Source organism: Xylanibacter ruminicola Ga6B6 (genome assembly GCF_000687715.1).
Classification (GTDB): Bacteria; Bacteroidota; Bacteroidia; order Bacteroidales; family Bacteroidaceae; genus Prevotella; species Prevotella ruminicola_B.
In genome coordinates this window covers 1-57,671 of sequence record NZ_JHXD01000017.1, presented here as the reverse complement: position 1 = coordinate 57,671, position 57,671 = coordinate 1, and the positions used below count along the sequence as shown (strand labels likewise).

Sequence of the window (57,671 nt, the reverse complement as noted above, 5' to 3'; positions counted from 1 at the left end):
TGCTCTTGGTGTAGTTGGTTGATGTACGAACCAGCCACTTCAGGTAGGCATCCTGAGCACATGCTTCAGTCCACTCGTGGATAATGCCTTGCGAATCCATATAAGCATCAGGTTCGCTACTGATGGCATCGCGCTGTGTAGAGGTGTACCATTGGCATTGGGCCGAAACAGAGAAGCCCAGTCGCAGTTTAGGTACATCGGTATCAAACATAAAATTGGTGTTAGCCATCTCGTTTACAATGCCTTCCTGGTCTTTGTACAATCCCACATACTGCAGTCGGCTGTTGCCAACTACCACACTGGGGCGCTCCATGATGAGTTGCGAGTTACGATAGGTGGTGCGGAACCAGGCACCGGTGATGGTAAGACGCGTGTAGAGTCGTGGGATACGCTTAGAGGCGAACGTGAGTTCTACACCTTCCTTCTTGGTCTGACTGCCGTTGGCGTAATGTGTGTAGGCGCAAAGCTCTGTCAGTTGTTCGTAGGGCATATCGTCGAGTGTTGGTGGTGCTATTAATGTAGAGGCATCAACACCGCTGGCATCGTATTTTTTATAAGTATAGGCTTCGAAGTTGGTTTCGCTGCGGAAACCTGATGTCATGTTCTCTTTGAAATAGGTTGCCGTTAAGCGGTTGCCGCCTATGTTCAAATCGCCAGTCAACTCCCACTTCAGGTTGCGTGCTGCCGCTAAAGTCGCGTTGGTGCCAGGAATGATATACGTTACCTGATTGATTCGACTTTTCTGAGGATCAATATTATAGTACTTCAGCTGCAATAGATCGATATAGGCAGGATCGGGGAACAGCTGATCGATGGTAGGCATCTTGGTATGCTGTCCGATACCGCCAGAGATACGCACAAACGAGGGCTGACCAAACAAAATGAAACGTGGGAATGTGAACCCGACATTGGCTCGTGGATCCAGATACCAGTGGCTATGCATCGTGTAGTCGGCAGGCAGGTTCAGCATTTGCAGAGCGCGTACACCAGCCATCAGTTCCAACTGGCAACTGCCTAAGGGCAGCGTAGCTTTCTCCTCGGCATAGACTGATAGGGTGTGGTTAGCTGGCTTCTCACTCAGACTGCGCATGCGTATCTGTGCCGTAGGATAAACGGGGCGCTCAGGATCGAACACCTGTCCATGTCCGTAGTTCTTGTCCATATTCCAGTCGGCACCTATCAACAGGGTATTGGCTATCTTACGACTTGGAATCTGCAAACGGGCATTTAGCTTTATGAACACGTTTAGTGGCTTGCCATCTACTTGCTGTGAGGCTTCGTAGGAGTATGGCAGTATCAGGGCATCGTATTCGCCTTCGTTGGTATTCAGAACGGCACCAGTCATACTCTGCAGGCTTACTGTTTTGGTGCGTTCTATCGTGTTGTGCTCGTACGAGGCGGATGCCATCATCTCGGCGCTCTTCAGCCATACGGGACGATGCATCTGGAGTTGCAGTTTGGCCGATGTGGCGATGCGATTGTAGTTCGACTTATAGATGTCGATAGCGCCTTTGTTCAAGTCGGGATCTTGCTTCTCGCCGTCGAACGAGCCAGTGTAGTCTACATTTGTTGTTAGCAGCAGGTCGTGATGGGCGCGTTGCCAGGTATGACCCATACGTGCCGAGAGGGTAAGGCGACTGTAGTTGTTTAAGGAGTTACGTGGGTCGGCTTTCGAGTCCAGATAGTCGGCGCTCAGGTTTAACGTTGTATGGTTGGTCCACTCAAAGGCTTTTGCCAGATAGAACAACTTAGAACCCATATCCGATTTCAGTCGTGCCTGGAGGTCGTGTCCACCACGACGGCGCTCTATCTTTACCAGTCCGCTGGTCAGGTCGCCATATTCTACCGAGGGGATGCCTCGTATAATCTCTACACTTTCGATGTCGTCGGTCGAGATGGTTCGCATGTCAACACCTGCGTTGGTGTTCTCGCGATTGGTTGAGGCGCTCTCCCAAGCGCCACTTACCTGCTGCATGTTAGCGTTGGTAGATATGCGTGCACCATCTACCAGAAAACTGGTGCCCAACGACGAGGTGGCATAGTTTGTGCCCTGTGGACTGGCTTCGCGTAGTCGGATGTTGTTGTTTGCGCTCAGTACGGGATCTTTGCTGCTGCCACCTGGTAACAGTTCCAGTAAATCGGCAAAGCTTGATGGCTGCAGGTGTTCCATCGCGTGCTTTTCAATCTTCGAGGCACTGGTAAGGCCACGACTCTCTTGAGCCGTTACTACCACTTCGCCCAACTTACTAATCTCGGCCTCCAGTTCGTAGTGGCCATTGGCAGTAGCTTTTACTGTCAGTGGTTTATAACCTATGTAGGTTATCTTGATTTGTTGCGCAGAATGTTGCGCATCCCCTTTTTTAGGTATGACAAAGCAACCATCAGCGTTAGTCACTGTAAGTGGCTTACGCTTTACGGCATCTGTAATTGTAGCTCCAATAATAGGTTCGTGTGTATCCTTATCAGTTACCAGACCTTTTAAAACGCCCTGAGCATTAATACTTTGCAGTATCACTACTGCTATCATCAACAAGAAACATCTTTGCATTCAAATACATCATTTTATTCAAATGCAAAGATAATACTTATTGGTAGGGTGTGCAATACTTAAAAACTAGTATTTTGTTCTTGCGGTCTTATGGCCTTGTTCGATAACGATTCCTCGGTAACTTTTAGAAGCCAGGGTTCCGCTGAGTGTGTAGGAACGGGCAGAGCCGGAGGGAATGGTGGTGGCAGGAGCTGGGATGGCGGAAGTCTCGGTGTCTTTGATGGCATCGTATTCCGTCATTGTTTCGGCCATGCGGGCATCGAGATCTGACAGACGATAGAGTCCATCACTATTGGTCGTCAGTCCTTCGATGGTGACAGGGAGAATCATAGGCGGCTCTTCGACAGAAAGCAATGTGCGGTTCTGTAGCTGACTGACGGCCTGATATACCAGATTGATGGCAACGTACTCATCTGTACCGTTGCTCCACTTCTCAAATACGAGTTTAGAACCGATGGGGGTATGAAGTTCCAGAGCCTGCTCGGTTTCTGGATATACGAGACGTAAGGCTGCACCGATGCTAGCCAGATTGCTGTCGTGACCACAGAGGAACGTGAACTTACGTCCGTCATGGTGCAGTTCTTCACGGATACGGCTTACTAACGGGTAGGCCAGGTTTACTGCAGCACTGTGAGTTGTGAAGAGCAAATTGTCGTACACTTCCTTGATGCCGCAGATGGCTCGCCATTGTTCCTGGGTTAACTCATGGCCGAAGGCCGACATGCTCTCGCTCTCGTAGCATTGCAGTACCAGAGCGTCGGCTACGCTGTTGGCCAACTTAAAGCCGCCAGTCATCTTCGGTTCGTCGCCCTTTTCTAACGTAAACTGCGTATCATCGTACCAGAAGTGTGTTGTGTCGTTCTGCGCTGCTGGTGAGTGCGCCATGTCAATGATTTCCTCCACTAGCGTTAGTGTGGGCTGGACAGACTGCATCCATGCTTGTGGACCATTGTGCATGGCGTTTATCTCGGCGAGAACCTGCTGACGGTAGGCATCGTTCATCTTTGTGAACTGTGGCGTAAACAAGGGATCCATCTTGTCCTCCTCGTACTTGTGCTTAATCTCAACGTTGGCGAAGGGCAGGAATCCGGCAGAGAAATACTTGGCTGTGGCAAATGTGCGCTGGCGAGAGTTGGCATAGAACAGTACATCGTCGCCATCGGGACGGTAGTTGTCGGGCAGCAGTCCTTCGCCTACCAACCATTTGCGGAAAAACTGTCCCATCTCTGTTTCAAGCACGCCGCCACGCAGTGATAACTGACTGCCTGGCGATGTCCACTTAAACCATTCATAAGGCGTTACTCGCATATAGGTAGCACCGCCCGACACCAATGGCGAGCGGATGTTATGGCGACTCATCACTACTACCTCCTTCAGCTGATACTTAGCTTTGAAGTCGACCGATCGCTTTGTCTGTGCCTGTGCATTGATTGTTGCTGTCATGGCAGCTACTACCATTAAAAAGAATTTTTTCATCTTGACTATAGTATTATTATTCATTGTTAGTCATGTCGAGCACCAACATTTTTACCACCAGGATAAATAATACCACGGCGACGACTAACAGAACTATCAGCGCTATTTCCATGTTTTATACCATTACAGTTTTCCATTGTGGCTCATGTCGAGTACCCACAATCTTACAATCATTGCTAACACTATTAATGCGAATGCCATCAGGATAATTAGATTTGTTTCCATACTTTTATAACTTTTATTTTTAATTTCTAGTGCAAAGATAGAACAAAAAAACTATATCCACAAGAGCACAGACAAATAGTCGGATGGTTTCAGACAAATGGTCGGATGTTATTATTCGTGCTAAATGGTTTGTTTATAGGTAGTTGGCGTCATGCCATATTTGGTGCGGAAATTACGGGTAAAGGTGTCGGCGCTGGTAAATCCACTGGCCTGACTTACCTGCTCAACGTTCAATTCGGGCTGGCTGTTCATCAGACATACTGCATAATCGAGACGTAATTCGCGGACGTAGGCTGGTAACGAAACACTATTGCTTCCCTGCGAGAAAGCGGCGCCAATACGTTCCTTCGACAGACCGGTACGATCGATAAGTGACTGTCGGCCAAAGTCGGGCTGTAGGAACAGTTTTTCGTTTTCAATCAGATCCCGCAGGAAAAGGAACAACTGTTCGTCGGTTATCGTGGTACAGTCGGAGATACTGATGCTTGCTCCAACGTTTTCCTTTTTGGGGACTTCGACCTCGGTAACAGCCACAGGCTCTGGTGCTTTCTCAATTGGTGGTTCTGGGGCTTTTGTTGCTTCTACAATTTTCGCTGTTTCGGCAGCGCGGGTGGCGGCTTTCAGTTCCCTATATTTTTCCTTATACTCTACGGCCTGAGTAATCTGTTGGGCTAGAATGCGGTTACGTCGCTGGGTGATGCGCCACTGTAGGAAGGTATAGAGACCGAAGGCCAGAATAAGTAGTGCTGCTGTTGTGACGGCAATGCTGATGGTTGTTACGAATCGGTTCTGGGCGCGTTGCTCTGCTATTTGACGCTCTTTGCCTTGTGTGTCGTAGATGGTGGCCAGTTCGGCAGATTCGCTACGCTTCTGGCAAACAAGGGCCGAGTCGTAAACCTCGGCTATCTGCATGGCTACACGAAGGGCAGAGTCCTTTCGGCCAGCATTATAGTTAGCGCGCAACTTGGGTAGTAGGTTTCTGCCAATGGTCTCCAAGTCGTAATCATAGCCCCAGTCCTTAATAAACTGGTCTAAATGCGTATAGTTATCCGAAGCCTCGGAATAGCGATGGGCTGCGACCAGATAATCGCAGCCATTGATGCGACCTTCAATACTCTGGCCAAAGTCGGTACTTGAATAGTCGGCATAATAGCGGTAGGCATCGACCACTTTTCCGCGCATTTGGCATACCTGTGCACGGTGCAGATATACCAAGGCACGCAGTGTTTTTACCTCTTTCTCAATTGGTTTGGGTTGCTGCTCGTAGATGGTAACCAGTGAGTCCATACGGTCAACCCATATGCCTGCCTCGTCCATTTTATGATGGAGATGTGTAACGGCGATATTCTCGAGGGTCTCAATGCTGGCTGCTATCGGACGGTTTGTAGAATCGTTTTGCGTTTGTAATACCCACTTATAAGCTTCGTCGTAGCTTTGGGCAGCCTCTTTATGCCGTTCAAGCATCATCTGTGTGTCGCCAAGACTCAAGTAAAGCGTCTGCAATTCGCCAGGACGGTATGGAGTGTCTACCTGCTTTAGCTTATCAATCAGGCGGAGGGCGGTACGCATGGCATTATCGTAGTCGCGATCGGTTGTAAGCATGATAACGAGGTTGGTTCCGGCATGGATATAATCCCAGAAATCCTCGGCAGGAGGATTCTCGATGGCCACTACACGACGGAAGCACTCAATGCACTTTTCCATCTGTCCCATCTGAAAATAAGCTACGCCACGATAGCCATCGGCACGTATTGGCGAGAGTTCGCCAACGGCAGCCAGACTATCGGTAACAGTCAGGAAATGCTCAAAGTCGCCTGTAAACCTGGCAGCCAGTGCAATGCTGTCGCCACGTGTAGAAATCCTCTTTGTGGGAAAATTGCTCTGTTTTTCACTGCCCTTACCACCACAAGCTGTGAGCATGGTAAGGGTGATTATTACACCTATTATATATATAGATCTAAATTTTCTCATCATAAATAGTTTGCAGGTGCAAATATACACAATTATTTAAAACTAAAAAACAAAATGTAGTTTTATTGTTGTTTTTACTATCATTTTCTTGATGTAAAGTGTGAAAAACTGTATAATTTGTTCGACGGATTGTCATTTCGTCCGATAAACTGTCTAAATTGTCCGACAATTCGTCTGAAACCATCCGACAATTTGTCTAACCCCTTGTGGAATTAGTTTTTTTGCCTTACCTTTGCAACCAGAAAATTTAATCGCTCTTTCTTTTTTTTAAGTAATAGATATAACCTAATGATCAATATCCTTTTGACAATGAAGGGCAGTGCGTAATGGAACGAAGCGTTAACTGCCAAACGTGCCCCAGGCCAACTATCTCGCTAACGGATAGAAGGCCTGGGGCCTTTTTTTTGATTAAACAAATTATTTTTGTTTTTTTGTTTGGTGTATAAGAATAATGTTGTATATTTGCAGCAGAAAGTTGAGGCTACGCCTCGACTTAACGTGAACGTTGAGGCATAGCCTCGACCTTCACCCGTAAAGGTTCGCTTAGCCGCGATTAATTGGGAATGTGAGTGAGAATCTCCGACTGTCCCGCAGCAGTGAACTCCATTATGGCTCCTAAGCATCAATGCCATTGCCCGTTTGGGTGAGAAGGCGCTTGGGAGTGGAGGAAAGTCTGAAGACCAGCCTTTTTCGGTATTTGCTAAATGCTCTCGATGTAAGGGTGTGAGGCGCAACTTAATTTTTGTGGGTATGAAACATGAATCAATCGTCGTGGTATACGACAGTTGTCAGGCTATTGCTGAAGAAATAGCCGACAAGCTTGGCGCTGAAACTATCAGCGTACAGAGTATTAACAACAGGCAGATAGAAAACTGCCAGAGTTTTGTTCTTGCATTAGAGTTTATGGCTGATGGGAGTATGACTCCCCATTGGCAATGGGCTTGTCAAACGCTGCGTGGTGCTAGCCTAAGTGGAAAGAACTTTGCCGTGTTAGTGGCATTAGGTAACAAACTGAATCATGATGCAGATAAAATTTGCCATGAACTGCGTGAACGCCATGCGCACATTGTTGGCGAACAGCTATATGCTGAAACGCCCCAATGCAATCTCGAAAATTGGATATGTTCTGTTTCACCTAATTTATAATCAAATTACTATGGTATACATTTTAGTAGTAGCTTTGGAATTTTTGCTCGCAACCATTGGTGTAGCGTGTCTTATCAGACACTATAACCACAAAGTTTAGTGGCTATATAGAAATAATGATGCGGCGATAGGCTACCAGATGAAAGGGACCGTCGTCGTGTACTTCGCAAATAATGTGAATCGTGTCGTTTGCAGTATCTGCAGGGATATGTATGGTGGCTGTCTTCTGGGTTGACTGGGAGATAGTCACCTTTGTTCGTCCTATCTCAGGCTGCTGCCACCATAAGAATTGCAGGTTGTCGCCATCACTATCCTGCGATGATGAGGCATCAAGGCGTATTGTATCACCCGCTTTAGCTGTGATATGAATGGGCAAAATACCTGTGTTGTTGTTTATGATAACTCGAGGATTATGATTGCCATGCCCCTCGGCAGCCCACTGCATACGTGCCATGAAATCGTTAAGCTCATCGGGGTAGAAACGCTGCTTATACTCTATACTGATGCTACGCAGCGGCTCCTGCCAACTGGTCCAGGCGGTGGTAATCGAGTCGGCACAGAGTCCATGCTCATGATAGCCTGCCCAACCGGCTTGATGTGGATCGTCGGGATTGTTCAACCCATTTGGCATGACATACAGGAAACTTGGCGTATCTCCCTCAACTCCCCATTTGTAGGTAGGATACTCGTTGCCTAACGCCCCTCGGCCTTGTATATGGTCCTTGTGCTGTTGCCAATAGCGTTTGCCAAGTTCACACTGTTCCTGCCATGTGCCTTCATCCCACACAAACAGCAAGTCGTCGGCAAACTCCTTACGTAGCCACATGTGCGAACTGTAACTACGATTCATACGCATATTGTAATGCATGTCTTGGTCGGTAATGGTGTAGATACGGAACTTATGTAAAAACAGCTTTAAGGCCTCAGCAGAACGTGTTTGTTTAACCCGCCAGATGGCTTGTGCCAATGTGTTGGCGCCACCCCAAGCGGCTACATAGATTGGGCGTGGGTCGTCTTCGTCGGCAAGTTGTATCAGCAGTTCGCTACCAGGTGAATCGTTATCAGCACCAATGGATTTGATGCCACCGTGAATACTACCCATTACCGCACGGCTCTTCAAATAGTCGGCACTTGGCCAGTATCCTATGTACTGTTGTTTTCTTTCTTTATCAAATGCTAAGAAATTCTTCTGCTTCGAACGTTGCATCAGCTTCGGCACATCCTGTCTGTAAGCCTCAATTACCCGTTGCAGATACTGTGCCCATTCTGTAGGATAGGGATCGCAGTTCCAACCTACTGATGTAATCAATGCTTCTATTTCAAATTGGTCGGCATAGGCCATCAGTCGTACCATCGACTCCATATCGTCGGGTTCCACATCAGCAGGTGCAATGTCTGTACACACCACAAGTCGTGGTTTTAATTCTTTGTTTTCTGCTTGGAGCGAAAGAGCTCCCATCATAGCCAGCAGGCAAATAATTATTCTTAGCATTATCATGATTGTTAATTTGTGCCGCAAAGATACGAAAAAAAACGGATAATGGCCTGTTATTAGTCTTTTTTTTGAAAATAGAAAGGTGGCTGGTCGTCTCGACTAGCCACCTTTACCCTAACTAAACAAATACTTATTTATAAATTTACACCTGTGATTAAAGACTTGGAGTAATAGCTGCCAACCAGGCATCGATACGTGTATCGGTCTGGTCGTCCTCATTGATGTCGTCGAGAGGCAGGCCAATAAACTTACCATCGATAACAGCTTCAGAATCGTCGAAAGTGTAACCATCAGTTTCAACACTACCAATAAAGTTAGCACCGCTGTCTTTGATGCCGTTGTAGAGCTCACCCATACCACCTACAAAGGTATCACTATAGGTAGAACAGTCGCCACAACCAAAGATGGCGATAGTTTTGCCGCTTAGGTCGGCACCCTGCAAGGTCTTCAAACCGTCGTACCAATCGTCCTGCAGTTCGCCAGCTCCCCAGGTAGAGGTACCTAAGATCAGATTCTGGTTGGCGGCAACGGTTTCGGCCGAAAGATCCTGTACATTCAAGGCTTCGCAGCCCAGTTTCGAGGCAATCTTCTCTGCGATGGCCTCGCATGTTCCTGTAGAGGAACCATAAATTACAATAGTTGAATTCATTACTTTATATTATCATTATGTGGTTTAATTCTTACATTTGCAGTTTCCGTCGCATTGTCCTTTACGTTTGCAATAGCGCTCGCACTGGGCACAGATGTCGTACCCCAACATAGCACCAAGAATAAAATCCTCTTCAGGTGTAAGTTGGTTCAACGGACGGGTAACAATGAGTCGGATGGCATCCAGACATTCGCGACGCCCAAAGTAAACGTTCAGGTTCTGCTGACCTGCAGGCTGCAGCACGTAGGGTATGCCTTGGCTTTCCAATCGTTCAACAGCCTGGTTACCATACTTTTTATTGCAGGTAAACAGTACCATCTGGCGCACGCCTTTATTCAGCTCGTAGATGTGGTTCATCAGTACTTTGAGTTCCGTTGGGATGTTTCTTTCTGTTCTCATTGTTATACTTTTAATTCGACGGTGCAAAGGTACGGCGAAAAAATAAAGTGCGCAATACCTAAAACCGAGTGTTTTAAGCATCGCGCACCTTTCGGTGTTCAATAAAAAGAACTAATATAAAATAGGTATTGGTGTATCCTTAAGCGTACGAGTGCATGCCGCCTAAGAAGTAGTTTACACCAAAGTAAGTCATGAGGATGGTGAGGAATGCCAGAACCATATACACGTTGTGATTAAGTTTGATGCTACGATGGGCGGGGATGCCGTAAATCATCAGGGTGATGAGTGCCCAGGTTTCCTTGGGGTCCCACGACCAGTAGTTACCCCACGAGATGTTGGCCCAGATGGCACCGATAAAGATACCAAAGCCTAGGAAAGTGAGTGCCGGGTAGAGCATCATCTGCGACAGGTGTTGCATGCCTTGGCGATGCTTGGCAGACAGGATACCCACCAGACTGCTGAGGCATGCAAACAACAACAGGGTGTAAGCCAGCATGATAGTTGCAATATGGATGGGCAGCAAACGCGAGTTGAGAACAGGCATGGGATGGTTTTCGGGTGAGTACTTATTCAGGAAGTGGTACATTAGGAATAAGAAACAAACCAGCACGCCTGCAGCAAAGATATTGAGCTGCAAGCGATGATTACGCAGCAAGGCAAGCTGTTCGCGGAACCTGCCCTTAGGATCGATGAGTATCCAGATGAGCGATACAAACAGCAAGGCGTAACCACAGTAGGTTACGGGGATGCCCCATGGATCGTAATTCAGCGACAGGATACTACCCTGCATATCTGCATCGTAGTCCATCTGATACAGGCGGATATTCCTATAACTGGCAATCTGATTCATTGAGATGGTAAAGGGCTTGCCATCGATGGTAACCTGCGAGATATAGTCGGATGGCATCTCTGTCCCCTCATAGAACTTTACGTCAAAATGCTCCAGACAGATGTTGAAAGGCAACTGGTGGAGGTGCATGTCGCGTGTTAGGAATGTGTTGGTGGCTACGCCCTGACGTAAAGGTACTACACCTCTTACGGCGGTGAGATGCGTGAGCAGGGCACCTGCCAGGATAACTACAAACGACAGGTGTAGCACCATTACCGATGGACGTCGCACCTTGCGCTTGATGAGCCAGAATATGCTGACGGCTACTAACAAAGCCCATAAGGCCGAGAACCACCAGGCACCATAGATATTGTTGGATACATACTCTGTACCCTGATATTTCTCAAAAACCGTGGCGGCTGCCAGTACAGCAACCACCACGATGTATAGAATGATTATACTTCGCTTCATATATAATAAACGTAAGCAGCGGGCAAATTATTATATAGACTCGATGAATTTTATTACAGCATCTCTATCGGCCTTAGGCAGATGATAGAATTTCTCTGTTGGTCCGTAAGCATCCGACTGCTTTGAATAACCATGCCACATGATAGCCTCAAGTACACTGCGGGCACGGCAGTCGTGCAGACGATCGTTAGCACCTGTAAGCAACTGCGACAGTCCGCGGCCCCACAATGGTGTGGTGCGGCACCAGCCTGTGCGGATGTCGTTCTTCATCATCAGGCGATGCTGAACCATATCGGTGTAAGGCCAGATGGTCTGGTTAGGATAGCGGGGCAACATTTTGTTGGCATCCTTACCAATGCTCTTAGCGTATGCCTTAATGCTGGCATCTACCCACATATCGTCGTTGCCAGTCTTCCATGAAGGACGGTGGCAGCGGGCACAACCAATCTGCGAGAACAGATCCTTACCACGCTGTACGTCGGCATCATTCAGGTTGCGGGCTGCAGGCACAGCCAGCGCACGATGCCATACCATAAACTGATAGTACTGCTTGTCGCTCATCTCTTCCTTGCCATTGTAAGGCGCACCGTTAAACAGGTACTTGTCGAAGGTCTCCTTCTTGGCAATCGACGAGCAACTCAGTATCTCGTTTACACGAGCAGCAATACCTTCGTCGGTACCATCGGCATAGTAGGGGTGCAGAATGCTGAGTGGCGATTCGCCGTGCTCTTTGATATAGCTGATAACCTCCTTATCCTCGCTCTGTGCCTTGGCCCATGCTGGGGTGGTGTAAAGGAAGTGACGGTCGCTACGGGTGACGTTGGTGATATTCCAGATAGCGTTCGAACCTGCACCATCCTGCAGCGAACCGCGAGTCATGGCATAGGTGAAGCGCTTAATCGGACCATGATTGCCGCGGAAGGTACCTAGGTCGTTATAAGCAGCCGAATAGTAGGCTGATGATTTGAAGGTGCCAGCCTCCTGATCCCACATGGCGGGATTCATGGTGGCATGCTTTGATTCGGCTAACCACTGTGCCTCGATATCCTCATCGCTGATGGCATCGAGAAGGCCTGTACCATAAACACCGATGGTCGACTCCAGTCGTACCTCGTAGTTGGTAGGCAGTGGGTTGGTGTTGAAGGCGGTCTGAGGGATGGTTACCTCTGGATAGATGAGGGCGTACTCCTCGCCATCCTCAAACTGCATGGGCAGTCCGCTCTCCATGGCTGTTACGTTCTTCCAATCGATAGTAATCTGGCTCTCGTCGATAGGTGCCTTAAAGGGCGACATGGCCTGTGTCTGAGGCATACCTGTAACCTCGGTGATGTAACCGTTGGTATCAGGATGATAAATCACCAGCAGATAGCCGTTGCCAATCTGGTTGGCACGATATTCTGTCTGACGCTTGCCGTGACCATAGCTGGGGTGGCAGGCGATACACGAGTTACGAACCCATGCAGGACCTAAGCCTTTACGTGGTTCCTGCTCAAAGGTGTAGAGCTTCTCGAAGAAACCTTCGCCTGTATTAAAGTCGTCCTCCATGCCTGCTGCAATGGCTGCAGGTGTGATGGCCGAATAGCTGGCCTTCTCGGTGGTGCCGAGCTCACCGCCGGGGTACCATTCCTCGGCAGTAAAGTTGCCAGTAGCTTTTCCGAATGCTTGTTCTTCAGGTGTCAGAGGTCCCAGATCTGCGAAGTCGTTATTATCGGAACATGCTGTCAGCCCTGCGGCCGACAGCATTCCGAAACATACAACACATGTTAGTTTCGATATTTTCTCCATTAGTGTATTTGTTTAATTAATTTTCAGGTGTATTACTCTCCAGATGTAGAGTCCCAGTTGTCGGGATCGTCGAAGTTCTTGCCCCATACCACGCTGCAATACTTAACGAATGGTGTTGGCATGTTGCTGATACCCTCGATAGCACCCACGTAGTTGCTTTCTACAGCGGTGTTCACCTTATCGCTCTTTACGCTGGCAAAGAAAGTGTGGAAGCTGTACTCGTTAGCCTTCTTGTCGGTTGAACCCAGCCATACGTTACGGATACTGCGGATGTTATCGCGGAAGTCGGTGATAGAGTTGTAGCTATAAGGCGACTCTACATAAGCGATGTCGCCAGCGCTGAAGGGGTTGGCAATCTTGGCTGTACCTACCTCGTTACAGATAGCCAAGCATGAGCCCTCGTCGTTAATCAGTACCTGAGCAATGGCATCCTTCAGTGTGGGGAAGGTGCTCTTGCTACCACTGATGCCGGCCTGCTTCAGGTTCTCGCCATAAGAGAGACCTGCGGCGGTAGTCATGTCTAGACCTGCGGCCTTAACTACTGCTACTCGAGCGGCATTAGCTGCTGTCTCGCCCTCCCAGGCAACCTGCAACTGGAAGCAACGCTGCTTAAGCAGGGTGCAGATAGTCTGAGCGTAAGCCAGTTCCTGGGCACCAGTAATCTTTTCGAAGTTAGTGTAGGTATCGTTGCCCTGCAACTCGGCTACCTTACGGTTCTGACCGTTACGGAACAGGATGAACTCCAAAGCGTGGAAGCCCAGGATGGTGGCATCCTCCAGCATCTCGTCGTTCATGCCATTGTTAAAGTAGTTGAGCAGCAGACTGCGGTTCAAAGGCCATGAATCGATAGTTGGGTCGATATCAAAATCGCTGGCGGCACCCATCAGGAATGCCTCAGAGCGCTCCCAGTTCTGGCGGGCCTGCTTAAAGTCGGCACAAGCCTTGTCAATCTGGGCCTGTGTAATGCTGTTTACGGTCAGGCCGTTCAGAGTCTTCTCCAAATCCTCAACATCATCAGCCAACTGTGTATAGGTAGGCACGATGACGTTACCAACCAGAGTCTCGAGTACCTTGCGCAGGTAAGCCTCTTGAGCCTCGCTCAGTTTTGCTGTAGCGATGGTGGTATTGGCATTTTCAAGCTCTGAAATCAGCGACAAACAGTTGTCGATAGCGTCCTGACCGAAAGCCTTGCTGTTGTAGTTTGCAGCGGTGGTGTTCTGGGGATAGCTGTCCTCATCTACCAATGGTGTAGTGTTGATAACGTTGAACTCGTTACCGTTCTCTTCATTGTTGTTGTTACTTTCACTGCAGGCAGTGAACGAGAGTCCCATCATGAGGACCGACATTGCATAAGTAATTTTCTTCATTGCTATAATAATTATGTGGAAATTTCGATTTTAGAGGAAGAATCCTTCGTAAGCCACACCGATGTTAACCGATGGCTCGTTGTTGTATTTGCTCTTTAAGAAGCGCTGAGAGTACTCGGCCTTGATTACAATCTGGCGGATGGGGTGGTAGTTCAAACCTACGGCCATACGCTTAACGGCTGTGTAGTCGTAGCTGATGCCCTTGGTGTCGCTGGCATAAGGGTTGTAAGCCTCATAACGTCCGAACAGATAAAGGCGCTCACCCTGCTGGCGCATGCACTGAATCTGCGAGAATATGTTGTAACCAGCCTCGATACCTACTGCATAGGCATTGCCGCTTACAAAGGCAGAGTGCTTGTAAGGCGACTTAGAGTTCAAACGGTTGTACATGTACTTCAGCTCTTCAGCGTCGCCTAAGTAACCGTAGTCGGCCTGTCCGCGAACAATCCAGTTGTGGGCGTTGTAGGTAAAGTCGATGGCACCAATGGCAACCTTACCCTGATAAGTGGCACCTGTACCATTGGCATCGTTAGGATAGGTGTTGCCGATGCTGTGACCGTAATAACCGCTCAAACCGATACGCAAACCAGGAATAGAATAGTTGTCGATGCGCAGGGCAGCTGCATATTTGTTGGCTACATCGAACTCCATGGGTGACTTGTGACCTTTGTGAATCCAACCCACGTTGGTGAACTGGTCGGCATTCAAGCCGCCTAAGAACTGAGCCTCGTAGCGGAACTTGCCTGCACGACCCCAGAACGATATGCCTGTCTGGTGCCAGGTGCTGGGCATGATGGTGTTCTCGCCTTCAGGGCGATATACGGTGAAGTAGCTCAGTGGCTCGTGGTGTGCATTGTTCAAACCAACAGGCACTACGATATGTCCGGCACGGATGTTAGCCCAAGGGGCAAACGACTTCTGCAGCCAGAACTGCTCCAGCTCTACCTCGCCGCCTTTCTCGGTTTCCTGCTCCCATTCACCGCCTTCTTCGTCTTCTTTCTCATAGGCAATACCTGCGCCGCCATGCTCAAACTCTATCTCGGTACCAAAACTCCAGCCTTTGCCAAAGTCGTAACCCAGATAAATCACTGCATGGGGAATGTCGAGACGTCCGTGACTAGGATCATTCTTATGTTCCTCGGGTTGACTGTAGCGACTCACGTGGTCGCTGTAATAATTTCGTGTAAAGTTTGCTTCGCCATAGCCACCAACGCTCAAACGTGAGGTTTTGGTGCTATCTGCATTGTTCTTCTGTGCGCTGCCTGTTAAGCAGATCGCCATCATCATTAATGTATATATAAACCTTTTCATAACCGAATTTAGTCTCTTAAACAAATCCGGGTGCAAAGGTACGGCGATTAAGGCAATGTTACAATACCTAAAAAGTGTGAAAAAAGAAAGTGACCGCGTGTGCGGCCACCTTTATTTTCCTAAAAACTTGGTATCTAGATAGGCTTGAAATGCATCTTTATACAAATCGCCTATTGGTAAATAGGTATCGCTATCCATAATCACGCGGTTCTTATTTACCTCCTGAATCTTGTTCAGGTTGATGATATAAGAGCGGTGAATACGCATAAAGTTGTTGGGCAGATGTTCTTGCATCTTCTTCATGGATAGGAGTGTGATGATGGGTTTCGCCTCGCCCTCTATCCACACTTTCAGGTATTCGCTCATGGCCTCTACATACCTGATATCGGGTATGCTCACCTTTACAATGCGGTAGTCGGTCTTCAGGAAGAGCGAGTCGTCGCTATCGGTAGCAGGCCTGGCTGCGGCTACCGATTCGGTTAGTCGGTCCTTAATGCGATTGGCAGCACGTTGCAGATCCTGCAGACCGAAAGGCTTCAGCAGGTAATCTACGGCATTCACCTTAAACCCTTCTACTGCATATTCTGAGTAGGCTGTGGTGAATACAATCAGTGGTGGTACCGCTAGCGACTTCACAAAATCCATACCGTTCAGGTCGGGCATGTTGATATCGCAGAAGATGGCATCAACTGTATCGTTCTCTAAAAACTTGCGGGCTTCTAAGGCACTCTGACACTGAGCTGCCAGTTGCAGAAATGGCACCTTATTAATATAGGAAACCAGTTGCCCCAGAGCCAAAGGCTCATCGTCGATAGCTAAACAACGTATCATAGTGGTAAAATTAGTTCTACAAAATAGATATCTGCATCGTCCTTGATCGTCAATGTGTAGTTCTTGTCGTAGAGCAAGTCGAGGCGCTTCTTCACGTTCACTAAACCTACACCACCTTTCATTTCATTGGGACGTTCGGCCTTGGAGTTCTTACAGGTAAAGTGCAGGTGGGTTACCTGAGGCAGTGGCTCGATAAGTTCTACCTTAATATCGATAAACGATTCGTGCTGATAACTCACGCCATGCTTAAAGGCATTCTCAATAAACGATACCAACATAAGTGGTGGTATGGTTTTATCGGGCATCTGGGTAGGCAGGTCGAGATTAATCTTCACCTTATCGGTATAACGTAGCTGCATCAGTGTGATGTAAGTACGTATAAACTCTAGTTCGCGATTCAAAGGCACACCGCTCTTATCGCCTTCGTAAAGCACAAAGCGCATCATCTTCGACAGTTCCAGGATGGTGTCCTGTGCCTTGGCAGGATCGATATCTACCAGGGCATGGATATTGTTGAGCGTGTTCATAAAGAAGTGTGGGTTTATCTGATATTTCAGATATTCCAGCTGCTGCTCAAGATTCTGCTTTTCTAACTCTTGCAGCTTGCGTTGGTCGTTCCGTGTGCGGAAGTAGAGTTTGGCGCCCAGATTGGCTCCAAACATCAGCAAAAGCACTACGGTGGCTATGATATCGTGCAGACTATCGCCTAATCTGTCCTTGCGTATGAATGGGGGGACAGGCTTGCCGCCTTTAAATTCGGGTGGCATTCGTCTGTCATCAAACTTTCTGTCTTCAAACTTCCTGTCTTCAAATCTCCTGTCTTCAAATCTCCTGTCGTCATGATCGGGTCGGGGACCTCTGAAGAATTCACGCTTTTCAATACCGGGGAATGGTTGTGGATGCGTTTTCATCTGTACGAACACAAATCCAGTGATGACAATAGCGATGGCCGATATGTACAAGGCGCGCTTATGCTGATGGATAAGCAATGGTGCCAGCAGGAAGTTGTGAAACAGGAACAGCAATAAAAATATGCCGAACTTGCCCCAGATAAAGAATACTTCACCCCATTGAAAGCTGAGGTTATCATCGCTCATGGTACGTAGATACAGACTTAGTAGCGGAGTTGCAAAGAGCAAACTCCACACTACTAAGTATATCAGGTTTTCTTGTCTCGACTGATTTTTCATCCAATACATTCCAATTACTACTATTAATAACGTGAAAAATTGCGATTTATTGTGTCAGTGCCAACCGCCAGGCCAACCGCCGCCTCCGCCCATGCTGCTACCGCCGGTATAGCTTGAGAGCGAAACGCTGCTTCCACCCGATATGGTACCGCCTGCAATGCCTAAGCCGCCAAAGAAACTGCTACCGCCGCTAACCGATGTACCCGACTGCAGGGTGGGGGTAGTGGCTGCTGATACTACAAGCCCGGAACCGCCACTGGATGGGGTGCGGAACGAGAAGGTGTTCTCGCCAACGGTCATGGTGTACCAGGTGTTCTTGCTCCATGACGACGACTGGTAGCACGACTGTGTGAGACTGCTGCCGCTCTCCAGTCCGCCTACGGCCACGATGGTACCCCCGGTAAGGTAGAGTTTCTTGCCGCCTTCGGTGTTGGCGTCGATGGCCACCTCGGGTGAGCCCGAACAGATGGCATACACCAGTCCGCCTTTCAGGTAGATGTTGCCATTGGCATCCAGTCCGTCGTTGTTCTTGCCCTGTGCATACACATAGCCGCCAGTGATGGTCATGTCGCCCTTCGAGTTGATGGCGTCGTCGTAGGCATAGCAGGCCACTTCGCCACCACTGATGTTCAGCTGGCTCTTGGTCTCAATGCCCTCGCCGTTATAGCCGGTGGTACGTACCAAAATGGTGCCGCCGCTGATGCTGATATTACCATCGGCCTTGATACCCTTTGGCGACGAAGTGTCGTTATTGCTCTTGAACTGTCCGCCCTCGGTTACTACATACACGCTACCGCCATTAAAGTTGGCATCCATATCTACGTTGATACCTTTGCCGCCCGAACCGGTGCTCTTGAGCCACAACTCGCCGGCATTGATGGTAAAGGTAGAGTCGGCCTTGATGCCGGCTGCACCCTTGGCTTCTTTGTCGGTGCTGTCGTAGGTACCGTCGCCAGTGGTAATTACGGTGGTGCGACCACCGTTTACCATAATATTACTCTCGCAGTTAATACCTTTGGCTGCTGCCGCTGTTACCTCCACGTTGATGATACCGCCGTTGATAAACACACCGTCGTTGGCTTTGATGCCGTGGTTGACGGTTGATTTGGCGTAGATGTTGTTGCCTTTGCGAAACACAATGTAGTCGGCCGAGTGGATGGCATTGTTAGTATTGCCGACAACACTCAGCTGTCCACTGCCGTTAAACAGTAGTTTCCCCTTGCAGTAGAGTGCTCCCTTCTGATTGCCACTCGTACCATCGGTCAGTGTATTGCTGGTGCCGTCGACTAATACAATATAGGCACGTTTGCCGCTCAGCAGGTTCAGGGCTGCCGAGTCGGGATTAGTGATATTTACACCATTCAGCTTTATTTCGTATTTCTTGTCGCCTACTACGGTAAACGAACCATTGCTGGTGGTGCCGCTCAGTACGTAGCAGATATTTTTGGTAGAGCCGTGATTGGCAGTGATGTGTCCGCCGTTCACGGTTATCTCTACACCGTTCTCGGTTTTAGCTGTAGGGTTTGCCATGTTGATGGCTACCTCGGTGGTAAAAGTGCTGTTTTCTAGGGCATCTTCATCGTCAGGAAAATACTCTGTAGCCGCATCAGTAGGTTCGGCCGATGTCTGATCAATGTTTACTGTAAATGTGGTTAGATCGCCTGTGGTGGTCGAACTGCCGCTGCCATTCTCGCTGGGCGTGTCGTTGCCCCAGTTATCTCCCCAATTGTTAGTGTAATCGCCGAACGGATCTTCTGCCGAGCAGCATACCATCAATGCTACTGATGCAATTAGCATCATCCTGGTCATTGTTTTTTTCATGTTAATGCGTTTTAGTGAATCATTTGTGCTGCAAAGGTAGCATGATAAAACCTATCACGCTAATTTATTCAACGAACGCACCAAATTAATCAACTAACTTGAGGGTTAGATATAGAACTCCGAAGGATCAATCAAGCCGGCACGGATGGCATATTTGATGAGTTCGTGTGCCGTGTTGATGCCTAATTTGCGGAAGATGTTCTTGCGGTGGGTGGTGATGGTGTGGATACTCGAAAAACGCTCTTCGGCAATCTCCTTGGTGGTTTTACCTTGGGCGATGGCTTTTACGATTTCGGATTCGGTGGCGGTCAGAATGTCAGGCTTCTCCTCGTCGCTTTGCTGTGAGATAATCACTTCGAGCGCACGCTGACTGATAAAACGCTGATGATGACTTACAGCGTGCAGGGCATCGCGCAAATCCTTCATCGGACCGTCCTTAAATACAATACTGAACTGATGCGATGAGTAGATAACACGGCGCAGGAATTGAGGCGTCAGCTCATCGCTGATAAGTAACCATTGCGATAAGGCAAAGCGTTCGCTTACTATCAGCAATTGGTCCTCGTCGGCAAAATCAAACAGGGTATAGTCGAGTATAACCACAGCATGCTCGTGCTCCTTTAACTGAGCAACCAAACTTGTTTTGTCTGATGCACGGTATATCTGGTTCTCGTCGTTCTGGCGTAACAAACTGTCGATGGCGAACCTTGTTATCTCCTGATTATCTGCTATTATATACTTTGCCATATCTGTTCTGATTTTGGGTGCAAAGATACGAAGAATAGATATAACCTCCAAATATCTGGTGATATTTAGATAATATATCTATAAACGTAGCGTTAATTGATGTTTTTTGCTAGATTCGAAGCCTGTTTGCCTATTTCGTAGAATAATATTCTATATCTTCTATCACCAGACCTGCCAACATAAAACCAAAGATAGCGGTGATATGAGCGAGTGTACCGTTGATCTGGGCTTTAGAAGAGCACCATTCGTGGTTCAACAGACTCTTGTCGCCTGGACCATTCTGGGCTTTGGGGCACATGCATTGTTCTGTGCCACAGGTGGCATTGTGACCTTTGTTCTCCAGCAGCTCGTCGCTATAAACGCATTGGAACTTTCGCTTAGGGAATTGCTTCTGCGACTTGAATTTCTTTCTAAGTGCACGTGCCAGTGGATCGCCCTGTACCTTCCAGAACTCTGTAACTTTGATACGGGTAGGATCTAGCTTTAAGGCTGCTCCCATAGATGAGAACAGTTTGGCATTAGTACGGCAAGCCAGGAGAATAAGCGCGGCCTTATCTTTCAGCGAGTCGATAGCATCTATGATGTAATCGTAAGTATCAAGTGCAAACTCATCAGCATTCTCTGCCGTGAAAATCTTTTGTAGGGCATTAATCTCTACAGTAGGGTTGATTGTTAACAAACGCTCTTTCAGCGCATCTACCTTTACCTGTCCGACGGTTTTAGTAGTGGCCATTAGCTGGCGGTTGATGTTGGTGATACAAACGCGGTCGCTGTCCACAATCGTCAAATGCCTGATACCACTACGTACCAGACTCTCTGCGCACCATGAACCTACACCTCCCACGCCAAAGATAATCACCCTTTTCTGGGCGATGCGCTCCATAGATTCATTGCCTAAAAGCAGTTCGGAGCGTCTGAATATTGCATCTTGTATTGCCATCTTTTTTAATTTGGCTGCAAAGGTACGATAAAGTGCGTAATTATCCAAATTTATAATGAAAAATCAGTGTGTTAACGCCGATAATTAGGGATGATATTTGGTTAATTATTTTAATTATTGTATCTTTGCACTCGATATGAAAAGAACATTCATTTGGATAGGGGCACTTGTTGTTGGTGCGTTATTAGGTTTACTTGGGCTTAATTGGCTCGATGTAGTGATGAACTTGGTTGCAACGGTTTATACCCGATTGTTCCAATTGCTGGCTGTACCTACGATAGTGTTGGCAGTCATCACCACTTTTGCCACTTTTGGCTCAAAAGGGTCAAAGCGTATCTTCGGTCATACGCTCACCTATACGTTACTTACCACAATTGCTGCAGCTGCTGTGGGAGCCGTACTCTATTTGTTGATAGCTCCAGGTAATCTGCCTGCCGAGGTGGTTAATAGTAGCTCAAAGGTATCAGACATCGGTCCGCAGATAACCTATACCGAGCATATCATCAGCATCATCCCTAACAATATCGTAAAGCCATTCTTTGATGGAAACGTACTTTCATTATTGTTGTTAGCCTTTGCCATAGGCTTTGGACTATCGAAATTGTCAGAGTCAGAAAATAAGGCCGTGTTGATTAAAGGCTTGCAGGGGCTTCAGGAACTTTTGTTTTTGTTGATACGTGGACTGATCTGGACTTTGCCATTAGGCATTGTTGCTTTCTCGGCCCAGTTGTCGGCTCAGGTATCAGCAGGTATTGTAGCCGATTCTATTGGAAAGTATGTGCTGGTAGTGCTTGGTGGCAATGTTATTCAGTTCTTTGTGGTGCTGCCCTTGTTCCTGATGGCACGCGGGTTGAACCCCATTCATGTGCTCAGTAAGATGATGCCAGCTGTACTGATGGCACTCTTTACCAAGAGTAGTGCTGCAACCCTGCCTGTTACTATGGATACTGCCGAGAACCGTTTGGGTATCAGTCCTAAGATTGCACGCTTTGTATTACCTATATGTACTACCATTAACATGAATGGATGTGCCGCCTTTATTCTTGTAACATCGCTATTTGTGATGCAGAATGGTGGCATCCCACTTACATGGAGTACCATTCTGCTTTGGATACTTGTGTCGGTTGTATCGGCCATTGGTAATGCTGGAGTGCCAATGGGGTGCTATTTTCTTACCCTATCGCTCATGTCGGGAATAGGTGCCCCAATTGCAGTCTTGGGTATTATTCTGCCTATCTATACCATTATTGATATGGTTGAGACAGCCGAGAACGTATGGTCAGACTCGTGCGTCTCTGCAATGGTAAACCATGATTTGAATAAAAATTGTTCATCTCTCCTATAATCTGCTGAAAAGCCTTTGTACACAGACGTTTCGAGGGGGAGAGATGCGAAAAATCTCTCATCTTCCAGATTCCCTGTGTTTATGCGGGTTTCTTTATTCCCAACTAGGGAACGTTTTGTCCCCAACGTGGGAATATTTTGTTCCCAACGTGGGAATATCACGTTCCAATAATGGGAATTTATTTTGATACTTTTGTGGCGGATGTAGTTGCATCCACTTTCTTGGGATTTTCTTTCACCTCTTTGGCCTCGTATTTGATTTTCTCGAAGCCTTTGATGATGTCGGCTACGGTCGTCTTGTCGGCATCGTACTCGATGGTGACTGTTTTTGTATCAAGATCGGTCTTGATGCTTTTAACGCCCTTTTCAAAGCGGATATTTTCCTTAATCTTCTTCTCACAGTTGTTGCAGTGCATCTGTGGATTGGTGGTGAGTACCACAGTTTTGATGTCCTTTGCAAAGCAAGCGCTTGCGAATGCTAATGCGACGAATAATACTTTTGTTCTCATAATGCTTTATATTTTTATCCAATTTAATCTTATACCTATATAATATATGGCACCATGCATGGGACCCCATACCATGGTGGCATCAAAGTTCTGGCCCCATGGATCGCTGGCAGCGATGATAGGATTCTGCTGTCTGCGACCTGTGATATTCTCGCCACCGGCATAGATGCTCCAATGGCGGAAGAATCGGGTTATCTGTGCATTCAGCTGCTCGTAGCCTTTATAGTTGCTCTCCCAAGCAGACTGTCCGTTGGTGGTAGTGTAAGCGTCGGGCATACGTCCGCCACCATTCAGTTGTAGCGTAGCATCAAACTGCCACTTGCCTAAGCCTGGCTTAAACTGGGCTGTGATAAGCCCTTTGTAGCGGTTGGTGAGCGGTTTTTCGCGTAGCACACCGCTATATGTTGATTTTACGTTGTTGCGACGATAGGTGGCTGTCATGGTAAAGCCATCGAATAGCGGGTATGTAGCTTCTATCTGCCAGGTGTGCGAGTAGCTGTCGCCTGCCAGGTTGGTAAAGTGTATGGCATGAGGATTACTATCCATATCTACCAGTAGCTGGTGCTGGAATGTGGTATAGTAATACTCGGCATTAAGCTCCAGCTTGCGTTCGCCAATAGGGATGCTGAGTGCTGCGCTCAAACCATAGTTCCATGCCTCTTCCTGGTCGAGATCGTTATCGATGATGATTTGACGACTGCTGGCCAGCAGGTAGTTGTACTCGGCCATCACATGATTGGTGCGATAGCCTTTCCCGATAGAACCACGCAGCGTCAGGATATCGTTTGGTGAGTACTTCAGGTGCATGCGTGGTGTTAGGAAACCGCCATAAAGGTTGCTATGGTCCCAACGCAGTCCTCCCATCAACGTAAACTGCTCGCCTATCTTATAAGTATATTGGGCATAGACTCCTGAGGTGGTTTCGTCGTAGTCGAAACGATCGTGGTTCAGACTTACACCAGTAGAAATACTATGATGTTCATTAAAATCTGTTTCAAACATCAACGAGGCATATCCATTGCGCTGATCGGTATTGTATTGTTTATGACCATATAGTGCATTCTGATGATGCAGCGAGCCCGAAAGAATCAGGGCAATGTTCGAACCGCGTTCTGGGTCGAAGATAAAGGCATTCTTGGTAAAAGCCTCGTAGCGCTCGTTGGTGATGTCGATAGTATAGGGGTGAGAGGTGTTAGTGTGATGACCGATCTGTCCACCCTCACGATGTTCTTTCAGCCCCTTGATGGCTGCCTGGAAGATATAGCCGTCGCTCATGTAGGCCCAACGGCTCATCAGCGAGCCTTGGCGTACTTTCGGCATATCCGCAAAGCCATCATTATTTTCGTCGTGTGCCTTGTCGAGTAGCTCGTAGTGCCCTAACAGGGCTGTGCTCCAGCGATTTGAGAGTTTGAGGTTTGCACCAAGGTTGGCTTCCACTTTTCCCTTGGTATTATAATATAGGTTCGCGTCGGCAAAAGGTGTGGCCTGCGGTTTCTTGAACTCTACGTTAATCTGACCGGTTATCGATTCGTAGCCGTTCTTTACCGATGAGGCTCCTTTTGATACCTGGATACTCTGCATCCAGGGGCCTGGGATATAACCTAACGAGTAGGGGGCTGCAGCGCCGCGATAATTTGGTATGTTCTCCGTTAGCATCTGCACATAGGTGCCGCTCAATCCCAATAGCTTAATCTGCTGGGCACCGGTTGCCGCATCGGCATAGTTCACATCTACCGATGGATTGGTTGTAAAACTCTCGCCTAAGTTACAGCAGGCAGCGCGTAGCAAATCGCCACTGCCAATAAAGTCTGTATTGGCTAATCCTCTTGTCTTGGCATGCTGATGACCATGGGCCATCACGTGCACCTCTTGCAGACGCTCGCCTTCGAGCATCTGCAGGGTGTCTGTGTTTATGGCGCTTTGGCCATAAACTCCACAAGTTGCCACAAATGTGGCTATCAGTCCAGTATAGTGTCGTTTATTCTTCATTTCGGCTGCAAAGTTATGTATAAAAAATGAATCAAATGCGCATTATATCTTTATTAACTATCGAAATACCTATATCATGGTATATGGAATGCCATAGGGTAGGGATTGTGGGGATGGAGAAAACGCCGTACCTTTGCACCCAGAAATATTAATTAATTATTTAAAGGGTTATAAAGGTATGAAAAGAACAATGCGAATGCGTATGCAAGATGTTTGTTGTTGTCGCCAGATGATGATGACAATGATGATGAAGGAGGGTATATATATAATAGGTATAAACAAAATTAAAAAGAAGCAATATGAAAAAGATAGCATTAACAATAGCAGTATTATTCAGTATCAGCATCAGCAATATTTGGGCTGAAGGTAACGGTGTGAACGACGTCAACGAAGTTAAGGGCACCAACAATACAACCGTACGCACCATTAAGGCGCCACGCTTTGCGCGTCCGTTGGTCGAAAAGTGGATTAAAGAATACGCAAAAACACAACCAGGCGTAGAGTTCCAGATTGCAAAAGGACAAGGTAATTCCGACCTGAATGTAGTACTTGATGATAAAAACTTTAGCCAGATTGTTTATTTCGGAGAGACAGCCGTGCTGCCTATCACTGCACGTAGCTCTGAGGCAGCCCGACTGCTCGAAGGTAAACACTTGAACAACAAGAAACTAAAGCAGCTTTATTTCCTGAATGAGGATTTTGACGAGGAAGTAAAGAAGAACAAGGCTTTCGAAACCATCACTGTTTATAGCGGCAGCAATGCCACATCGGTAGCTTCGTCGTTCGCTCACAATTTTGGCGAGGAGAGCAGCAATTTCCGTGGCAAGCGTATATCAGGCGACGACCTGTTTTTGAACACCGCTTTGGCAAAGGATCCTCTGGGCGTGTCGTTCAACGCACTTCCTAATATCTTTGATCTGAAGAGCCGCCACCTGAAAGAAGATCTCTCGCTGGTAGGTCTTGACGTGAAGAAGGACTTGGCCAACAGTTTCAGCGATAACGGCACACTCGACGAACTGCTTACAGCACTCGAGAATAGTAAGGAGTCGGAGGTTGCCATCGAGAAGGTGGGCATCAGTGTGAACAATGCCGACGACGAGGTAAACAAGTTCTTGGAATGGGTGCTGGCACAGGGTACCAAGTACAACCACGAATATGGATTGTTGAATCTTAAATAAATAGTAGTATTAGTCTTATGGGAAAAAGATTGTTAGTTGCAACGCTTGTTGCAATAGGGCCCTTAGTGGCCTTTGCGCAGAACCTGATTACCGGACACATCACCGATGTCCGTACTGGTGAGCCGTTGATAGGAGCTTCGGTGATTGTAAAATCAGAAAAGGGTAGAGGTGTAGTGACCGATGTGGATGGTAACTTTAAGCTTGAGACAAAGGTAGAAGCCCCACTGACCCTGAAAGTAGAATACGTAGGCTATCGTGCCCTCGATGTAGATGTTTACGATTTCGATGAGCCAGTAGAGATAGCCCTGATTGATAACTCGAACCGTCTGGACGAGGTGGTAGTAGTAGGTTATGGTGTACAGAAGCGTAAGCAGCTTACTGGTGCTGTAACTACCGTAAAGAATGATGAGTTGCTTAATACCTCAACCTCGTTCGATAACATCCTGGGTGGTGCCGTTGCCGGTCTTGATGCCACCGCATCATCTGGTCAGCCAGGTGCTTCGGTTAACATCCGCATCCGTGGTGGTAACTCTATCAATGCCGGTAACGAGCCCCTTTATGTGATTGATGGTGTACTGCTGTACAACAGTAGTTCGGCCACTAATGCCGGCAATAGCGTGGCTGGTACAAACTTTAATCCTTTGGCCTCAATCAACCCATCCGACATCGAGTCGATCGAGGTGCTGAAGGATGTGTCAGCCTCGGCTATCTATGGTTCGCGTGGTGCCAATGGTGTAATAATCGTAACCACCAAGAGTGGTAAACATGGTAAGGTTAAGGTGGATTACGGTTATTCTATTGGCGTATCGTCGGTCCGTAAGCGTTTGGATGTGCTCAACGCTGAGCAGTGGGGCGAGTTATATCTGGAGTTGGCAACCGATGCCCAGAAGAAAGCTTCGGGTGTTACACCTGAGTTGGTTAAGACTTGGGGCGAGGGCACCGATTGGCAGGATGCTTTGTTCCGTACTGCTACCACCCAGCAGCATCAGGTGTCGGTAAGTGGTGGTTCGGATAATGAGCGCTTCCACATTTCGGGCAACTATACCAATCAGGATGGTGTGATTCGCGGCTCAGGATTTACCCGCTTGGGTGCACGCTTGAACTATGAACGTGACATTCTGAAGAACGTAACCGTTGGCCTGAAGTCGAGCTTCTCAAAGAGCACTCAGACCGGTTCTCAGTCGTTCCGCGGACAGTCGAACGGTGTGAGCGGCCTGCTGGAGTTGGCCTTGCGTACATCGCCTGCAGTACCTATTTATAATACTGATGGTACCTACAACTATGCTAATCCTTTTGAGGCAGGCGACTTTGTGCGCAATGGCCTGACTCCAAATGCTATTGCCGACCTGAGCGAGGTGGATGCACAGACACGTGTTGATAATACGCTGGTGAGCGCTTTTGCACAGTGGGAAATCATCAAAGGGCTGAAATTGCGTACACAGGGTTCGGTAAACATCCTGAATACCCGTCAGAGTGTGTTCGGTCCTGCCACCTCACAGATTGGTTTCAACTCTGATGGCTATGGTGCCGTGGGTTCAAAACGCTGGGAGAGCGACCAGGTTGAGGTCACCCTGACATGGAACAAGAAAATTGGTAATATCCACGAGTTCGAGGTGCTGGGTGGTTATACCTATCAGCAGGAGAAGAGTGAGCGACTGCTTGGCAGTACTGCCGATTATGCCAATGATAACCTGAGTTACAAGAGTCTTCAGTCAGGTTCGCAGCTCATCGCTACCGAGACCGATTTTGTAACATCGGTTCTTTATTCAGGCATCGGTCGTATCAACTACTCGCTGTTGGATCGCTACCATCTTACAGCCACCTTGCGTGCCGATGGTTCGAGTCGCTTTGCCAAGAATAAGAAATGGGGTTGGTTCCCCTCACTTGGATTTGCTTGGAATGTGAACGAAGAGAAGTTCCTGAAGAACATCAAGTGGATTGAAGACTTGAAACTGCGTGCCAGCATTGGTACTGTGGGTAACCAGGAGATTGGCGACTATACCTTCCTCTCAACTTATGCAGCTACCCATTATTTCCTTGGCGGTATTAAGAATACAGCCTATTATCGTTCGGCTTTGGGCAACGACGACCTGAAGTGGGAAACTACCACCTCGTACGATTTGGGTTTCGACTTTAATATCCTGAAGGGTAAATTGGGTTTTGTTTTCGATGTGTATCACAAGAAAACTTCCGACCTGCTGCTGGATATTCCTGTTGAGCAGACTACAGGTTTCAGTCGTCAGCTTACAAACGTAGGCAACGTCACCAATGATGGTGTTGAGTTTGCTGTTAATGCCACCCTTTGGCAGGCTAAGGATCTGACATGGCAGGTGAGTGCCAATATTGCCCACAACCACAATGAGGTGACAAGCATCGGTACCGGACAGAGTGAGATTATCAACGGCAACCAGACCATTATCCGTCCAGGCGAAGCACTCGGTACTTACTATGGCTGGCAGTTTGATGGCATCGTGCAGACATCCGAGGATTTGAAGTCGGTTCCTTCACCATCCAACAAACCGGTCGTAGAATATGGCGACGTGAAGTATGTCGATCAGAATGGTGATGGTGTGGTAGATCAGGAGAACGACCGTGTAGTACTTGGTTCAGCACAGCCCGATTTTACCTATGGTTTTGCTACTCAGCTGCGTTATAAGAGTTGGAACTTGAGTCTTAACTTCCAGGGTTCATATGGTAATAAGCTTTATAACCAGATGGAACAGGCACTCGAATCGCCCAATGCCAGCTATAATGCTTCCACCAAGCTGCTGAACCGTTGGACAGCCGAGAATCCCAGTACAACCATCCCACGTGCCGTAGCTCAGAATAACTACAGCGCTTATCTGGATAGCCGCTTTATTGAAGATGCCAGTTATCTGCGCCTGAAGAATATTCAGATTGGCTACAATTTCCAGCCCAAAGTGGGTAACAATCAGAAACTGGGTGTTTACCTCTACGCTTCGGCCCAGAACCTGCTTACAATAACCAATTACAGTGGTTATGATCCTGAGTACAGCGGCTACGTAGATCGTGGAACCTATCCTGCATCTCGTACATTTACATTTGGTGTTAAACTGTCGTATTAATCTTTAAAGGTATAAGAAAAATGAAAAAGAATCAGATATATCATACAGCGCAATCTCTGTTGGCAGGCGTGGTGTTCGGCTTGACACTTGCATCGTGCGAGTCGTTGGATCAGGGTAACCTGAGCGAGCTGGCCGAAAGCAATCTTCCTCAGAGCGATGCAGATGCCAAGGCACTTGTTAATGCCGTATATTCGTCGGATATTGAACTGGCCACTACTTACATGTATCTTATCGACCTCACTACCGAGACCACCGTGAGCGGTGAGAATCCTAATGGTGGAGGTGGCATGTTAGGACTGCTCTCATGGGATGGAACCAACTCCTATGTGGTGAGCCTGTGGCGTGCTGTATATGCCTCGCTGGCACGTGCTAACGATACCATCGAGAAGTTGCAGACTAATCCTGCAGGCGTGTCACCCGAGATTGCATCGCAGGTGATAGGCGAAGCCAAGTTTCTGCGTGCTTACTATCTGAACTATGCCGTGCAGCTGTGGGGGCCAGTGCCTGTCATCACCAGCAGCAATGGCGGTACAAATGCAGTAAGAAACTCGGAGACAGAGGTCTATCAGCAGATAGTGGCCGACCTTGAGGATGCTGCAGCCCGACTGCCTGAGCGCAGTAAGCAGAGTCAGGGTGATATCGGTCGTGCCTCGCGTGGTGCAGCCTTGGCAGCCTTGGCAAAGGTTTACCTGACCTGGGCTCAGGTGGATGACGAACTGACCGATGCGCAGCGCAAGGAGTATTTCGGCAAGTCGGTTCAGTATGCACAGCAGGTGATCGATTCGAACGAATATCGTCTTGAAGAGAATTTCTACGACAACTGGAACAACCAGAACCGAAATGGTAAGGAGAGCATATTTGCCATCCAGTTCTATCTGGGATCAAGCACACGCGATGGCGATGCTTCGGGCAATAACCACCTGTGCCACTGCTCGTTCTCAACCAGCTACAGCGTGTCGCTGCCACATATCGCACCAGGTCCGGACAACACCGTCGAGAATTCATATCTGCCGGGTGATCAGCGCAAGGAGGTATCATTTGCCGACTCACTTTGGCGTCCTTCTACACAGAACTATTTCCACTTCTATTTTGATGCCGACGGTGATGGCATCCGCGAGTCGGGCTTCTCACGCTACAACAAGTACATCGACCATGACAGGCCTGAGACAAGTGCTGCCGACCGTGCTATGAACCGTCAGGTGATCCGTCTGGCTGAGGTGTATCTGGTACTGGCCGAGGCTATCAACGAGCGTGACGGACAGCCTAATCAGCAGGCCTATGATGCCTTCAACAAGGTGCGTCGCCGTGCTTTCCGCGAAGAGGTTAACAGCGCTACAGCACAGGCACACGACCTGGAGACTGGTCTGAATTACGATGGCTTTAAGAATGCAATCATTCAGGAACGCTCATGGGAGTTCGTCCTGGAGCAGAAACATCTGCTCGACCTGAAGCGCTGGAAGATTCTGGTGAAGACCATTAAGAATAGTGCTTTGGCCAAGAACTTCCCAGAGTATAACAAGCAGACGATTGATTTCAAGCATTATCGTTTCCCCATCCCACAAGCACAACGAGTAGTTAACCCCAACCTCTGGCAGAACTATGGCTACGATGGTTCCGACATCACCACCAACCCCTATGTAGGCAGAGAATAAACAAAAAAAAGAGAGAGCAATATGAAAAAATTAATTTTGTCAGCCGTAATTGCAAGTGCTACCCTCACGGGGGCACTTGCTCAACAAAACGATCAGCGTTTGAATAAGGCCATCACCGATAAAGGCTATTTTCAGAAAGCCTGGAAGAGTGCACCATCATTTCGCGACCTGCTTAAGCGTCGCAAGGCAGCAGTCAATCAGTTCAGGGCTATCCCTACTGCAGCATTGCAACCCATCACTATCAGAGCTTTTGCCACAGCAGAGCAGCGTGCCGGCACACGTCATGTGATTATACGTGAGCATCAGTATCTGAATGACAGTGGTTACAACAATGGTGGCTTCGACCTGGGAATTGGTACTCCCGACCATGTGATTGCAGCTATTGCCGGTGATATCATCGACAGCTACGTCACACAGGCTGCTATCAAGGGGGTTGCCATCGACTCGCTTGCCATCAATATCAAGCAGACTGGGCATTCGCTGCAGAACTGGGGACTGGATTATACCATCTTTATTGATTCGCCTGCTTCTGACCAGCAACTTGAGGAGTTGCGCCTACTGGCCGAGAAAAACTCACCACTTTATCAGTTCTCTATCCGTGCGCATAAGGTAAACACAACAGTTGAACTGCATAAGAGTGCCGAGGATTTGGTGATTCCACCTACCTATCAACCAGGTTTGCGTGAGTTCATTGAGTGGGAAACGCGTAAAGGCGAGGCTAACAAGCAGCTTCGTGAAAGCGGTCAGCGTCCCGATAAGGCGAAGTTTGGTGGCTATGCATACGACTATCCTTACTCTCGTAAGAACGAGTTCACGCCTGCTCAGAGCGAGAGCTATCTGAATCCAGATGGTCCAAGTGCTTTCATCAATCCCTCATCAGGTGTAACCGTACTGCAAGTACGCCATCACAGAGTGTTGCAGGATCATCCACAGATTTTCGGCGGAAACGACCTTGGACCTACTGCGGTTGAGAGTCATATCGGATTGCTTGGTTCGTGCTTTACCCATGTGGCAGAGGGAACCGCAGCTCGCAATAGAATTCCGCTTGACACCCTTAACGTGGCACTCACTGCCCAGTTCGACCCACGCAGCGGTCGCAAAGGCTACGAGCAAACCCCACTTTATCCTACCGACATACAGATGCGTGTGGTGATAAGCAGTCCACGCAGTGAGGCTGAGATCCGTCAGCTGGTTGCCGATACCGAGCGTGGATGTCCCATCTACAATCTGGTAACCAATGCGCAGGAAATCAAAGGAGGTATAAAAAGAGTAATAGCAAAGAATAAGTAATCATTAAAAATAGAAGAAATTATGAAAAAGACTCAGATTGTTATCATTACAGCAGCCCTTGCTTTGCAGGTTAGTAGTGCACTCGCACAGGGGCCTCTCAACATCTTTAAGTCGGCTCAGCAGAAAGCCAAGTTGGAACAGAATGCCCCTTCGTTGCGTAACCACCTGAGGGAGCGTAAGGTGGCCCTCGAAGCCTGGAAGGCTATTCCTGCCAGCGACCTGCAGCCTGTGACGCTGACTGCTAACGTCACCGCCAAGAACCGCTCGGGTGTACGTGAACTCCGAATCAGAGAGTTTCATTATATTGGCGACTGTGGCTATGCCCATGGTGGACAGGATTCGGGTGTTGATACGCCAACAACGGCACAGGCGGTATTTGCTTCCGACCTTGCCGATAGCTATCTGAATCAGGCTGCGCTGCTGGGTATCGATATCGACTCGCTGACTATCGAAATCCACGGTCAGCCCGATAAGGTGAAGACTAATCGTGTGTGGTATCCACGCAACTTCCTCTACACCATCTATATTGATTCACCTGCCTCGGATGCTGAGTTGGAAAAGTTGGCAGTATTGGCAGAGCAGAACTCGGCTGTAGCCACTCTGGTGAAGGCTGCCGTAGTGCCTCAACTGATTATCGATCAGAAGTCGTCACCACGCGAGAAGAAGGTTGAAGGCGCCACCTTGGCTGGACTTCGCGAGTATATCTGGGGTAAGCGTCAGGCGCTGCAGGCAAGCAAGGCGAAAGCAGAAGCAGCAAAAGCCAAGAATCCAAAGGCTGACGCAGATGCCTTGCGTAAAGCACTTGCTCCAAAGCAGGGCCCATGGGTAAAGGTTTTCCCCAATGGTGTGCGTCAGCTAACCGTAAATGATAAGTATCTCATTCTGCACGATAATCCTGCTTATCTGGGTGGTACCAATCTCGGTTTTACCTCAATCGAGGGTGTGCTGGGCATTCTGGGCACCTGTATCACTCACATCTCATTGGGACAGGCAGCAGAACGCGCACTCGACGTGGATTCAATCTCGCTGACCGTCGAGGCAGAATGGGATCCACGAGCAGGTCGCAAGGGCTTTGAGAAGGTGTCGATTGCTCCACAGAACGTGCGCTACACTTTGCATGTGAAGACACCCGAAAGTGCTCAGGCCGTGAAAGAGTGGATCGAGGCTGTTGAGAAGATTTGCCCCATGTACAACCTCTTCAAGGATACACAGACATTCGAGCATCGCATCGTACGTGGTAGTTTTAAAAGACAATAATGATGAAGTATGAGCCTGCATATTTACTCGCTTTGGCTACTTGGCCGGTAACCGTTTGTGCTACCAATGCACAGGCAGACTCACTACGCATAGCTCGTCCGGCCGCTTTTCCTGCTGTAAGCCGACATCAGACGCTCGACTCGCTGAAAGCAGAAGTGAAGCTGCAACTGGAGCAGCGGTACGGACAGCACTATGGGTGCTCGGCACTCTCACTAACCTCTATCGCCGCTACACTGGGCAGTCCACTAAGCGAGCAACAACTTCGAAGCATGTCGGAGGCGTTCTCTGGTGGTATCGGTCATAAGTTTGGCGAAGGCACTTGTGGCGCACTTACCGGTGCCATTGCAGCCTTAGGTTTTTATGCCAGTGGCGATAAGGAGAAACATCTGCGGTTGGCAGCTGAAGTATATGATGAGTTTAAGAAGCAACAGGGATCCATTACGTGTGGTGATATCTACGCCCGTTATCATTTTAGTCACTGCGACGGATGTAATCTCTGTGCGATACAGAAAGTGATAGAAGTTCTTTACCGTGAGGGTGATATCCACACAAGTACCATCGCCCCATGGCAGCAGTTAATAGAAGAAAAGAAATAAAAAGGAGATGATGATTATGGAAAAGAGAGTTTTTACAAGAATTAGCGCGATAGTTTTTTTGCTGTTTTCAGGTTTCGCACTCACTGCCTGCGGAGGTAGTGACGATCCAGTAGTACCTATCAATATACCAACCGAAGACGACGAATGCTGCAATGCTGAAGAGACATTCCTGGCATATACTTTCCTGCACAACGGTTATCTGAAAGAGATTGAATCGCTACGCGACACAATCGATGAGAAATATGCCCTGAGCGTTTACTCGCGAGGTGGCAAACTGCATGCAGGCTATAATGATGTGTTTTTTGCGCTGACAAAAATCTCTAATCAAGGTTTTGTTCGTAATTTCTCTGTCACAGAGATAAGTCCCGTGATGACCATGACCGAGAAAGGTATGAAGCACTCAACACCAACGGCTACAGAGAGCAGCCTTTACGATGAAACATTCCCTGCCGTACAGCACGCGTGGATATCTTTCGTAATGAGTAGTAGCAGTATGGGCTATTGGGAACTGGGATACAAGGCAACTACCCAGAATAAAACGGTTGCCCATACCGGTAGTGTTATCGAGGTTTCGGCCAATGCTACAGGCCAGGAGTGGATTAAGTCGTTCAAATATCAGGATGTAAATTACTACCTCTCGCTGGTAAATCCTAATGATTTCCAGACTGGTATAAACACTATTCAGGCATACGTATCGCAGCAGAATGCTGAGAAAGCCAAACCTTGGCCATTGGCTGATCAGGAGTTTACTATCGAAATTATACCCACTATGCCCGATATGGGCAATCATTCTTCGCCCGATAATGTGGCTCTTACCAAACAACCATCAGGCATATACGAAGGTAAGCTAAACCTTACTATGACAGGCCTGTGGGATATTCATCTGGTTGTAAAGGACAAAGAAGGTAACATCGTAGCAGGAGGAGAGAATAATGACAGCGGGTATAGCAATATTTATTGGAGCGTTATATTATAGTAATGTATTGACCGCTTTGCCAACCGACAGTATCGAGAAAGAAGCATCGATTAACGAGGTGACTATCACCTCGACTGTCGGTTCCAAGCGCAAGGTGGCTGGCAAGGGGCGTACAGCATCGATAGAGGAGCATCTGTTGCAGTTGAACAATGTTGCCATGGTGAAACGAGGCGCATATGCCTGGGAACCGGTGGTAAACAATATGTCTACCGAGCGATTGAGTACAACTATCGATGGTATGAAGATATTCTATGCTTGTACCGATAAGATGGATCCTGTAACGTCGTATGTAGAAAGTGGTAACCTGCAGCGCGTAAGACTGGATTCGGGCCTTGATGGCAATCCACAGGCAACAGGTAATATCGGCGGAAGTATTGATCTGAAACTCCGTAAGTCGGGGTTTGATGCTGCTCCTCAGGAGTTTAACCTTACTACTGGGTATGAAGCCAACGGCCATCTGCAGGTGTATGGTGCCGATGCTGCGTTCTCGTCGCAGACGTTCTATGCCAACTTCGGCGCGTTTTATCGTGATGCAGATAATTACAGGGCTGGTGGACATCAGGATGTTCCTTTTTCCAAGTTCCATAAAGTCAATTCGTTTCTGAACCTGGGGTTCCGTCCAGCCCCAAACCACATCGTAGAGGGTACGGTCATTTTCGACCGTGCCACCGATGTTGGCTATCCGGCCCTGAATATGGATGTTAGCGATGCTACAGGACTTATCACGTCGCTTTCTTATCGCAGGGAGCAGCTTGCGGGGCTTTTCTACCGATGGGAAACCAAGGTGTACTATAATCATATCACCCATAATATGGATGATAGCACACGCCCCGACGTGATTATTCACATGGATATGCCTGGTAAAAGCAGTACGGCCGGACTCTATAGTCTGCTCGAGGGCTCAAGGGGTAACCATCAGTATCAGCTTAATTTTGATTGCTATTACAATACCCTTTTTGCTGATATGACCATGTATGTTGAGGGGGCCAAACCCATGTACATGCTTACGTGGCCTGATGTGGGTACTTTCAACAGCGGTTTGTCGTTGTCTGATAATATCCGTTTGTCTGATACGCATAGTATCCATCTGTCGGCAAAAGGCTCTTGGCAGCAGCAACGTATTAATAGCGATGAAGGCTACCACGCCTTGGAAATATTTTTCCCAGGTGTGGAACGTAGCAAGCGTACTTTTATGGGACGTGTGTCTGTAAGCTATGCCTGGCAGAATAATGGTTGGCGATTGGCTGCTGGAACAGGATACGGTAATCGTGCACCATCGGTTACCGAGTCGTTTGGATACTTCCTGAATAATGCCTTCGACCGTTATGATTACATTGGTAATCCCCACCTTAAGAACGAAAGTGCGGTTGAGTTGAATACATCGGCTTCGTGGCAGAATGATGTGATAGATACTCGCCTAGAGGTGAATGCATTTCTTTTCCATAACTACATTATCGGTACACCCGATAACCGATTGTCGGCTATGACTATCGGAGCTCCGGGTGTGAAGGTTTACCAGAACCTAAAACATGCGCAGATTGTGAATACTGCGTTTACATTCAGTGTCACCCCTCTTTCCTGGTTGCGTTGGGACAATAAGGTGAGTTACAGTTATGGCAAGGAGAGCACTGGGGCTCATCTGCCTTTGATTGCTCCCTTTACCTATCTTACGGCATTGAAACTGTTCCATCAGAACTGGGAAGGAGAATTGGGTGGCGAACTGGTTGGCAAACAGAGCAACTACAGCAATAAATATGGCGAGAGTCTTACACCAGGCTATGCTGTATGGCATATCAGTGCCGGTTATCAGTTTAACATCCATACGGTTGTAGCTAATATCCATGTGGGTGTTGATAACCTGTTTGATCGTTACTATTCTACCTATTCGGATTGGAACCATATCCCCCAGAAGGGGCGTAATATCTATGTTAATCTATCGGTGAAGTTGTAGCTTATTCAGCAGCTACAACTTCAATTTCAACCAAAGCGCCTTTAGGCAGTGTTTTTACAGCCACAGCCGAACGGGCTGGATATGGCTCAGCAAAGAACTCGGCATAAACGGCATTCATGTCGGCAAAGTCGTTCATGTCGGCCATAAATACGGTTGTCTTCACCACATGGGCCATGGTTAAGCCTGCTTCTTCAAGAATGGCTTTGATGTTGGTGAGCGATTGACGGGTCTGCTCCTTGATGCCACCCTCTACAAAACTTCCTGTTGCAGGATTGATGGGTATCTGACCTGAGGTGTAGAGCAGGTTGCCTACACGGATGGCCTGACTGTAAGGACCGATGGCAGCTGGTGCCTGATTGGTGCTGATAACTTGTTTCATACCTTTATCATGTTTATTTGTTGATACCTTTCAGCAGTTTCTCTACCTTCTGATACTGTACGGTTGAGAGCAGAATCTTGCCTTCGGGTGATACCACTACCATTGATGGAATCCACTGTACACCGTAGGCTTTAGAAATATCGGTTTCCTTAAACTTCTTCAGTTCGCTCACCTGGGGATAGCTGATGCCGTACTGCTTGATGGCCTTCTGCCAAGCTTCTACGTTGGTATCCATCGATACACCAACGAATTCAACCTTGTCGGAGTGAAACTCGTTGTACAGACGTACCACCTCGGGCGCATCCTTGCGACAGTCGGGGCACCACGAGGCCCAGAAATCAAGTACTACGGTCTTGCCTTTCAGCGAGCTGAGGCTAAAGGGCTTGCCGTCGGGGGTATTCATGGTGAAGTCGGGAGCCACAGTGCCTGGCTGTACCAGACTGGTGGCATACTTGGCATCCATATCTTCGTCGGTGGTTTGCGCTTTTGTGTTAATGGCAAACCCCGCTAAGAGCAGGGCTGCCAATAGTGTTTTGAGTTTCATAAGAGATACTTGTTTGTTTTATCTATTTGTTCAGTTTCCAGGTAACACCATCCTTGGTGTCCTTCACCTCGAAACCGGCTGCTGCGAGTTCATCGCGAATCTTATCGCTGGTAGCCCAGTCCTTATCAGCCTTGGCCTTAGCACGCAGTTCGAGTACCATATCCATTACCTTACCAAAGGCAGCCTCGCGCTCATCGTTGGTGCCGCTCTTCTCGGCCTTCAAGCCCAGAATATCCTCGGCAAAGAGGTGCATGGTTTCCTTCAGCTCCTGCAGGCACTCGGCACAGATGGTTGCCTTGTGATCGGTGAGCTTGTTCACCACGGTGCAAGCTTCGAACAGATAACTGATCACCTGTGGGGTGGCCAGGTCGTCGTTCATGGCGTCGTAGCACTTCTGGCGCAGGGCCTTAACTACCTTCTCAGTCTCGGCATCGCACTTGTCGGCTACCTGAACACGCTCCAAGTCGGCAATAGCGTTCATCATCTTCTCCAATCCCTTCTCGGCTGCCTCCAAGGCCTCGTTCGAGAAGTCTACGGTGCCACGGTAGTGAGCACTCAGCACGAAGAAACGGATGGTCATCGGTGAGTAGGCCTTCTTCAGCAATGGGTGATTGCCGGTGAAGAACTGCTCGAGTGTGATGAAGTTGTTATACGACTTACCCATCTTCTGTCCGTTGATGGTCAGCATGTTGTTGTGCATCCAGTATTTTACAGCAGGGTGACCCATCGAGGCCTGTGCCTGTGCAATCTCGCACTCGTGGTGTGGGAATACCAGGTCCATACCACCTCCGTGGATATCAAACTCCTCGCCAAGGTACTTGCGACCCATAGCAGTACACTCACAGTGCCAACCAGGGAATCCGTCGCTCCAAGGCGATGGCCAGCGCATGATGTGCTCGGGCTGAGCCTTCTTCCACAGAGCAAAGTCGGCCTGGTTGCGCTTCTCGCCTACACCGTCGAGCTCACGACTGGCATCCTTCACGTTCTCGAGCGAACGACCTGAAAGAATACCATACTGGAACTTCTTGTTGTAAGCCTCGATATCAAAATAGATAGAGCCGTTGCTCTCGTAAGCAAAGCCATTGTCGATAATCTGCTGAACCAACTGCTGCTGCTCGATGATATGACCAGTGGCATGGGGCTCGATAGAGGGGCGCAGTACATTCAGTGCATCCATAGCCGCATGATAGCGGTTGGTGTAGTACTGGGCAATCTCCATGGGCTCCAGCTGCTCCAGGCGGGCTTTCTTGGCAATCTTATCCTCACCCTCGTCGGCATCGTGCTCCAAGTGACCTACGTCGGTAATATTACGTACATAACGTACTTTATAACCCAGGTGCTTCAGATAACGGAACACCAGGTCGAAAGTAATCGCAGGACGGGCGTGTCCCAGATGGGGATCGCCATACACGGTAGGACCACAAACATACATACCCACGTTGGGGGCGTGAAGGGGCTCGAAACGCTCCTTCTGTCGTGTCAAAGTATTGTAAATTACTAACTTAGATTCCATAATGCTCTTAAATTTTGGGTGCAAAGGTACAATTTTTTTAGCACGAATTACGCGAATTAACACGAAAAATTTTACATCAACATAAAAAATTCGTGAAATTCGCGTAATTCGTGCCTAAAACATCAGATAGAGCGCTTGGCTTGCTCTTGTGCGGCAATAACGCGATCGCACCACTGGTCGAACTCTGGGTCCTCTATCTGCAGTTCGGGATGTGCCAGGATGTACTGTACGCAACGGCGTACACCCTCGTCGAAACGGGTAGTGGCCTGGAAACCTGGCACGGCGCGCTTCAGTTTACTGCAGTCGAACATCACCGTCACGCTTTTATCGCCTAACAGGTTGCCTGTAAAGTCCCACTCCTTGGGTGATGTGGCAGCCAGAAATTCCGAAGCCACATAGTAGGGCTTAAGCTCCACCTGCAGCGCGTTGGCTATGCACTGGTAAATCTGATTCCACGATAGCTGCTCGTCGCTCATAATCTGGAAAGCCTCGCCAATGGCCTTGGGATTACCCAGCAGACCGATAAAACCACGGGCAAAGTCCTCGTTCCAGGTTACGGTCCAGAGTGATGAGCCATCGCCGTTCAGAATCACCTGCTTGCCTTGTATCATGCGTTTCAGTACCTGCCACGAACCCTTAGGTCCATGTACGCTTACAGGCACACCGCGCTCACAGTAGGTATGCGAGGGGCGTACGATGGTAATAGGAAAACCGTTTTCGCGATACTCCTTCAACAGCAGTTCTTCGCAGGCAATCTTGTTGCGCGAGTATTCCCAGTAGGGGTTGGCCAGTGTGGTGCCCTCGGTAATCACATGGTTGGCGGCGGGCTTGTTGTAGGCCGATGCCGACGAGATGTAAACATACTGGCGGGTACGACCTTTGAATAAGCGCACATCGCGTTCAACTTGTGAAGGCAGAAAACCGATAAATTCACATACAGCATCAAAGGTTTTCTTGCTCAGCAGTTCGAGCACCTTCGACTCGTTGTTGATATCAACAATCAGTTGTGTGACGCCTTCTGGCACTTCGTTCTTGCGAGTGCCACGATTCAGCAGCCACAGGTCGTGACCTGCAGCTGCCAGTTGCCGTGTGATGGCCGAGCTGATAGTACCCGTGCCACCTATCATTAATATCTTCATCCGCGTGCCATTTTGTAGATTGCCTCCATATCCTCGGCCTTCAGCACCTTCAGGTTACCGCAGGTAATGGTGTTGTTACGACTGCACTTGCGTACCATCTCCTTGATTTCTTCGTCGGTGATGTCCTTGCCAATCAGCTCCTTGATGTTGATAGGCATACCGATGGCATGATAGAAACGCTCCATGGCCTGGATACCCTTTTCGGCAGTGCCTTCGGGATCGGTAAAGTCATTGGGTACATCCATCACGTTAACGGCAAAACGCACAAATCTGCTCAGATTCTCGTGCATGGTATAGCGGGCCCAACTTGGCCAGATGGCGGCCAGACCGGCACCATGGGTTACGTCGAACATGCCACTGAGCTCGTGCTCCAGCTGGTGGGTAGCCCAGTCGCCGATAGCACCGCAGCCAGTCAGGTCGTTATGCATCAGCGAACCGCCCCACATAATCTGTGCACGGTAGCGATAGTCCTCCGGATTCTTCAGTACAGGGAATACGGCGTTCTTGATACTACGCAGCGCAGCCTCGGCTAGATCGGTAGTAAAGTCCATATCATCGTCCTTAGTAAAGTAACGCTCCATGGTGTGCATCATCATATCGGTAACACCGGCTGCCGTTTGGTAAGGGGGCAATGTCATGGTGCGACGAGGATTCAGGATAGCAAACTTGGGGCGACTCAGATTGTTACTGTAACCCACCTTTACATCGCCGTCCTCATTAGTAATCACTGAGCTTTCGCTCATCTCACTACCAGCAGCAGGAATGGTAAGCACCGCTGCTACGGGCAGCATGGTCTTAGGTTGGGCCTTACCCATGTAGATATCCCATACGTTACCCTCGAAAGGTACACCGTAGCCAATACACTTAGCCGAGTCGATAACACTACCGCCACCTATGGCTAGGATAAAGTCGATACCCTCCTTACGGCAGAGTTCGATGCCCTGCTGAGCCAACGATAAACGGGGATTGGGCACTACGCCTCCCAGCGTCACATACTCAACGCCATCATCGCTCAGCAAACCGCAGATCTTGTTGAGCAAACCAGAACGCTTAGCGCTTTGTCCGCCATAATGTACCAGCACCTTTGTGCCGCCATACTTCTTTACCAGCGCAGCTACCTGCTCTTCACTCTGTTCTCCAAACACCACCTCGGTAGGGGCATAGAAATTAAAATCCTTCATAAAAATGTTTATTTTTGTGATTTGATGACCAGCACGAAACCACCACGGGGCTGTGTAGCAATTTGCTTAGGTATCTGATTGCCCTTGGTAATCAGCCAATCCTTATTGCCTGCCAGTTGATACTGGGTTGGATCTGCATCAGCAAAGGTCTGCACGCACTTGGCGCCACTGATAAAACTCAGATCTACATCGAGCACCTTCTTGTTGTCGGTACCGTTGATACCAGCCACATACCAAGTATTGCCGCTACGGCGGGCCAGTACTACGCTCTCGCCGGGATAACCGCTCACGTAGCGGGTCTCATCCCATGTGGTGGGCAGCTTTCCGAAGAAATCCTGTACCTGCTGAGGCTGCACCAGATAGCTCTCGGGTTTGTCGGCCAGGTGCTGCAGGGCACTCTCGTACAGTACGGTCAGAGCCAGTTCGTGGGCATCGCTGGTAATATGTGGATGCTGCGAATCGCTGAAGGTACATGGTGTGTAGTCCATCGGACCGATGATGTTACGGGTAAAGGGAAGTGTGGTGTTATGACTGGCTGCTACGTTGGTAAATGTGGGCACGTTGTTGTACCACTCGGCACCATACACACCCTCGGTCGACATGAGGTTGGGGTAGGTGCGCTGCCATCCACGAGGTACGGTGGCACCATGGAAGTTAACCAGCAGATGATGCTTGGCGGCACTCTCCAGCAGGTCGATACAGTAAGTCATATCGCGCTGACAGTCGCCTGAGAAGAAGTCGATCTTTACACCAGCTACGCCAATCTTCTCGCACCAGGCAAATTCCTTTTCACGGTCTTCGGGCTTGTTCAGGCGGAACTTCGGTGTGGGGGCACCATCAATCCAGCCTACTGATGAGTTATACCAAATCATGGGTTTAACACCCTTCGAGTTGGCATAAGCTACGGCATCCTCGATGGTCTTGTCGTCCTTCATCTCATCCCACTCGGCATCAATCAGCACGTAAGGCAACTTCAGGGTAACAGCCATATCTACGTACTTCTTAATAATATTGTAGTCGTTCGAACCATGGTTGTATGCCCAGTAGATCCACGATACAACACCAGGTTTAATCCAGCTGGTATCGCTTAGTTTGCAAGGCTCGCTTACGTCGGTTACCAAGGTGCTCTGAATCAGGTCCTGCATGCTGCCGATGATAGCGATGCGCCAAGGCGAGTGCCACTTGCCTTTGAGGTTTACCTCGTTTACATCGGGAGTTACATGCAGCAGATCGCCTTCGGTGTAGAGGCATGCTGCAGCCTGGTTACGCTCGATGTTAGCCTCGGATAACAGCATGAATACACCCTCCTGTGGCTCAACCAGTGTGGGGAATCCCCAGCGCAGGTTGTAACCCTCGTCGGATTTCACTACACCAGCCATTCTACCGATAGGTTTTATTTTGCCAGTGGTGCTCATGGGGTAGAATCCCTCGTAGCTATCGCTCCACTGCAGCATCCAACGCTTGGTGCCTTCGGGAATCATGTAGGCTGTCTGCTCCTTGGGCAGCTTGCCTTTCAGTCCGCTCAGTTCATAGCGGAAGGCGGCACCGTCGTTATACAGGCGCAGTACCAGCTGCAGGTTGCCGCTCAACTTGGCTACATATTCGTTGGCCTCGTTGGTGCAGGTAGATTTTTTGCCTGCCAGCATCTGATAGTTGGCTGTTACCTTGCCAATGGGCTTAAATTTCAGCCGATTGCTTTTGATGCCTTCATAGCCCAGTACGGGGATATTCAGCACCTCTTGCTGCTGATAGTTTACGATGATGCCCTGGCCGCTGTTGGTAACAGTCAGTTTGCCATTAGGCGATACGGGCTGCTGAGCCGACAGACTGAGCGACCCCAAGCAGATGGTAAGTATAATCAAAAATTGCTTCATGGGAATTATAAATGTTTCTTGATATGAATACGATAGCCATAGACTGTCACCACGAGGAAACAGATGAGTGGCAGTACGAACGAGATGTTGGTGGCTGGCATACCCATCAACGTGCCCTCGTCGATAATCATAGCCTGCAGCGGGGGCAGTACCGAACCGCCTAAGATGGCCATGATAAGACCTGCTGCACCAAACTTGGCATCGTCGCCCAGTCCATCGAGTGCAATACCATAGATGGTGGGGAACATGAGTGACATGCAACCGCTAACGCATACCAGACAGTACATGCCCAAACGATCCTGGAAACCGATAACTCCCAGTGTAAATACCATGGCCAATACACCAAAGATGGCCAGCAGCATGGCGGGCTTTACGTATTTCATCAAGAAAGTGGCGATGAAGCGCGAGCAGATGAAGAACAGCATGGCAAAGATGTTGAATCGCTGCGACAGTACTTCGGCAGCCTGTTCGTCCATACCCTCGGCCATGAATACGCGCGTACCATATTGTATAATAAAGGTCCAGCACATAATCTGCGCACCTACATAGAAGAACTGGGCAATCACACCCTCGCGGTAGTATTTGAGTGCAAAGATTCGCTTGATGGTTACCAGGAAGTGGATGTCGTGGTTGGCATCGCCGATTTTGGGCATCTTGGTAAAGCGCATCAGTAACAGCATGCCCACAATCACCAGTCCGATAATCAGGTAGGGCGAAATCAGTACACTCAGGTCGGCATCTTTCAGCGCCTCAAACTCTGTGTCGCTCAGCAGGGCACGCTCGTCGCTGCTCATAGGGTTGAGCTTGGCCTGAATAAAGCTCATGGCCACAAACATACCGATGATAGAGCCGCAGGGGTTAAAGCACTGTGCCATATTCAGGCGGCGCGTAGCTGTTTCGGCAGGGCCCATGGTCAGAATGTAAGGGTTGCACGATGTTTCGAGGAACGAGAGTCCGCACGTCATGATAAAGTAGGCGATGAGGAAACAGCCGTAGATACCGATTGCCTTGGCGGGGAAGAACAGTAGGGCACCGGTAGCATAGAGTCCGAGTCCCATCAGCACGCCCGCCTTGTACGAGAACTTACGGATAAAAATGGCCGCAGGGAACGCCATGCAGAAGTAGCCGCCATAGAATGCTACCTGCACCAGCGTACCATCGGTTACGCTCATGCGAAAGATCTTAGAGAATGCTTTCACCATGGGGTTGGTGATATCGTTGGCAAAGCCCCAGAGTGCAAAGCAGAATGTTACGAGTATAAAGGGGATGAGGTAGTTAACCCCATCCTTGACTATCAGAGATTGTTGTTGCTTTTCCATTTTCTTTAGAAGGTTTTTAGAAGTGAACTAAGATGCGGAATACCTTGCCAGGTGCCTCGCTCCACTGCTGCATGGCCTCAGGGGCCTGCTTGGGTGCTACGTCGGCACTAATCAGACGGTCAACCGGACATGTGTCACGCTCCAGGTAGTGAATCACAGCACGGAAATCCTGTGGCTGGGCATTACGCGAACCACGAATGTCGAGCTCCTTCTGTACAAAGAACTTGGTTTGGAACGATACGTCGGTCTTGGCATAGCCGATGCAAACCACGCGACCGGTGAAGGCCACCTCGTTTACAGCCATCTGATAGGTAGGTGCGCTACCCACAGCCTCGATAATCACGTCGGGACCGAAACCCTCGGTCAGCTCCAGCAATCGGGCATGCACATCCTCGGTCTTGGTGTTGATGGCATAGGTGGCACCCATCTCCTTGGCCAGTGCCAGCTTCTCGTCGTCGATATCGGCAGCAATCACGGTAGCACCGCGCAGGGCCGAACGTACGATAGCTCCCATGCCAACCATACCGCAACCAATCACCACTACGGTGTCGATATCGGTTACTTGGGCACGATTCACGGCGTGGAAACCAACACTCATAGGCTCGATGAGGGCGCAGGTGCGGGGATCGAGATTACCAGCGGGAATCACCTTCTCCCAAGGCAGAGCGATGAACTCGCGCATGGCACCGTTGCGCTGTACACCCAGAGTCTCGTTATGCTGACAGGCGTTTACGCGCTGGTTACGGCACGAGGCGCACTTGCCGCAGTTAGTGTAAGGATTGCAGGTTACCACCATGCCGGGCTTCAGGTGTTCGGGCACGTCGGCACCCACCTTTTCAATCACGGCACCCACCTCGTGGCCAGGTATAACGGGCATTTTTACCATGGGGTTCTTACCCAGCCATGTGCTCAGGTCGGAACCACAAAAACCTACATACTTGAGGCGCAGCAGCACCTCGTTGGGCTTCATTTCCTGCTCAGAAATGTTTACTATTTCCATCTGGCGCTCGCCAGGAATCTGTATTGCTTTCATTGGATTATTTGACTATTTCACTATTTACTATTATACTATTCGCTCATGTTTTTGATGTAAGGGAGCTCGGGCAGCTCGCCGAAGCCGAAGAACTGCTTGGCGTTCTGGCCTAGGAACATACGCTTCTCATCGGCGGTTAGGTCGGCCGATTTCTCTACAAAGTCGTAACTCATCTTGTAGGTGATGGCGGTGATGGTGCGGGGATAATCGCTACCCCACATCAACTTGTCCATGCCCACCTCGTCGGCAGCCTGTTTAATGGCGCGGATGGCCGATGGGAAGGGGTAGAACTCGTCGTTAAACAGCCAGGTAATACCACCGCTTTCCACGTATACGTTCTTGTGGCGTGCCAAGCTAATCTGACTCATCCAACCTTCGCGTGTTACCATGCCGAAATGGCCGATGGCTATTTTCAGGTTGGGGCACTCCTGTATCAGCTCTTCCATCTGTCCTACCTGTGCGTCGCCGTCCTGTAGCTCAATGCCTAATATCTTATCCTGCTTCTCCATCAACTGCAACAACTGCAACATTGCATCGGTTAGGAACTGCTGGGGTAATCGGGCAGCGGGTATCTTGATGCCTTTAAAGGCCTCTACCACGTCTGGAGCGTTCTGCATAAAGTCGGGATTGCGGTAATCCAGCATACCGAAGGTGAAAAAACGGTTGGGGTAGCGGCTCTCTACCTGTAGCAGGTAGCTGTTCTGTATGCCGTCGATAAACTCCTGCGTAACCACGGCGGCTGCCACTTGGGCATAGTCCATGTTACTCAGAAAACGCTCAGCCGTGTTCTGGCCGTCGGTCATAAATGGCGGTAGCATCTGTCGCTCCTCGCCGAAAAACAGCGAGCGACTGCGGTTGGGCTCTAACTGACAGATACGCTGGTTGTTAACCACCGTGTCTTGGTTCAGCCACAGATGACTGTGGGCATCTATTATGAGTTTTTCCATCTTACAAACATTTGGTCGCCGATAATCTCCTGTACCTTCTTAACCAGCTGCTCGTCCATAGGCTCGTTAACGTACTGTATGTTCTTGAGCACGTTCTTGGGGTTGGCACTGCTGAACAGGGTAGTGGCGATGCGTGGATTCAGACTGGTTGAGAACTGAATGGCCAGCTTATCGATAGGATAGCCTTGCTCCTCGCAGTACTTGGCAGCCTTGGCACAAGCCTCCTGCAGATCCTTGCCGGCTGGGTGCCATGCGGGGGCGCCACGCTGCGACAGCAGGCCCATAGAGAATGGCGAGGCATTGATCACGCCCACGCCGTGTTGCTCGAAGAATCCCAGATAGTCGGCCAGCAGTGTGTCGTTCAGCGAGTAGTGGCAGAAGTTCAGAATACTCTCTACCGTACCCTCAGGGGCATGCTCTACCACCCACTTCAGGTTCTCGGGCTGCAGGTCGGTAATACCCACGTGCTTTACAATGCCTTTTTCGCGCAGTTCAACCAAGGCTGGCAGAGTTTCGTCAACAATCAGTTGCAAGCCGCCTTCCATGTCGCTCTGGAATTCAATGTCGTGTACATTAATCAGGTCGATGTAATCCACGTTCAGGCGCTCCATACTCTCGTACACACTCTCCTGAGCGCGCTTGGCGCTGTAGTCCCAGGTGTTCACACCGTTATGTCCGTAGCGGCCCACCTTGGTAGATAGGAAATACTTAGTGTGTGGAATCTCCTTCAGTGCCTTGCCAAGTACGGTTTCGGCCTTCAGGTGACCATAGTAGGGCGACACGTCGATAAAGTTGATACCATTGTCAACAGCTGTGTGAACAGCCTCGATTCCCTCTTCTTCGCGGATGCTGTGGAACACGCCGCCCAGCGATGAGGCACCGAAACCTAAGTTCGATACCTTCATGCCTGTTTTTCCGATTTCGTTATAAATCATATTGCTGATATTAGTTAGTTCTGATATGCTTCGTTAGTCATCTCTACGGCTACGGTCTCCTGACAGAAACGCGCCATGGGATAGTATTCTAGTCCACCGTATGGACCTTGGTCGCCCCACGAATTCTTCATGATAAAGTAACGCTCGCCATCCTCGTCGTGGGCTAAGCCAACTATGGACATAGCGTGGTTCTCGTCTTCCCAGCACACACCGTGGTGGTTACGCACGGCACGCTCGGTCTTGATTAGCAGTGAGTCCATCGGTATGTTCAGATAGCGTTCGTGGGTCCAGTTGTCGGGTACCTCCAGCTCGGCCTCCTCGTTATAGGGCTGATGGTTGTTACTGGTCAGAGCAATGTACTCGCCTGGCTTGCACACACTGCGGGCAAACTCCTGCGGGGTGTACTGTGCGCCCAGCATAAACACCCACTTAGGGGCGGGTGTTGTAATCTTGCGCATGGCGTCGTAGCCACAGATACCGTATTTCTCAATCATTCTGATAAGGGTGGTGGGCTCGCCGCGCTTGGTGGCGGGACAGGCTTGCTCCTGCTCAATCATTTTTTCAATATAGTAGGGTGATAAGTTTACCGAGTCGCCCCAGCTCAGGTGCTCGGTCTCAATGGCGGCCAGCATGGCGTAAATCCAACATGTCTGGCTTTCGCCCTGGTCCTTAACGGGTGTCATGCGGTTCAGTACTTCGTTGGTAAAGTACTTGCCCCCCGGGGTATAGACACTTGGCTGGTGGGCACAACTTCCCATCAGCATCACCAAAGCAACTGCACATGCCATCACGGTTTTAAGTTTCATGCTGCAAAGATAATATATTTTGGAGCGAATTCTGCGAATTAACATGAAAAATATATGGCCGAACGAAAAAAAATCGATAAAATCCATAATACGTGCCGAAAAAGTAGTATCTTTGCAGCCCAATTCAATTAAGTATGCATATCGCAGTAGCTGGAAATATAGGTAGTGGCAAGTCTACGCTCACCAAGCTCCTGGCCAAACACTATGGCTGGGAACCGAGGTTCGAGGCCGTAGAGCATAACCCGTATCTCGAGGATTACTATCGCGATATTCACCGTTGGTCGTTTAATATGGAGGTGTATTTCCTGAAGGAACGCTTCCGCGATCTGATTACGATTGCTCTGGCTGATCACACCATTATTCAGGACCGTACCATCTACGAGGGTGTGTATGTGTTTATGGAGAATAACCGCGATATGGGTAACCTGAGCGAGCGCGACTACGAGACTTACATGGAACTGTTTGAGCAGATGATGACGGTGGTGAAAGTACCCGACCTGATGATTTATCTGCGTGCTTCGGTGCCCCATCTGGTTAGCAATATCCAGAAGCGTGGCCGCGACTACGAACAGAGCATACAGCTGGAGTATCTGCAGAACCTGAACCGTCGTTACGACGATTTCATTAAGAACAAATACCCCGGCCGTGTGATTACTATCGAGAAAGACAATCTCGACTTCCTTAACATTCCTAAGGACCTCTCTGGCATCATCGACAAAATCGATGCAACTCTCTTTGGACTGTTTTAATGTTTAATGTTTAATCTTTAATGTAAAGATAGTATGCATATTGCAGTAGCAGGAAACATTGGTAGTGGCAAGACCACGCTTACTAAGTTGTTGGCACATCGTTACAACTGGATTCCCCGTTTTGAACCAGTTGATAATAACCCGTATCTGGCTGATTTCTATGCCGATATGCCTCGTTGGTCGTTTAATCTTCAGATCTATTTCCTGAACAAACGTTTCAAGGAGGTGGTTGAGATTTCGCAGAGCAAGGACACACTGATTCAGGATCGTACCATTTTTGAGGATGCTCGCATTTTTGCGCCCAACCTGCACGATCAGGGAATGATGAGCGACCGCGACTTTGCTAACTATACCGACTTGTTCGATCTGATGATGTCGCTCGTGAAACTGCCTGACCTGATGATTTATATCCGTTCGAGCATACCTACGCTGGTTGAGCAGATTGCCAAGCGCGGACGTGAGTACGAGCAAACCATGCGTCTGGATTACCTGCAGGGCTTGGAAAAACGTTACGAGGACTGGATTGCTACCTACAAAGGTCCGCTGATTATTGTTAATGGCGATACCTGTAAGTTTGGCGACCGCCCAGAGGATTTTCAGAAGGTCTGCGAACTCATCGATCAGAAGCTGTACGGCCTCTTCCCCATGGAATAAAAAATTAAGGATATGATACAGGATTACGAAATAATGGCACCTGTAGGCTCGCGCGAGAGTCTTGCAGCTGCAATACAGGCTGGTGCCGACAGTATTTACTTCGGCATCGAGAAATTGAACATGCGTGCCCATTCGGCAACTACTTTTACCATCGACGATCTGCGCGAGATTGCCCAGACCTGCGATGAACATGGCATTAAGAGCTACCTTACAGTTAATACCATCATTTACGGCGAGGATATCCCCTTGATGCACGAAATTATTGATGCCGCCAAACAGGCAGGCATCTCGGCTGTGATTGCCAGCGATGTGGCTGTTATGACCTACTGTCGCAAGGTGGGGCAGGAGGTTCACCTCTCTACCCAGCTCAACATCTCTAATATCGAGGCTCTGAAGTTTTATGCCCAGTTTGCCGATGTGGTTGTGCTGGCCCGCGAGTTGAATATGGACCAGGTGGCCGAGATTTTCCGTCAGGTTGAGGAGGAGCACATCTGCGGTCCCAGTGGCAAGCAGATACGTATCGAGATGTTCTGTCACGGCGCCCTGTGCATGGCCATCAGCGGTAAGTGCTACATGAGCTTGCATGCCGCTAACCGCAGCGCTAATCGTGGCGAGTGCATTCAGATTTGTCGCCGTTCGTACACCGCTACCGACAACGAGACTGGCTACCAGCTGGATATCGACAATAAGTATATTATGAGTCCGAAGGATCTGAAGACCGTGCGCTTTATCGACCGCATGATGAAGAGCGGCGTGCGTGTGTTTAAGATTGAGGGTCGTGCCCGTGGTCCCGAATATGTTTACACCGTGGTTACTGCCTACAAGGAGGCCATTCAGGCTGTGCTGGATGGTACGTTTACCGAGGAGAAAAAGGACGAGTGGGATGCTCGCCTGGCTACTGTATTTAACCGCGGTTTCTGGGATGGCTACTATCAGGGCCAGACCATGGGTGAGTGGAACAAACACTACGGCAGCAACGCTACTGAGCGCAAGGTTTACATTGGTAAGGGCGTGAAATATTTCTCGAATCTGGGTGTGGCTGAGTTTACGGTAGAGGCAAACACCTTTAAGGTGGGCGACAAGATGCTGATTACAGGTCCTACCACTGGTGTGATGTATGTAACGGCCGAAGAGATCCACGGTGATAACGGTCCGGTTGAGGTGGCTGAGAAGGGCACCCGTGTATCGATAGCTGTAACAGGCAAGGTACGCCAGAGCGATAAGCTGTTTAAACTCGAACAGATTGAACTTGCTGAATAACAATAAATTAGGGGCGCATCACTGCGCCCCTAACTTGTCTAACTTACTAACCAATTACTAATCATTATACTAACAAAAACTATAAATGTATGAAAAAACTAACTCATTACTATTATTTACTTGAACTATTGATTACTTTTTCTGGTGCAAAGGTACGCTGAAAGGTTGAACTACGCAAATCTCTTCAACCAAACGGGCTTATTTTTCAGCCAATTGCCCGATTTATATTTTCTTAAGAAGCTCGAAATACCAAAAAGTTTACAGAAACGTTTGGATGTTTACGGAAAAAACACTATCTTTGCAACCGTAGAAACCTATAAAACTATAATGTTGATACTATCATGGATACGAAACATCGGATGCTTACAGCCATCCTAACCTTATGTTTTAATATGGTACCGTTTACAATGGCAGCTCAGGATGAGACCATTGTGTTTACGCCCCAGTGGACGGCGCAGGCGCAGTTTGCCGGCTATTATGTAGCCGAGGCCAAGGGTTTTTACCGCGAGGCCGGTGTAAAGGTGCATATAGAGCACCCCACACCCACGCAGCCCGCCATGGCCCGATTGCAGCATAACCAGTGCCAGGCCACCACGCTGCAGCTGTGTCAGGCCTTGGAGATAGTGGATGGCGGCATACCATTGGTAAATATTCTGCAAACATCCATGAACAATGCCATGGTGATTGTATCGGCCCGTAACGAGGATCCGCTCAAGCAAAAGGGTGCCCGTGTGGGTATCTGGAGTGTGGGTTTCGGTCAGCTGGCCATCTGCATGAGCATTATGGACCACCTGAACTACGAGTTTGTGCGTTTTGCCCAGAATGTGAACCTGTTTGTGGCGGGGGCCTTGGATGCCACGCTGGCCATGAGTTACAACGAGTATTACCAGCTGGTGCAGGCAGGTATTACCGTAACCGATAAGAACGTGTACCGCTTTTGCGACCATGGCTACAACGTGCAGGAGGATGGCGTGTACATGACGCGTAGCTACTACGAGAAGCACCGCAACCAGGCCATTCGCTTTGCCCAGGCCAGCAAGAGGGGGTGGGAGTACGCTGCCAAGCACCCCGACGAAGCGCTTGATATCGTGATGAAGTATGTGGACAGGGAAAAGATAGGTACCAACCGCGTGATGCAGCAGCTGATGCTGCAGGAGGTGCTGCGACTGCAGGTGGATCGTGAGTCGAAGAAGCGCGAGTTCCGTTTGCGCCCCGACATGGTGAAACGTGCCAGCCACTTGATGGTACAGAACCGTATGCTTGATCGCGAGGTAACATACCAGGAGTTAATAGCTAAATGATAGATAACTGTTATGAATGAAATAATTGCATATATACGCCGTAAGCTATCCATCAGGGTTAGTTTGTGGGTGGTGATGTTTGCCGCCGTTATCTTTGTTGCGGCCCTCGGGTTCCTGTTCTATCAGTCGCGCGAGGCAGTGCGCCAGGAGGCCATCCATCGTGCCACCACCATTCTTGATCGTACATCGCTGCAGGTAGAGGGTATCCTGAACCGTGTTGAGGTGGCCACTAACATGACCGTGTGGCTGGTGCAGCGCCATCCTAACGTGGCCGACTCGATGTTTGTGTATAGCGAGGGTACGCTGCGTAATAATCCCGATTTCTACTCGTGCTCAATCGCCTTCGAGCCTTACTATTTCAAGGAGTATGGCCGTTATTTCTCGGCCTACTCAAAATACGAGGGCGATAGCATCCGTACCCTGCAGGGCGGTAGCGATAACTACCAGTACTTTTTTATGGACTGGTACCTGATGCCCACGTTGCTGGGGCACCCCTGCTGGACCGATCCTTACATGGATCTTGATGCGCCCACCAATACTTACGAGATGGTCACCACCTACTGTCAGGCCATCAAAAACAAGCAGGGCGCGGTAATTGGCGTTATCAACACCAGTTTGTCTATCAACTGGTTGTCGCAAACCATCTCGGCAGTAAAACCCTATCCTAACTCTTACAGTATTATGATAGGTCGTGGCGGTACGTACTTTGTGCATCCCGACAGTACCAAGATTACCCGACATACTATTTTTACGCAGACCATGCTGGAGCCCGACACGGCTCTGACAGCCCTGGGCCATGCCATGCAGCGTGGCGAAGAGGGTATGCGCCGCATGGTGATAGATGGCAAGGATAGCTACGTGTTCTACAAGCCGCTGGGCAAAACGGGCTGCTCTATGGCCATTGTGTGCCCCGAGAGCGACATTTTTGGCGGCTTTAACCGCCTGCGCCACACCGTGATGGGTATTGTGTTTGTTGGCTTGTTGGTTATGTTGTGCGTATTTATTAATGTAATTACGCGCGAGCTCAAGCCTTTGCACCGCCTTGCACGCGAGGCCGAGACCATCGCCTCGGGTAATTTTGATGCCGAACTGCCCGACTTTGAGCGTACCGACGAGATTGGTCAGCTCAGTCACTCGTTCGGTTACATGCAGCAATCACTGGTAAGGTATATCGACGAGCTGAAGCTTACCACCGCCCAGAAAGCGTCTATCGAGAGTGAGCTTAACGTGGCCAGCAACATACAGATGAGCATGTTGCCCAGTGTGTTCCCCAACCGCGAGGGACTGGATATGCATGCCTCAATGACACCCGCTAAGGAGGTTGGTGGCGACCTTTACGGCTATCTGCTCAAGGGCGATAACCTGTACTTCTGCGTGGGCGATGTGAGTGGTAAGGGGGTGCCAGCCTCGCTGTTTATGGCGCAGGTAACCCGCCTGTTCCGTACGCTGGCCAACCAGCAGATGGCACCTGCCGATATCTGTACCCACATGAACGAGGCCCTGTCGGGCGACGAGAACCCCACCAACATGTTTGTAACCATGTTTGTGGGCATGGTTAATCTGCAGTCGGGGCACCTCAAGTTCTGTAATGCCGGTCATAATCCGCCTGTGATAGGTGGTGGCGAGCACCATGGTGAGTTCCTGCAGATGCTGCCCAACTTCCCCATCGGTGTGCTGCCGGGCTTGGAGTTCCAGGGCGAGGAGATTGATACCATTAAGGGCCGTGCGCTGTTCCTTTATACCGACGGACTGAACGAGGCCGAGAACCGCGATCACAAGCAGTTTGGCGACGACCAGCTGCTATCCATCCTGCGCAACACTCATTTCGAGAGTGCCCAGCAGGTAGTAGAAATCCTGTATAACGAGGTGCAGCGCCACCGCGATGGCGCCGACCCGAACGACGACCTGACCATGATGTGTCTGCGTATGCAATAAAGTTTAAGTGAATTTTGGTTGATATGAGAAATCGATGAGGTTGAGTGTTAAATTATACTAATCGTCGATTTCTCCTTTTTTCTAGTCTTTTTCTCCTTGATTTTCAGTACCTTTGCAGTCCAAAATAGAAAAAAAAACGGGCTGGACATGATAGGATAACAACACAGAACAATGCCCTAAACTTACTAAGTACTGATTATTATTTAATGACAGAAGACAAGAAGCTGAGTGTAGCCGACCTTGAAGAACGCTTACTCTACGATGATGACGATGATGCCGCCTCCGGTATCGACGTACGACAACTCCTTACAATCCTTATTCTGCATTGGCGCTGGTTTGTGCTCTCGGTAGTGCTTTGCCTGGCAGGTGCCTTTGCCTATCTGCGTTACACCACGGCGATTTACTCACTGTCGGCACGCATGTTGATTAAAGATGATAAGCAGAACTCCCGCAGCAATGCCGATGTACTGGCAAATATGCGCGACCTGGGTTTTATGAGTAATTTGGCTGGTATCGAGAACGAGATGCAGATTCTGCAGTCGCGTGTATTAGTGCGCGATGCCGTGAATGATTTGAAACTCTACACCGAATACTATCGCAGTGGCACGCTGCGAAATAATCTGGTGTACGGAAACCAACCCTGGCTGGTGGATATCGATGCCGTAGCGCTGGATAGTATGGATCGCGTACTGCACGACGAAACGCGTACCATCCGCCTGCAGCTGGCATCCCGTTATAACACCGTGCAGGTGGAGGGGCAGCTGCTGTGCAATGGTCAGCCTGTACAGTCGTTCAACTTTACGCCCCGCCAACTGCCGGCATCGGTGCGTACCGCTTATGGTACGCTAACCTTCAGGGTAAACCCCGCTTGCCGTAAGACTGATGATGGCGATTACATTGTTACCATTCAGCCGCCCATGCTGGTAGCCAAAACCTATTTGGGTAAGCTTGATGTAAAGCCAGTAACCAAACAGTCGTCGATAGCCGAAATAACCCTGCAGGATGCCCATGTACATCGTGGACTTGATTTCTTGTCGGCACTCACCGCCTGCTACAACCGTCAGGCTAATGCCGATAAGAACGAGATAGCACTGAAAACCGAGGAGTTTATCAACGCCCGTATCAACAAGATTAATGCCGAGTTGGGCTATACCGAGGGTACGCTCGAACGTTATAAGAAGCGCAACACCGTTACCCGCTTGGAGATGGATGCTACCCAGTCGCTGCAGATGTCGGGACAGTACAGCACCAAACTGGCCGAGGCTACCTCCGAGATACAGCTGCTGGATTACTTGCGCGAGTTTGTTGATAATCCTGCAAATCAAGATAAGATTATCCCCTCGAATGTGGGTATGACCGATCAGGCCTCTACTGCCCTTATTGCAAGCTACAATCAGACTGTGCAGGACCGTAACCGCCTGCTGAAGGTGGCCAGCGAACAGGCGCCGCAGGTGATGGCCCTTACTGCTACTCTCGACGAACTGCAGTCGTCTATCCGTGCAGCACTGCTCCAGGCACGCCGTTCGGCTGATATCCAGCAGCAGGGCATTTGCGACCAGTATGCCAAATATCAGGGCCGATTGGGTAGCACTCCCGAGCAGGAGGTGCGCTCAGGACTTTATCTGATGCTGCTGCAGAAACGCGAGGAGAACAGTATTTCGCTGGCAGCCACCGCTGATAAAGGCAAACTGATAGATGAGCCCCAGCTGGTGGGCAAAGTAAAGCCCCGTGGTGCTATTATTATGTTAGGTGCACTGGTGGTTGGCTTGGCCGTTCCCATGGGTGTTATTCTGCTCATCAGGTATTTCGAATACCGCCTTGCCCGGTTGTTTAATATCTACAACGATCGCTCGCTGGGCGTATCCAATCTGCTGGCCATGAGTCATGTCAGTCCTGGCTCGGTGCGTGCGCAGATTGTGTCATCGGGCATCGATAGCCGTCTCGATTTGCTTATGGCTGGTCCTGTCCCGCCTAACCCCACCGAACTGCTGGCCCGTCAGAACATGGCCGATGTGATTGATGTTCTGCGTAAGGATTATGACTACATCATTATTGATACTGTCCCTGTGGGATTTGTTACCGACACGCTGCAGATAGCCCGCTACGCCCACGTAAACTGCTATGTGTGTCGTGCCGACTATACGCACAAAAACGATATTAAGATTGTAAACACGCTGGCTGCCGAACAAAAGTTGCCAAAGCCCTGTATGGTACTTAACGGCATCGACATGTCGAAGCGCAAGCACGGCTACTATTATGGCTATGGTTTTTATGGCCGCTACGGGCGTTATGCCTACTCGCACTACGGAAATAATAACGATAAAAGTATAAAGAGATGATTATTGCAGTTGATTTCGACGGTACCATCGTTGAGAACCGTTACCCTTACATTGGCAATGAGAAACCCTTTGCCATCGAGACCCTTAAGTTACTGGCCAGCGATCGCCATCAGTTAATATTGTGGACCTGCCGCGAGGGCCGTTTGCTCCAGGAGGCTGTAGAGTGGTGCCGCCAGCGTGGTTTGGAGTTCTATGCCGTTAACTGTAACTACCCCGACGAAACGCCCGCTGGAAATCCCACCTACTCGCGTAAACTGAATGTAGACGTGTTTGTCGACGATAGCGGTCTGTGTCCACTGCCCGATTGGCCCACCATCTACCAGATGATAACCCATCGCCCCGCACTCCTCCAGTCGCAAAGTCACTGCTTCCATAGCTGCCGCGCCTTAAGGTAGTGTCTTATACTGATATAGGTTGACACATTTAGAAACTTAATAAATGTGTTAGACTTATGAGAATTTTAAATCCAAGGATTCCAGAAGAGAAGAAAGCGGAGATTATTTCTGCTTATTTGAATGGTACCAACAGTTATGAAGAGTTGGGAAAGTACTACAATGTTGAACCAAGTACGATAAGATGTTGGGTAAGCCGGTACAGAAAATCAAAAAATGTTGTATCTTTGCAGGCGGATACCAAACCGCTTGAAGATATGGCACGTAAAAAGAAAGAGGAGAAATCTCCTGAGGTACTGGCACTCGAAGCTCGCGTTCGTGAGTTAGAGTTGCAGAATCTGG

The 57,671-nt window shown here is 49.1% G+C and carries 46 protein-coding genes and 1 riboswitch (1 of these 47 running past the window's edge); of the genes, 18 read left to right on the top strand and 28 right to left on the bottom strand.

What is annotated here, in order from left to right; translation table 11 throughout:
* The 3 genes from T500_RS0110695 to T500_RS0110680 form a co-directional block, all read right to left on the bottom strand.
* Positions 1-2,548 carry the 5' portion of a TonB-dependent receptor gene (locus T500_RS0110695; RefSeq protein ID WP_028908103.1) on the bottom strand. 182 nt of this gene lie to the left of the window's left edge, so 2,548 of the gene's 2,730 nt are visible here — the first part of the coding sequence; it begins with the start codon at positions 2,546-2,548; its stop codon lies beyond the left edge, outside the window.
* A 66-nt stretch (positions 2,549-2,614) separates the two neighbouring features.
* Positions 2,615-4,024 (bottom strand): histidine-type phosphatase, encoded by a 1,410-nt coding sequence (locus T500_RS15835; protein WP_196243505.1) that lies wholly within the window; start codon positions 4,022-4,024, stop codon positions 2,615-2,617.
* A gap of 345 nt (positions 4,025-4,369) precedes the next feature.
* Entirely contained in the window at positions 4,370-6,220 is a 1,851-nt protein-coding gene (locus tag T500_RS0110680) for a helix-turn-helix domain-containing protein (RefSeq protein WP_028908102.1), read from the bottom strand.
* A gap of 518 nt (positions 6,221-6,738) precedes the next feature.
* A riboswitch (cobalamin riboswitch) is annotated at positions 6,739-6,924 on the top strand.
* Between the two features lie 46 nt (positions 6,925-6,970).
* On the opposite strand from T500_RS0110680, the gene T500_RS15830 reads away from it, so the two are divergent.
* Entirely contained in the window at positions 6,971-7,366 is a 396-nt protein-coding gene (locus T500_RS15830) for a hypothetical protein (RefSeq protein WP_036908982.1), read from the top strand.
* A 103-nt stretch (positions 7,367-7,469) separates the two neighbouring features.
* On the opposite strand, the gene T500_RS0110670 is transcribed toward T500_RS15830, so the two are convergent.
* The 12 genes from T500_RS0110670 to T500_RS0110615 form a co-directional block, all read right to left on the bottom strand.
* Complete coding sequence (locus T500_RS0110670; RefSeq protein WP_196243504.1) at positions 7,470-8,858, bottom strand: DUF1593 domain-containing protein; 1,389 nt, start codon at positions 8,856-8,858, stop codon at positions 7,470-7,472.
* A gap of 157 nt (positions 8,859-9,015) precedes the next feature.
* Positions 9,016-9,510 carry a flavodoxin FldA gene (fldA, locus tag T500_RS0110665; protein ID WP_013064475.1) on the bottom strand — a complete coding sequence of 165 codons (495 nt, stop codon included), beginning with the start codon at positions 9,508-9,510 and terminating at the stop codon, positions 9,016-9,018.
* Between the two features lie 24 nt (positions 9,511-9,534).
* Entirely contained in the window at positions 9,535-9,909 is a 375-nt protein-coding gene (locus tag T500_RS0110660) for a DUF2023 family protein (RefSeq protein ID WP_028908099.1), read from the bottom strand.
* Positions 9,910-10,048: 139 nt separating this feature from the next.
* Complete coding sequence (ccsA, locus tag T500_RS0110655; protein WP_028908098.1) at positions 10,049-11,209, bottom strand: cytochrome c biogenesis protein CcsA; 1,161 nt, start codon at positions 11,207-11,209, stop codon at positions 10,049-10,051.
* A gap of 30 nt (positions 11,210-11,239) precedes the next feature.
* The gene (locus T500_RS0110650) at positions 11,240-12,994 is read right to left on the bottom strand and encodes a di-heme oxidoredictase family protein (protein WP_028908097.1); all 1,755 of its coding nucleotides are present in this window, start codon (positions 12,992-12,994) and stop codon (positions 11,240-11,242) included.
* A 32-nt stretch (positions 12,995-13,026) separates the two neighbouring features.
* Positions 13,027-14,361, bottom strand: a complete 1,335-nt coding sequence (locus T500_RS15825) for an imelysin family protein (protein WP_080694865.1) — start codon at positions 14,359-14,361, stop codon at positions 13,027-13,029.
* A gap of 30 nt (positions 14,362-14,391) precedes the next feature.
* Positions 14,392-15,672, bottom strand: coding sequence for a hypothetical protein (locus T500_RS0110640; RefSeq protein ID WP_028908096.1), 1,281 nt, complete (start codon positions 15,670-15,672; stop codon positions 14,392-14,394).
* 111 nt (positions 15,673-15,783) lie between these two features.
* On the bottom strand, positions 15,784-16,503 hold the full coding sequence (locus T500_RS0110635) for a LytR/AlgR family response regulator transcription factor (protein ID WP_028908095.1): 720 nt from the start codon (positions 16,501-16,503) through the stop codon (positions 15,784-15,786).
* The gene (locus T500_RS0110630) at positions 16,500-17,702 is read right to left on the bottom strand and encodes a sensor histidine kinase (RefSeq protein WP_230580895.1); all 1,203 of its coding nucleotides are present in this window, start codon (positions 17,700-17,702) and stop codon (positions 16,500-16,502) included. Before T500_RS0110630 ends, T500_RS0110635 begins: the two co-directional genes overlap by 4 nt.
* 45 nt (positions 17,703-17,747) lie before the next feature.
* Entirely contained in the window at positions 17,748-19,514 is a 1,767-nt protein-coding gene (locus T500_RS0110625; RefSeq protein WP_028908093.1) for a carbohydrate-binding domain-containing protein, read from the bottom strand.
* Between the two features lie 105 nt (positions 19,515-19,619).
* On the bottom strand, positions 19,620-20,261 hold the full coding sequence (locus T500_RS0110620) for a helix-turn-helix transcriptional regulator (protein ID WP_028908092.1): 642 nt from the start codon (positions 20,259-20,261) through the stop codon (positions 19,620-19,622).
* A 130-nt stretch (positions 20,262-20,391) separates the two neighbouring features.
* Entirely contained in the window at positions 20,392-21,201 is an 810-nt protein-coding gene (locus T500_RS0110615; protein WP_028908091.1) for a ThiF family adenylyltransferase, read from the bottom strand.
* 136 nt (positions 21,202-21,337) lie between these two features.
* Between T500_RS0110615 and T500_RS0110610 the strand changes: the two genes are divergently transcribed.
* Positions 21,338-22,546, top strand: a complete 1,209-nt coding sequence (locus T500_RS0110610; protein ID WP_051612024.1) for a dicarboxylate/amino acid:cation symporter — start codon at positions 21,338-21,340, stop codon at positions 22,544-22,546.
* Positions 22,547-22,724: 178 nt separating this feature from the next.
* On the opposite strand, the gene T500_RS0110605 is transcribed toward T500_RS0110610, so the two are convergent.
* Both T500_RS0110605 and T500_RS15820 read right to left on the bottom strand, forming a co-directional pair.
* Entirely contained in the window at positions 22,725-23,054 is a 330-nt protein-coding gene (locus T500_RS0110605; protein ID WP_028908089.1) for a heavy-metal-associated domain-containing protein, read from the bottom strand.
* Between the two features lie 6 nt (positions 23,055-23,060).
* The gene (locus T500_RS15820) at positions 23,061-25,043 is read right to left on the bottom strand and encodes a TonB-dependent receptor plug domain-containing protein (RefSeq protein ID WP_051612023.1); all 1,983 of its coding nucleotides are present in this window, start codon (positions 25,041-25,043) and stop codon (positions 23,061-23,063) included.
* A 299-nt stretch (positions 25,044-25,342) separates the two neighbouring features.
* On the opposite strand from T500_RS15820, the gene T500_RS0110590 reads away from it, so the two are divergent.
* Genes T500_RS0110590 through T500_RS0110555 form a run of 8 tightly spaced genes read left to right on the top strand, consistent with a single transcriptional unit; the run spans position 25,343 to position 37,029 of the window.
* Positions 25,343-26,221: a hypothetical protein gene (locus T500_RS0110590; RefSeq protein WP_013063145.1), complete on the top strand. Its 879-nt coding sequence runs from the start codon at positions 25,343-25,345 to the stop codon at positions 26,219-26,221.
* A gap of 17 nt (positions 26,222-26,238) precedes the next feature.
* Entirely contained in the window at positions 26,239-29,307 is a 3,069-nt protein-coding gene (locus T500_RS0110585) for a SusC/RagA family TonB-linked outer membrane protein (RefSeq protein WP_028908087.1), read from the top strand.
* Positions 29,308-29,327: 20 nt separating this feature from the next.
* Positions 29,328-30,959, top strand: a complete 1,632-nt coding sequence (locus T500_RS0110580; protein ID WP_028908086.1) for a RagB/SusD family nutrient uptake outer membrane protein — start codon at positions 29,328-29,330, stop codon at positions 30,957-30,959.
* Positions 30,960-30,980: 21 nt separating this feature from the next.
* The gene (locus T500_RS16470; protein WP_080694864.1) at positions 30,981-32,249 is read left to right on the top strand and encodes an OsmC family protein; all 1,269 of its coding nucleotides are present in this window, start codon (positions 30,981-30,983) and stop codon (positions 32,247-32,249) included.
* 21 nt (positions 32,250-32,270) lie between these two features.
* Positions 32,271-33,506 carry an OsmC family protein gene (locus T500_RS16465; protein ID WP_051612021.1) on the top strand — a complete coding sequence of 412 codons (1,236 nt, stop codon included), beginning with the start codon at positions 32,271-32,273 and terminating at the stop codon, positions 33,504-33,506.
* Positions 33,506-34,102 (top strand): C-GCAxxG-C-C family protein, encoded by a 597-nt coding sequence (locus tag T500_RS16460; protein WP_051612020.1) that lies wholly within the window; start codon positions 33,506-33,508, stop codon positions 34,100-34,102. Before T500_RS16465 ends, T500_RS16460 begins: the two co-directional genes overlap by 1 nt.
* 16 nt (positions 34,103-34,118) lie before the next feature.
* Positions 34,119-35,078: a FixH family protein gene (locus T500_RS0110560; RefSeq protein ID WP_196243503.1), complete on the top strand. Its 960-nt coding sequence runs from the start codon at positions 34,119-34,121 to the stop codon at positions 35,076-35,078.
* 16 nt (positions 35,079-35,094) lie between these two features.
* Entirely contained in the window at positions 35,095-37,029 is a 1,935-nt protein-coding gene (locus tag T500_RS0110555; protein WP_196243502.1) for a TonB-dependent receptor, read from the top strand.
* Position 37,030: 1 nt separating this feature from the next.
* On the opposite strand, the gene T500_RS0110550 is transcribed toward T500_RS0110555, so the two are convergent.
* From T500_RS0110550 to T500_RS16455, 11 genes are all read right to left on the bottom strand, one after another.
* Entirely contained in the window at positions 37,031-37,408 is a 378-nt protein-coding gene (locus T500_RS0110550; protein ID WP_013063066.1) for a RidA family protein, read from the bottom strand.
* Positions 37,409-37,421: 13 nt separating this feature from the next.
* Positions 37,422-37,952 (bottom strand): peroxiredoxin family protein, encoded by a 531-nt coding sequence (locus T500_RS0110545; RefSeq protein WP_028908083.1) that lies wholly within the window; start codon positions 37,950-37,952, stop codon positions 37,422-37,424.
* Between the two features lie 22 nt (positions 37,953-37,974).
* Positions 37,975-39,465: a cysteine--tRNA ligase gene (gene cysS / locus T500_RS0110540; protein ID WP_028908082.1), complete on the bottom strand. Its 1,491-nt coding sequence runs from the start codon at positions 39,463-39,465 to the stop codon at positions 37,975-37,977.
* 122 nt (positions 39,466-39,587) lie between these two features.
* The gene (locus tag T500_RS0110535; RefSeq protein ID WP_028908081.1) at positions 39,588-40,604 is read right to left on the bottom strand and encodes an SDR family oxidoreductase; all 1,017 of its coding nucleotides are present in this window, start codon (positions 40,602-40,604) and stop codon (positions 39,588-39,590) included.
* Positions 40,601-41,785, bottom strand: coding sequence for an iron-containing alcohol dehydrogenase (locus T500_RS0110530; protein WP_028908080.1), 1,185 nt, complete (start codon positions 41,783-41,785; stop codon positions 40,601-40,603). The genes T500_RS0110535 and T500_RS0110530 overlap by 4 nt, the downstream gene beginning before the upstream one ends.
* An 8-nt stretch (positions 41,786-41,793) precedes the next feature.
* Positions 41,794-43,659, bottom strand: a complete 1,866-nt coding sequence (locus T500_RS0110525; protein WP_028908079.1) for a glycoside hydrolase family 97 protein — start codon at positions 43,657-43,659, stop codon at positions 41,794-41,796.
* A 5-nt stretch (positions 43,660-43,664) separates the two neighbouring features.
* The gene (gene fucP, locus T500_RS0110520; protein ID WP_028908078.1) at positions 43,665-44,978 is read right to left on the bottom strand and encodes an L-fucose:H+ symporter permease; all 1,314 of its coding nucleotides are present in this window, start codon (positions 44,976-44,978) and stop codon (positions 43,665-43,667) included.
* 16 nt (positions 44,979-44,994) lie between these two features.
* Positions 44,995-46,011, bottom strand: a complete 1,017-nt coding sequence (locus T500_RS0110515) for a zinc-binding alcohol dehydrogenase family protein (RefSeq protein WP_028908077.1) — start codon at positions 46,009-46,011, stop codon at positions 44,995-44,997.
* Positions 46,012-46,046: 35 nt separating this feature from the next.
* Entirely contained in the window at positions 46,047-46,958 is a 912-nt protein-coding gene (locus tag T500_RS0110510) for an amidohydrolase family protein (RefSeq protein ID WP_028908076.1), read from the bottom strand.
* Positions 46,943-47,893: an aldo/keto reductase gene (locus tag T500_RS0110505; RefSeq protein WP_028908075.1), complete on the bottom strand. Its 951-nt coding sequence runs from the start codon at positions 47,891-47,893 to the stop codon at positions 46,943-46,945. Before T500_RS0110505 ends, T500_RS0110510 begins: the two co-directional genes overlap by 16 nt.
* A gap of 14 nt (positions 47,894-47,907) precedes the next feature.
* Complete coding sequence (locus T500_RS16455) at positions 47,908-48,699, bottom strand: C1 family peptidase (protein ID WP_028908074.1); 792 nt, start codon at positions 48,697-48,699, stop codon at positions 47,908-47,910.
* Between the two features lie 134 nt (positions 48,700-48,833).
* On the opposite strand from T500_RS16455, the gene T500_RS0110495 reads away from it, so the two are divergent.
* The 8 genes from T500_RS0110495 to T500_RS16975 form a co-directional block, all read left to right on the top strand.
* Positions 48,834-49,448, top strand: a complete 615-nt coding sequence (locus T500_RS0110495; protein WP_028908073.1) for a deoxynucleoside kinase — start codon at positions 48,834-48,836, stop codon at positions 49,446-49,448.
* A 33-nt stretch (positions 49,449-49,481) separates the two neighbouring features.
* Positions 49,482-50,102, top strand: coding sequence for a deoxynucleoside kinase (locus T500_RS0110490; RefSeq protein WP_013064125.1), 621 nt, complete (start codon positions 49,482-49,484; stop codon positions 50,100-50,102).
* A 12-nt stretch (positions 50,103-50,114) separates the two neighbouring features.
* Entirely contained in the window at positions 50,115-51,362 is a 1,248-nt protein-coding gene (locus tag T500_RS0110485; RefSeq protein WP_036908981.1) for a peptidase U32 family protein, read from the top strand.
* Positions 51,363-51,703: 341 nt separating this feature from the next.
* Positions 51,704-52,663, top strand: a complete 960-nt coding sequence (locus T500_RS0110480) for an ABC transporter substrate-binding protein (protein ID WP_028908071.1) — start codon at positions 51,704-51,706, stop codon at positions 52,661-52,663.
* A 12-nt stretch (positions 52,664-52,675) separates the two neighbouring features.
* Positions 52,676-54,598, top strand: coding sequence for a SpoIIE family protein phosphatase (locus T500_RS0110475; protein ID WP_080694861.1), 1,923 nt, complete (start codon positions 52,676-52,678; stop codon positions 54,596-54,598).
* A 206-nt stretch (positions 54,599-54,804) separates the two neighbouring features.
* Positions 54,805-56,937 carry an exopolysaccharide transport family protein gene (locus T500_RS0110470; RefSeq protein ID WP_028908069.1) on the top strand — a complete coding sequence of 711 codons (2,133 nt, stop codon included), beginning with the start codon at positions 54,805-54,807 and terminating at the stop codon, positions 56,935-56,937.
* Entirely contained in the window at positions 56,934-57,332 is a 399-nt protein-coding gene (locus T500_RS15795; RefSeq protein ID WP_051612018.1) for a BT0820 family HAD-type phosphatase, read from the top strand. Before T500_RS0110470 ends, T500_RS15795 begins: the two co-directional genes overlap by 4 nt.
* A 56-nt stretch (positions 57,333-57,388) precedes the next feature.
* A partial coding sequence (locus T500_RS16975; RefSeq protein WP_155267517.1) for a transposase occupies positions 57,389-57,671 on the top strand: 283 nt, incomplete at its 3' end.

Bases quoted from the DNA above. Each gene is read 5' to 3' on its own strand.
- T500_RS0110515 (WP_028908077.1), bottom strand. From the start codon at position 46,011: ATGAAAGCAATACAGATTCCTGGCGAGCGCCAGATGGAAATAGTAAAC.
- T500_RS16465 (WP_051612021.1), top strand. From the start codon at position 32,271: ATGAAAAAGACTCAGATTGTTATCATTACAGCAGCCCTTGCTTTGCAG.
- T500_RS0110495 (WP_028908073.1), top strand. From the start codon at position 48,834: ATGCATATCGCAGTAGCTGGAAATATAGGTAGTGGCAAGTCTACGCTC.
- T500_RS0110475 (WP_080694861.1), top strand. From the start codon at position 52,676: ATGAATGAAATAATTGCATATATACGCCGTAAGCTATCCATCAGGGTT.
- T500_RS0110610 (WP_051612024.1), top strand. From the start codon at position 21,338: ATGAAAAGAACATTCATTTGGATAGGGGCACTTGTTGTTGGTGCGTTA.
- T500_RS0110505 (WP_028908075.1), bottom strand. From the start codon at position 47,893: ATGATTTATAACGAAATCGGAAAAACAGGCATGAAGGTATCGAACTTA.
- fldA (WP_013064475.1), bottom strand. From the start codon at position 9,510: ATGAATTCAACTATTGTAATTTATGGTTCCTCTACAGGAACATGCGAG.
- T500_RS0110545 (WP_028908083.1), bottom strand. From the start codon at position 37,952: ATGAAACTCAAAACACTATTGGCAGCCCTGCTCTTAGCGGGGTTTGCC.
- T500_RS0110560 (WP_196243503.1), top strand. From the start codon at position 34,119: ATGGAAAAGAGAGTTTTTACAAGAATTAGCGCGATAGTTTTTTTGCTG.
- T500_RS0110615 (WP_028908091.1), bottom strand. From the start codon at position 21,201: ATGGCAATACAAGATGCAATATTCAGACGCTCCGAACTGCTTTTAGGC.
- T500_RS0110680 (WP_028908102.1), bottom strand. From the start codon at position 6,220: ATGAGAAAATTTAGATCTATATATATAATAGGTGTAATAATCACCCTT.
- T500_RS0110650 (WP_028908097.1), bottom strand. From the start codon at position 12,994: ATGGAGAAAATATCGAAACTAACATGTGTTGTATGTTTCGGAATGCTG.
- T500_RS0110535 (WP_028908081.1), bottom strand. From the start codon at position 40,604: ATGAAGATATTAATGATAGGTGGCACGGGTACTATCAGCTCGGCCATC.
- T500_RS0110480 (WP_028908071.1), top strand. From the start codon at position 51,704: ATGGATACGAAACATCGGATGCTTACAGCCATCCTAACCTTATGTTTT.
- T500_RS0110530 (WP_028908080.1), bottom strand. From the start codon at position 41,785: ATGAAGGATTTTAATTTCTATGCCCCTACCGAGGTGGTGTTTGGAGAA.
- T500_RS0110670 (WP_196243504.1), bottom strand. From the start codon at position 8,858: ATGCTAAGAATAATTATTTGCCTGCTGGCTATGATGGGAGCTCTTTCG.
- T500_RS0110605 (WP_028908089.1), bottom strand. From the start codon at position 23,054: ATGAGAACAAAAGTATTATTCGTCGCATTAGCATTCGCAAGCGCTTGC.
- ccsA (WP_028908098.1), bottom strand. From the start codon at position 11,209: ATGAAGCGAAGTATAATCATTCTATACATCGTGGTGGTTGCTGTACTG.
- T500_RS16455 (WP_028908074.1), bottom strand. From the start codon at position 48,699: ATGAAACTTAAAACCGTGATGGCATGTGCAGTTGCTTTGGTGATGCTG.
- T500_RS0110550 (WP_013063066.1), bottom strand. From the start codon at position 37,408: ATGAAACAAGTTATCAGCACCAATCAGGCACCAGCTGCCATCGGTCCT.
- T500_RS0110660 (WP_028908099.1), bottom strand. From the start codon at position 9,909: ATGAGAACAGAAAGAAACATCCCAACGGAACTCAAAGTACTGATGAAC.
- fucP (WP_028908078.1), bottom strand. From the start codon at position 44,978: ATGGAAAAGCAACAACAATCTCTGATAGTCAAGGATGGGGTTAACTAC.
- T500_RS0110470 (WP_028908069.1), top strand. From the start codon at position 54,805: ATGACAGAAGACAAGAAGCTGAGTGTAGCCGACCTTGAAGAACGCTTA.
- T500_RS15795 (WP_051612018.1), top strand. From the start codon at position 56,934: ATGATTATTGCAGTTGATTTCGACGGTACCATCGTTGAGAACCGTTAC.
- T500_RS15830 (WP_036908982.1), top strand. From the start codon at position 6,971: ATGAAACATGAATCAATCGTCGTGGTATACGACAGTTGTCAGGCTATT.
- T500_RS0110590 (WP_013063145.1), top strand. From the start codon at position 25,343: ATGAAAAAGATAGCATTAACAATAGCAGTATTATTCAGTATCAGCATC.
- T500_RS0110485 (WP_036908981.1), top strand. From the start codon at position 50,115: ATGATACAGGATTACGAAATAATGGCACCTGTAGGCTCGCGCGAGAGT.
- T500_RS0110510 (WP_028908076.1), bottom strand. From the start codon at position 46,958: ATGGAAAAACTCATAATAGATGCCCACAGTCATCTGTGGCTGAACCAA.
- T500_RS15825 (WP_080694865.1), bottom strand. From the start codon at position 14,361: ATGAAGAAAATTACTTATGCAATGTCGGTCCTCATGATGGGACTCTCG.
- T500_RS0110625 (WP_028908093.1), bottom strand. From the start codon at position 19,514: ATGAAAAAAACAATGACCAGGATGATGCTAATTGCATCAGTAGCATTG.
- T500_RS0110585 (WP_028908087.1), top strand. From the start codon at position 26,239: ATGGGAAAAAGATTGTTAGTTGCAACGCTTGTTGCAATAGGGCCCTTA.
- T500_RS0110630 (WP_230580895.1), bottom strand. From the start codon at position 17,702: ATGTATTGGATGAAAAATCAGTCGAGACAAGAAAACCTGATATACTTA.
- T500_RS0110580 (WP_028908086.1), top strand. From the start codon at position 29,328: ATGAAAAAGAATCAGATATATCATACAGCGCAATCTCTGTTGGCAGGC.
- cysS (WP_028908082.1), bottom strand. From the start codon at position 39,465: ATGGAATCTAAGTTAGTAATTTACAATACTTTGACACGACAGAAGGAG.
- T500_RS15835 (WP_196243505.1), bottom strand. From the start codon at position 4,024: ATGAAAAAATTCTTTTTAATGGTAGTAGCTGCCATGACAGCAACAATC.
- T500_RS16470 (WP_080694864.1), top strand. From the start codon at position 30,981: ATGAAAAAATTAATTTTGTCAGCCGTAATTGCAAGTGCTACCCTCACG.
- T500_RS0110620 (WP_028908092.1), bottom strand. From the start codon at position 20,261: ATGGCAAAGTATATAATAGCAGATAATCAGGAGATAACAAGGTTCGCC.
- T500_RS0110490 (WP_013064125.1), top strand. From the start codon at position 49,482: ATGCATATTGCAGTAGCAGGAAACATTGGTAGTGGCAAGACCACGCTT.
- T500_RS0110635 (WP_028908095.1), bottom strand. From the start codon at position 16,503: ATGATACGTTGTTTAGCTATCGACGATGAGCCTTTGGCTCTGGGGCAA.
- T500_RS16460 (WP_051612020.1), top strand. From the start codon at position 33,506: ATGATGAAGTATGAGCCTGCATATTTACTCGCTTTGGCTACTTGGCCG.
- T500_RS0110640 (WP_028908096.1), bottom strand. From the start codon at position 15,672: ATGAAAAGGTTTATATATACATTAATGATGATGGCGATCTGCTTAACA.
- T500_RS0110525 (WP_028908079.1), bottom strand. From the start codon at position 43,659: ATGAAGCAATTTTTGATTATACTTACCATCTGCTTGGGGTCGCTCAGT.
- T500_RS15820 (WP_051612023.1), bottom strand. From the start codon at position 25,043: ATGAAGAATAAACGACACTATACTGGACTGATAGCCACATTTGTGGCA.